53 protein-coding genes, 1 tRNA gene and 1 pseudogene are annotated in these 57,671 nt (G+C 41.0%); 20 read left to right on the top strand and 35 right to left on the bottom strand.

The genetic code is table 11. The features are described 5' to 3' along the window. Positions 1–131 precede the first annotated feature (131 nt). Together msrB and ABZP31_RS08400 are read left to right on the top strand one after the other, a co-directional pair. A complete protein-coding gene (msrB, locus tag ABZP31_RS08405; protein ID WP_005019840.1) occupies positions 132–551 on the top strand; it encodes a peptide-methionine (R)-S-oxide reductase MsrB in 420 nt (139 codons plus the stop codon). After that, positions 548–1,030 carry a glutathione peroxidase gene (locus ABZP31_RS08400; RefSeq protein ID WP_005019841.1) on the top strand — a complete coding sequence of 161 codons (483 nt, stop codon included), beginning with the start codon at positions 548–550 and terminating at the stop codon, positions 1,028–1,030. The genes msrB and ABZP31_RS08400 overlap by 4 nt, the downstream gene beginning before the upstream one ends. 54 nt (positions 1,031–1,084) lie before the next feature. Here ABZP31_RS08400 and dapC read toward each other — a convergent pair whose 3' ends face one another. The 5 genes from dapC to ABZP31_RS08375 all read right to left on the bottom strand — a co-directional run bounded on the left by dapC (position 1,085) and on the right by ABZP31_RS08375 (position 7,314). Further along, positions 1,085–2,254, bottom strand: coding sequence for a succinyldiaminopimelate transaminase (gene dapC / locus ABZP31_RS08395; RefSeq protein WP_248134475.1), 1,170 nt, complete (start codon positions 2,252–2,254; stop codon positions 1,085–1,087). A gap of 25 nt (positions 2,255–2,279) precedes the next feature. Beyond that, positions 2,280–4,946, bottom strand: coding sequence for a [protein-PII] uridylyltransferase (gene glnD, locus ABZP31_RS08390; protein ID WP_248134477.1), 2,667 nt, complete (start codon positions 4,944–4,946; stop codon positions 2,280–2,282). A 22-nt stretch (positions 4,947–4,968) separates the two neighbouring features. Continuing rightward, positions 4,969–6,186: a formate-dependent phosphoribosylglycinamide formyltransferase gene (purT, locus tag ABZP31_RS08385; RefSeq protein WP_248134479.1), complete on the bottom strand. Its 1,218-nt coding sequence runs from the start codon at positions 6,184–6,186 to the stop codon at positions 4,969–4,971. Between the two features lie 115 nt (positions 6,187–6,301). After that, on the bottom strand, positions 6,302–6,643 hold the full coding sequence (ygaH, locus tag ABZP31_RS08380; protein ID WP_248134481.1) for an L-valine transporter subunit YgaH: 342 nt from the start codon (positions 6,641–6,643) through the stop codon (positions 6,302–6,304). Further along, positions 6,640–7,314, bottom strand: coding sequence for an AzlC family ABC transporter permease (locus tag ABZP31_RS08375; protein ID WP_248134584.1), 675 nt, complete (start codon positions 7,312–7,314; stop codon positions 6,640–6,642). Before ABZP31_RS08375 ends, ygaH begins: the two co-directional genes overlap by 4 nt. 181 nt (positions 7,315–7,495) lie before the next feature. Here ABZP31_RS08375 and ABZP31_RS08370 point away from each other — a divergent pair, with 181 nt between their 5' ends. After that, entirely contained in the window at positions 7,496–7,978 is a 483-nt protein-coding gene (locus tag ABZP31_RS08370) for a hypothetical protein (RefSeq protein WP_248132026.1), read from the top strand. A 66-nt stretch (positions 7,979–8,044) separates the two neighbouring features. Here ABZP31_RS08370 and ABZP31_RS08365 read toward each other — a convergent pair whose 3' ends face one another. The 9 genes and pseudogenes from ABZP31_RS08365 to ABZP31_RS08325 form a co-directional block, all read right to left on the bottom strand. Further along, entirely contained in the window at positions 8,045–8,983 is a 939-nt protein-coding gene (locus ABZP31_RS08365) for an AEC family transporter (RefSeq protein ID WP_034433198.1), read from the bottom strand. Between the two features lie 220 nt (positions 8,984–9,203). Next, positions 9,204–10,295 (bottom strand): redox-regulated ATPase YchF, encoded by a 1,092-nt coding sequence (gene ychF / locus ABZP31_RS08360; RefSeq protein ID WP_005019857.1) that lies wholly within the window; start codon positions 10,293–10,295, stop codon positions 9,204–9,206. 105 nt (positions 10,296–10,400) lie between these two features. After that, on the bottom strand, positions 10,401–11,060 hold the full coding sequence (locus tag ABZP31_RS08355) for a methionine ABC transporter permease (protein ID WP_005019858.1): 660 nt from the start codon (positions 11,058–11,060) through the stop codon (positions 10,401–10,403). Continuing rightward, positions 11,041–12,111, bottom strand: a complete 1,071-nt coding sequence (locus tag ABZP31_RS08350) for a methionine ABC transporter ATP-binding protein (protein WP_034670624.1) — start codon at positions 12,109–12,111, stop codon at positions 11,041–11,043. Before ABZP31_RS08350 ends, ABZP31_RS08355 begins: the two co-directional genes overlap by 20 nt. An 11-nt stretch (positions 12,112–12,122) precedes the next feature. Continuing rightward, positions 12,123–12,959: a MetQ/NlpA family ABC transporter substrate-binding protein gene (locus ABZP31_RS08345; protein WP_005019860.1), complete on the bottom strand. Its 837-nt coding sequence runs from the start codon at positions 12,957–12,959 to the stop codon at positions 12,123–12,125. Between the two features lie 10 nt (positions 12,960–12,969). Continuing rightward, positions 12,970–13,800: a MetQ/NlpA family ABC transporter substrate-binding protein gene (locus tag ABZP31_RS08340; RefSeq protein WP_005019862.1), complete on the bottom strand. Its 831-nt coding sequence runs from the start codon at positions 13,798–13,800 to the stop codon at positions 12,970–12,972. 29 nt (positions 13,801–13,829) lie between these two features. Then, a complete protein-coding gene (locus ABZP31_RS08335) occupies positions 13,830–15,242 on the bottom strand; it encodes an LLM class flavin-dependent oxidoreductase (protein WP_005026375.1) in 1,413 nt (470 codons plus the stop codon). After that, positions 15,242–16,449, bottom strand: a pseudogene (locus tag ABZP31_RS08330) (SfnB family sulfur acquisition oxidoreductase). The gene ABZP31_RS08335 and the pseudogene ABZP31_RS08330 overlap by 1 nt, the downstream one beginning before the upstream one ends. Positions 16,450–16,460: 11 nt before the next feature. Next, positions 16,461–17,663, bottom strand: a complete 1,203-nt coding sequence (locus tag ABZP31_RS08325; protein WP_005026370.1) for an SfnB family sulfur acquisition oxidoreductase — start codon at positions 17,661–17,663, stop codon at positions 16,461–16,463. A 379-nt stretch (positions 17,664–18,042) separates the two neighbouring features. On the opposite strand from ABZP31_RS08325, the gene ABZP31_RS08320 reads away from it, so the two are divergent. Both ABZP31_RS08320 and ABZP31_RS08315 read left to right on the top strand, forming a co-directional pair. After that, a complete protein-coding gene (locus ABZP31_RS08320; RefSeq protein WP_005026367.1) occupies positions 18,043–18,807 on the top strand; it encodes a glutathione S-transferase family protein in 765 nt (254 codons plus the stop codon). 481 nt (positions 18,808–19,288) lie between these two features. Beyond that, positions 19,289–19,771: an Lrp/AsnC family transcriptional regulator gene (locus ABZP31_RS08315; protein WP_005019868.1), complete on the top strand. Its 483-nt coding sequence runs from the start codon at positions 19,289–19,291 to the stop codon at positions 19,769–19,771. 50 nt (positions 19,772–19,821) lie between these two features. Here ABZP31_RS08315 and ABZP31_RS08310 read toward each other — a convergent pair whose 3' ends face one another. After that, positions 19,822–20,571 carry a YebC/PmpR family DNA-binding transcriptional regulator gene (locus ABZP31_RS08310; RefSeq protein ID WP_005026364.1) on the bottom strand — a complete coding sequence of 250 codons (750 nt, stop codon included), beginning with the start codon at positions 20,569–20,571 and terminating at the stop codon, positions 19,822–19,824. Positions 20,572–21,161: 590 nt separating this feature from the next. After that, entirely contained in the window at positions 21,162–21,389 is a 228-nt protein-coding gene (locus tag ABZP31_RS08305; protein WP_005405020.1) for a hypothetical protein, read from the bottom strand. 395 nt (positions 21,390–21,784) lie between these two features. Between ABZP31_RS08305 and ABZP31_RS08300 the strand changes: the two genes are divergently transcribed. Continuing rightward, entirely contained in the window at positions 21,785–22,639 is an 855-nt protein-coding gene (locus tag ABZP31_RS08300) for a hypothetical protein (protein ID WP_005026362.1), read from the top strand. Positions 22,640–22,962: 323 nt separating this feature from the next. Here ABZP31_RS08300 and ABZP31_RS08295 read toward each other — a convergent pair. Further along, positions 22,963–23,039, bottom strand: a tRNA-Ile gene (locus ABZP31_RS08295). 705 nt (positions 23,040–23,744) lie between these two features. On the opposite strand from ABZP31_RS08295, the gene ABZP31_RS08290 reads away from it, so the two are divergent. Then, entirely contained in the window at positions 23,745–23,957 is a 213-nt protein-coding gene (locus ABZP31_RS08290; protein ID WP_005026360.1) for a hypothetical protein, read from the top strand. A gap of 55 nt (positions 23,958–24,012) precedes the next feature. On the opposite strand, the gene bioB is transcribed toward ABZP31_RS08290, so the two are convergent. From bioB to queG, 3 genes are all read right to left on the bottom strand, one after another. Further along, positions 24,013–25,014 carry a biotin synthase BioB gene (gene bioB, locus ABZP31_RS08285; RefSeq protein WP_005019880.1) on the bottom strand — a complete coding sequence of 334 codons (1,002 nt, stop codon included), beginning with the start codon at positions 25,012–25,014 and terminating at the stop codon, positions 24,013–24,015. 152 nt (positions 25,015–25,166) lie between these two features. Beyond that, complete coding sequence (locus ABZP31_RS08280; protein ID WP_005019882.1) at positions 25,167–25,340, bottom strand: hypothetical protein; 174 nt, start codon at positions 25,338–25,340, stop codon at positions 25,167–25,169. Between the two features lie 110 nt (positions 25,341–25,450). Then, positions 25,451–26,542, bottom strand: a complete 1,092-nt coding sequence (gene queG / locus ABZP31_RS08275; RefSeq protein WP_367156783.1) for a tRNA epoxyqueuosine(34) reductase QueG — start codon at positions 26,540–26,542, stop codon at positions 25,451–25,453. 24 nt (positions 26,543–26,566) lie between these two features. Here queG and ABZP31_RS08270 point away from each other — a divergent pair, with 24 nt between their 5' ends. Beyond that, complete coding sequence (locus ABZP31_RS08270) at positions 26,567–28,030, top strand: NAD(P)H-hydrate dehydratase (RefSeq protein WP_367156782.1); 1,464 nt, start codon at positions 26,567–26,569, stop codon at positions 28,028–28,030. Here the strand turns inward: ABZP31_RS08270 and ABZP31_RS08265 are convergent. Next, positions 28,027–28,644 carry a LysE family translocator gene (locus tag ABZP31_RS08265; protein WP_005019892.1) on the bottom strand — a complete coding sequence of 206 codons (618 nt, stop codon included), beginning with the start codon at positions 28,642–28,644 and terminating at the stop codon, positions 28,027–28,029. The two genes, ABZP31_RS08270 and ABZP31_RS08265, sit on opposite strands and share 4 nt — an antisense overlap. A 22-nt stretch (positions 28,645–28,666) precedes the next feature. After that, on the bottom strand, positions 28,667–29,212 hold the full coding sequence (ruvC, locus tag ABZP31_RS08260) for a crossover junction endodeoxyribonuclease RuvC (protein WP_005019893.1): 546 nt from the start codon (positions 29,210–29,212) through the stop codon (positions 28,667–28,669). A 120-nt stretch (positions 29,213–29,332) separates the two neighbouring features. On the opposite strand from ruvC, the gene ABZP31_RS08255 reads away from it, so the two are divergent. Then, positions 29,333–29,914: an FxsA family protein gene (locus ABZP31_RS08255; protein ID WP_005019894.1), complete on the top strand. Its 582-nt coding sequence runs from the start codon at positions 29,333–29,335 to the stop codon at positions 29,912–29,914. Between the two features lie 56 nt (positions 29,915–29,970). Here the strand turns inward: ABZP31_RS08255 and ABZP31_RS08250 are convergent, their stop codons facing one another. Next, positions 29,971–30,168 (bottom strand): hypothetical protein, encoded by a 198-nt coding sequence (locus ABZP31_RS08250; protein WP_005019896.1) that lies wholly within the window; start codon positions 30,166–30,168, stop codon positions 29,971–29,973. Between the two features lie 266 nt (positions 30,169–30,434). Here ABZP31_RS08250 and ABZP31_RS08245 point away from each other — a divergent pair, with 266 nt between their 5' ends. Next, a complete protein-coding gene (locus tag ABZP31_RS08245) occupies positions 30,435–30,698 on the top strand; it encodes a hypothetical protein (protein ID WP_005026343.1) in 264 nt (87 codons plus the stop codon). Between the two features lie 147 nt (positions 30,699–30,845). Here ABZP31_RS08245 and metK read toward each other — a convergent pair whose 3' ends face one another. Continuing rightward, positions 30,846–32,012, bottom strand: coding sequence for a methionine adenosyltransferase (gene metK, locus ABZP31_RS08240; RefSeq protein ID WP_005019905.1), 1,167 nt, complete (start codon positions 32,010–32,012; stop codon positions 30,846–30,848). Between the two features lie 390 nt (positions 32,013–32,402). Here metK and tkt point away from each other — a divergent pair, with 390 nt between their 5' ends. From tkt to ABZP31_RS08225, 3 genes are all read left to right on the top strand, one after another. Next, a complete protein-coding gene (tkt, locus tag ABZP31_RS08235) occupies positions 32,403–34,391 on the top strand; it encodes a transketolase (protein WP_367156781.1) in 1,989 nt (662 codons plus the stop codon). 161 nt (positions 34,392–34,552) lie between these two features. After that, positions 34,553–35,104 carry a DUF4385 domain-containing protein gene (locus tag ABZP31_RS08230; RefSeq protein WP_005406381.1) on the top strand — a complete coding sequence of 184 codons (552 nt, stop codon included), beginning with the start codon at positions 34,553–34,555 and terminating at the stop codon, positions 35,102–35,104. 274 nt (positions 35,105–35,378) lie between these two features. After that, positions 35,379–35,978: a YceI family protein gene (locus tag ABZP31_RS08225; protein WP_005019909.1), complete on the top strand. Its 600-nt coding sequence runs from the start codon at positions 35,379–35,381 to the stop codon at positions 35,976–35,978. 100 nt (positions 35,979–36,078) lie between these two features. Here ABZP31_RS08225 and ABZP31_RS08220 read toward each other — a convergent pair whose 3' ends face one another. The 5 genes from ABZP31_RS08220 to ABZP31_RS08200 all read right to left on the bottom strand — a co-directional run bounded on the left by ABZP31_RS08220 (position 36,079) and on the right by ABZP31_RS08200 (position 42,273). After that, the gene (locus ABZP31_RS08220) at positions 36,079–36,804 is read right to left on the bottom strand and encodes a glutamine amidotransferase (protein WP_034683390.1); all 726 of its coding nucleotides are present in this window, start codon (positions 36,802–36,804) and stop codon (positions 36,079–36,081) included. A gap of 87 nt (positions 36,805–36,891) precedes the next feature. Beyond that, a complete protein-coding gene (gene eutC, locus ABZP31_RS08215; RefSeq protein ID WP_248122448.1) occupies positions 36,892–37,707 on the bottom strand; it encodes an ethanolamine ammonia-lyase subunit EutC in 816 nt (271 codons plus the stop codon). Between the two features lie 9 nt (positions 37,708–37,716). Beyond that, on the bottom strand, positions 37,717–39,102 hold the full coding sequence (locus ABZP31_RS08210) for an ethanolamine ammonia-lyase subunit EutB (protein ID WP_248134503.1): 1,386 nt from the start codon (positions 39,100–39,102) through the stop codon (positions 37,717–37,719). Between the two features lie 16 nt (positions 39,103–39,118). Beyond that, positions 39,119–40,555 (bottom strand): ethanolamine permease, encoded by a 1,437-nt coding sequence (eat, locus tag ABZP31_RS08205; RefSeq protein ID WP_248134505.1) that lies wholly within the window; start codon positions 40,553–40,555, stop codon positions 39,119–39,121. A 206-nt stretch (positions 40,556–40,761) separates the two neighbouring features. After that, positions 40,762–42,273 (bottom strand): aldehyde dehydrogenase family protein, encoded by a 1,512-nt coding sequence (locus ABZP31_RS08200; protein WP_005406368.1) that lies wholly within the window; start codon positions 42,271–42,273, stop codon positions 40,762–40,764. 153 nt (positions 42,274–42,426) lie between these two features. Between ABZP31_RS08200 and ABZP31_RS08195 the strand changes: the two genes are divergently transcribed. Then, positions 42,427–43,617 carry a transcriptional regulator gene (locus ABZP31_RS08195; protein ID WP_248134507.1) on the top strand — a complete coding sequence of 397 codons (1,191 nt, stop codon included), beginning with the start codon at positions 42,427–42,429 and terminating at the stop codon, positions 43,615–43,617. Between the two features lie 4 nt (positions 43,618–43,621). Here ABZP31_RS08195 and ABZP31_RS08190 read toward each other — a convergent pair whose 3' ends face one another. Next, positions 43,622–44,590 carry an alpha/beta hydrolase gene (locus ABZP31_RS08190; protein ID WP_248134509.1) on the bottom strand — a complete coding sequence of 323 codons (969 nt, stop codon included), beginning with the start codon at positions 44,588–44,590 and terminating at the stop codon, positions 43,622–43,624. Between the two features lie 159 nt (positions 44,591–44,749). Further along, positions 44,750–45,922, bottom strand: a complete 1,173-nt coding sequence (locus ABZP31_RS08185) for an iron-containing alcohol dehydrogenase (RefSeq protein WP_248134511.1) — start codon at positions 45,920–45,922, stop codon at positions 44,750–44,752. A gap of 221 nt (positions 45,923–46,143) precedes the next feature. Here ABZP31_RS08185 and ABZP31_RS08180 point away from each other — a divergent pair, with 221 nt between their 5' ends. Both ABZP31_RS08180 and ABZP31_RS08175 read left to right on the top strand, forming a co-directional pair. Beyond that, positions 46,144–47,859 carry an AAA family ATPase gene (locus ABZP31_RS08180; RefSeq protein ID WP_016801289.1) on the top strand — a complete coding sequence of 572 codons (1,716 nt, stop codon included), beginning with the start codon at positions 46,144–46,146 and terminating at the stop codon, positions 47,857–47,859. A gap of 46 nt (positions 47,860–47,905) precedes the next feature. Continuing rightward, complete coding sequence (locus tag ABZP31_RS08175) at positions 47,906–48,274, top strand: 5-carboxymethyl-2-hydroxymuconate Delta-isomerase (protein WP_005019928.1); 369 nt, start codon at positions 47,906–47,908, stop codon at positions 48,272–48,274. Positions 48,275–48,325: 51 nt separating this feature from the next. Here ABZP31_RS08175 and thiM read toward each other — a convergent pair whose 3' ends face one another. Together thiM and ABZP31_RS08165 are read right to left on the bottom strand one after the other, a co-directional pair. After that, on the bottom strand, positions 48,326–49,156 hold the full coding sequence (gene thiM / locus ABZP31_RS08170; RefSeq protein WP_005019931.1) for a hydroxyethylthiazole kinase: 831 nt from the start codon (positions 49,154–49,156) through the stop codon (positions 48,326–48,328). 41 nt (positions 49,157–49,197) lie between these two features. After that, complete coding sequence (locus tag ABZP31_RS08165) at positions 49,198–50,361, bottom strand: hypothetical protein (RefSeq protein ID WP_248134513.1); 1,164 nt, start codon at positions 50,359–50,361, stop codon at positions 49,198–49,200. Positions 50,362–50,668: 307 nt separating this feature from the next. Between ABZP31_RS08165 and pepN the strand changes: the two genes are divergently transcribed. After that, positions 50,669–53,275 (top strand): aminopeptidase N, encoded by a 2,607-nt coding sequence (gene pepN / locus ABZP31_RS08160; RefSeq protein WP_248134515.1) that lies wholly within the window; start codon positions 50,669–50,671, stop codon positions 53,273–53,275. Positions 53,276–53,396: 121 nt separating this feature from the next. Here the strand turns inward: pepN and ABZP31_RS08155 are convergent, their stop codons facing one another. Beyond that, positions 53,397–53,840 (bottom strand): universal stress protein, encoded by a 444-nt coding sequence (locus ABZP31_RS08155; RefSeq protein ID WP_248134517.1) that lies wholly within the window; start codon positions 53,838–53,840, stop codon positions 53,397–53,399. Positions 53,841–54,534: 694 nt separating this feature from the next. Here ABZP31_RS08155 and ABZP31_RS08150 point away from each other — a divergent pair. The 3 genes from ABZP31_RS08150 (at position 54,535) to ABZP31_RS08140 (ending at position 56,361) form a co-directional block, all read left to right on the top strand. Beyond that, the gene (locus tag ABZP31_RS08150; RefSeq protein WP_005406272.1) at positions 54,535–54,912 is read left to right on the top strand and encodes a hypothetical protein; all 378 of its coding nucleotides are present in this window, start codon (positions 54,535–54,537) and stop codon (positions 54,910–54,912) included. 636 nt (positions 54,913–55,548) lie between these two features. Continuing rightward, positions 55,549–55,992, top strand: a complete 444-nt coding sequence (locus tag ABZP31_RS08145; protein ID WP_248134519.1) for an RDD family protein — start codon at positions 55,549–55,551, stop codon at positions 55,990–55,992. Between the two features lie 24 nt (positions 55,993–56,016). Further along, entirely contained in the window at positions 56,017–56,361 is a 345-nt protein-coding gene (locus ABZP31_RS08140) for an SMR family transporter (protein WP_248134521.1), read from the top strand. Between the two features lie 17 nt (positions 56,362–56,378). On the opposite strand, the gene ABZP31_RS08135 is transcribed toward ABZP31_RS08140, so the two are convergent. Further along, positions 56,379–57,560 carry a benzoate/H(+) symporter BenE family transporter gene (locus ABZP31_RS08135; RefSeq protein ID WP_248130414.1) on the bottom strand — a complete coding sequence of 394 codons (1,182 nt, stop codon included), beginning with the start codon at positions 57,558–57,560 and terminating at the stop codon, positions 56,379–56,381. Positions 57,561–57,671 lie beyond the last annotated feature (111 nt).

The following is a 57,671-nucleotide window of genomic DNA, read 5'->3' as shown; positions in this document are numbered from 1 at the left end:
TAAGAGAAAAATAGATTAACTGAAATAGCACAATCTATGGTGAAATTTAGCTAGAAATTTTTTGTTCTCTAGCGTAAATATGAAAGTACTGAAGCATGACATTGAATGTCATAGAATTAAAGGAGTTAATGATGGGAAAACTCAATAAAACAGACCGAGAATGGCAGAGAGAGTTATCACCCGAAGAGTTTCGTATTGCGCGACAAAAAGGTACTGAACCTGCGTTTACGGGGAAATACTGGAACAGTAAACAGGACGGGGTATATACCTGCCGTTGCTGTGGTGCAGAACTGTTTTCTTCAGAAACCAAATACGATAGCGGGTGTGGCTGGCCAAGCTTTTTCCGTCCGATTAATTCAACTGTTATAGAAGAACATGAAGACTTAAGTCATGGGATGGTCAGAACAGAAATAGTTTGTCATCATTGTGATGCTCATCTGGGGCATGTATTTGAAGATGGTCCACAGCCGACAGGACTGCGCTATTGCGTAAATTCGGCTTCACTCGAATTAAAAACACAAGAAAAAAGTGATGAGGAAACCTATCCATGACCAACATTTATCAGTTTGAAGCTGAGTTGTTAGATGGAAAAACTAAATCAATGGCTGACTATCGGGGCAAAGTCTTACTGATTGTTAATACTGCAAGTAAATGCGGTTTCACACCGCAGTTTGCTGGTCTGGAGAAAGTTTACCAGAAGTATAAAGATCAGGGATTAGAAGTATTAGGTTTTCCATGTAACCAGTTTGGCGGACAGGACCCGGGGACAAATGACCAGATTGGTGCATTTTGCCAAAAAAATTACGGTGTCAGTTTTCCAATGTTTGCCAAGGTTGATGTAAAAGGCCCAGAAGCCCATGCAGTTTTTCGTTATTTAACCAATAACAGTAAAGGAATTTTGGGCAACGGCATTAAATGGAACTTTACCAAGTTTCTGGTAGGAAAAAATGGTGAAGTACTGAACCGTTATGCACCAACCAGTAAGCCTGAAGCTTTAGAAGAAGATATTGAAAGGGCATTGGCACAGTAAAAGTAAAAATAAAAGGGCGATTCAATCGCCCTTCATTTTTTCAGTAAATTAAGATTAAAGTACTCTCTTTAATCGTTCAATAGCCTGCTCACATTGAGTAATGTCAGCAACCAAGGCCAAACGTACATGATTTTCACCCGGATTACCTTGCGGAGTCTCACGTGACAGGTAACGTCCCGGCAGTACTTTGATATGTGCTTTTTCCATGAGCATTTTGGCAAAATTTTCATCATGGTCTACTTTTAACCAGTAATAAAAACCTGCATCTGGTTTTTGAAGTGGCAGAAGATGCCCCAGTTCATTTTGAAATAGTTCAAATTTGGCCCGGTAAAGCTTACGGTTTTCTTCTACATGGTTTTCATCATTCCAAGCCACAATTGAGGCGAGCTGATGTTGAACGGGCATGGCTGCACCATGATATGTGCGGTATTTCAGGTAAGGTTTAAGCAGGTTGGCATCACCTGCGACAAAACCGGAACGCATTCCGGGCAGATTTGAGCGTTTGGACAGGGAATGAAATACTACACAGTTTTTATAGTCATCACGTCCGATTTCAGCACAGACTTCAAGAAGGCCAACGGGTGCTTCATCGAACCAGAGTTCTGAATAACACTCATCTGATGCAATGACAAAATCATACTGGTCTGAAAGTGCAATCAGTTTTTTAAACTGATCTTTAGAAAGAACCGCACCTGTTGGGTTACCTGGTGTACATACAAACAGTAGTGCTGTTTTTTCCCATACCTCATTGGGTACATGGTCAAAGTCACCCAGATAGTTATTTTCTTGGGTGCAGTTAATGAAGTATGGTTTTGCACCTGCTAGAAGGGTTGCACCTTCATAAATCTGATAAAACGGATTCGGCATGACCACATAAGGTGTATCTTCTCGTTTTACCAAAGCCTGAACGAAAGAGAAAATTGCCTCACGCGTTCCCGATACAGGAAGAATATTATTTTCGGCACTAATGGTGTTCAGCTTGAAGCGGCGGGTTAACCAATCTGCAATACTCTGTCTTAATTCAGGTAAGCCTTTACTGTTCGGATAAGTTGAAAGGTGTTCAAAGTTATCAATAATCGCCTGTTTTACAAAATCAGGTGCAGGATGCTTGGGCTCACCAATAGAGAGGGGAATCAAGGGAAGGTCCGCAGGGACTACATCCTTAAAAAGTTGATTAAGCTTTTCAAAAGGATAAGGATGTAATAATGACAAGCTTGAGTTCATTGAAAAAATACCGTTTAGTTGTAACTTAATGCTGGCTTATGACTTGGCTTGAAGCTTCATCGAGTGCTGATTTCAGTTTTGTAGAAAAAAGCTGAGCTTCTTCAGCATTCATAGGCGTGCCATCCTTCTTTGTCACAAAGAAAATATCTTCAGCCCGTTCACCGAGTGTGACAATTTTGGCAGAATGAATATCCAGCCCCTGCATCATAAACAGACCGCCTACTTTAGCAAGTAAGCCAGGTTGGTCAAGTGTGGAAATTTCCACCATGTTTTGCTGTAAAGCCGGATTTAGGGTGATATCAACAGTATTTTTTACATCAAAATGGCGCAACTGACGAGGAATACGACGCTGCATTAACCCCGGGTAATTGTCGGCATGGCTGAGTGCCTGAACCAGCGCATCTGCAACGGTCTGCTTGCGTTCAGCATCAGTGAGTAAGGTTCCAAAACGGTCCAGTACTACATAAGTGTCTAGACTGAATGCTTTTGTGGCAGTAATAATTCGGGCGTCCTGAACATCGAGATTCATTCGGTCCAGTACTGCAACTGTAGTCGCAAACAGATTTGGCTTATCTTGAGTATAAATAAAAATCTGGACAGCATCTTGTGCAGCTTTACGATGTGCCCGCATCAATACCAGAGGAGCTGGATTATCCCCATGTTGCAGGATTGCACGGGTATGCCAGGCAATTTCATTCGCGGACTCTTTGAGAAAATACTCATCCCCCAGTTCTTGCCAGACCTTTTCTACCTCTTCCAGGGCAAACTCGTCCACCAGAAGTTCACTGGCTGCAAATTTGGTATCTTCAATGAGCATCTGGTATTCCACGGGGCGACCCAGGCCGGTGCGAATTACATCACGTGCATGCGTATATAGCTGACGCATTAATGAGGCACGCCACGTATTCCAGAGTTTTGGATTAGTCGCATTAATATCTGCTACTGTTAAACAGTATAGGTAATCCAAATGCTCCATATCACCCAATTTTTCGGCAAATTCTTTAACCACATCCGGATCGGAAATATCCTTCTTTTGAGCAGTTAATGACATCAGCAGGTGGTTCTGGATGAGCCACGCCACCATTTTGCACTCACGTTCAGTAAAACCATGTGCACGGCAGAATTCGATTGCATCAACTGCACCCAGTTCACTATGATCACCCCCGCGGCCTTTGGCAATATCATGAAATAATGCGGCTAAAAATACGATATCACGACGGGCAAGACGCTGAAAAACCGAGCTGACGACTGGAAAATCTTTCGCAAATTCTGGCTCTTTAAAGCGGTTTAAATTTCTGAGTAACAGGAGTGTATGAGCATCCACCGTATAAATATGAAACAGGTCATATTGCATTAATCCGGTAATTTTCCCAAAAGAAGGTATGTATTTACCGAGCACCCCATAACGTTTCATCGCTACCAATGTGTCGTATAAACGGTAGGGAGAGCGTATAATTGCCATGAAAAGGGCTTGATGCATGGGATTATCACGAAAGCTCTGGTCAATTCGCTTGGCTGCTAGGGTCAGCAGGCGAAGTGTTCGGGCACGCACTCCCTGAATTTCTGGCCGGTTAGCCAGTAAATAGAAAATCTCCAGAATCGCACTTGGATTTTCCGAAAATATTTTGTGATGTTGTACTGCCAGTTTACCGTCTACCAGTTTAAAGTGTTCATTGATTTCTTCAATTTTACGCTCATAACTTGGTAGCCGCGGAGTAATAACAGACTCATTAAAATAAGCCAGCAGCATTTCATTTAAAGTTGAAACTTGCTGCGCAGTACGATAATACCGCTTCATGAACTGCTCAATCGGATAGTTCGGAGATTCACCTTCCTTATGGACATAGCCAAATTTTGCTGCTATTTCGCGCTGGTAATCAAATAGCAGCCTGTTTTCATCACGTTTGACCAGACGGTGCAGGTGGTGACGGATTTCCCAGAGAAAAATTTCAGCTTCCTCCAGAACAGCAAGTTCAAATTCAGAAATAAAACCGAGATGAACAAGATCATAAATCCGATTAACCCGAAAATGCCGTTTAGCAATCCAGCCAATCTGGTTAATGTCACGAATACCGCCTGGCGCATTTTTAATATCGGGTTCCAGATTGCTTTCTGTGTGATTATGCTGGGCATAACGCTTTGCCTGCTCCTGCATTTTGGCATCAAAGAAAGTTTTATCTGTCCAGGTCTGTGACACAATCCGGCGTGGCCATCTGGCCAGATGCTGATTTCCAGTAATCAGCCGCGCTTCAATCAGTGCAGTAGCAACAGTTAAATCATTGGTGGCTTGTTCTACACAACTGGCAATAGTGCGTACACTAATACCTGGCTTAAAATTTCCCACATCCCAGAGAGAAGAAATAAAAGTAGAAATTAAGCTTTCCTGTTCAGGAGTGATATCGTCTTCAGACAAAATCATGATATCGACATCTGAGTATGGCAACATTTCACGACGGCCATAGCCCCCTACAGCAAACAGACCAAGATCGGTCTGGTGGAGTCCCGCATGTTGCCATAAGAAGATCAGAGCTTCATCGATTAAATTGGAGCGGGCCAGAATAATGTCACGGATAGACTGCCCATTTTCATAACTCTCCTGTAACTGCTTTTCAACATCAGTACGCCATACATTAATGGCCTGAATATCATGATTGCTTTTGACATAATTAAGCAGAGGCGAGGTAGTGATCATGAGCATGTTCCGCAGTAAAGCTTTATGGATTTGAGTTTACAATTACTTGTGCGGCTGTTTGCTGCGCAAGTTCACGTGCTTCTTCTATAGATGCTGCGCGTGCAGTAGCAACACCCATACGGCGCCGTTTAAAACCTTCCGGTTTGCCAAACAGGCGTAAGTCTGTAGAAGGATGAGCTAATGCAAGATCCAGACCAGAAAATGACAGGTTAGAACTATCTTGGCCAGCATAAATAACAGCACTGGCTGCAACACTGTGTCGCTCCGTATTTACAGGTAAGCCCAGAATAGCCCGTGCATGTAGCTCAAATTCACTTTGGAACTGTGAAGCAAGGGTAACTAACCCAGTATCATGTGGACGGGGAGATACCTCACTAAACCAGACCTGATCACCTTTGATAAAAAGTTCAACACCAAAAACTCCACATCCACCCAGTGCCGCAGTGACTTTATCTGCAATCCGTTTAGACTCTTCAAGCGCCACAGGTGACATGGGCTGCGGCTGCCAGCTTTCAACATAGTCCCCGAAATCCTGTCGGTGACCAATCGGATCGCAAAAGCTGGTTTCAATTTTGCCGCTTTGCGGATTCTTGGCACGCACAGTCAATAAAGTAATTTCAAAGTCAAAATCGATTTGTGATTCAACAATGACCTTACCCTGATTTACCCGTCCCCCAGTCTGTGCATATTCCCAAGCTGCATCAACTTCATCAAAACTTTTTACCCGGGACTGTCCTTTACCAGAAGATGACATGACTGGTTTTACAAAATTAGGATAACCAATATCATCACAGGCAGCACGAAAGCTCTCCAGAGAGTCGGCAAAACGGTAAGCAGAGGTGGGCAAGCCTAATTCTTCAGCAGCCAGGCGGCGAATGCCTTCACGGTTCATGGTCAGGTTAACAGCTTTAGCAGAAGGAATGACAACAGCTTGTTGTCCAGCTTCCACCTCTAGAAGAACTTCCGTAGCAATTGCTTCAATTTCAGGGACAATAAACTGGGGTTTGACTTGCTCAATCAGTGCTTTTAACTGTTGGGGATCTGCCATGTTGAGGCTATAAGAAAAATGAGCGGCCTGCATGGCCGGTGCGTGTTCATAACGATCCGCTGCATGTACTTCTACTCCAAGCCTTTGCAAGGAAATAACGACTTCCTTACCTAGCTCTCCCGAACCAAGCAGCAAGACTTTGACTGCTGAAGATTGAAGTGGAGTACCGATAGTCACGCTCATGCGAATCATCCTTGCAAAAGTGGACTTACAGCATAACAGAACTCATGCGCGTGTTAAGTGTTTCAGCAAGAAAAGCTTAAGTTTTTATCAAGTAATCTTCTGATCAATCAAAAGAAAATTTCATTTAGACAGGTATGTAAGTATAGACCAATCCATAAACAATGGCTGCGGTCAGAGTTGCTGGTACGATTTTCCTGAATCTGAAATATAAACTGATCAGTATAAGGAAACCCGCCAGCATGGCCAGACTTTTATCAGGTGTTTCAATCAGGGGGGGTAATGTAGCAACTACTAGCATAGAGCTAATAGCAGAAATTCCGATACTCCCCAGCGCAATTCTCAACCAGATTGCACCACGACGCTGATTCTGCTGCTGATACTTTTGAATGAAGTAAAATGGGCCAAAACGGGAGATGAAATTTGCAATTCCCACGACAAGACCGACCAGAATAATATCCAGATTCATAGTGTTTCCATTAAATCGTCATGCTGCTTAAGGATGTAATGCTTAAACAGGCCGGCCAGAATACCGGCAATAATCCCGATAAAAATTGCTGCAGAAAGATTAATAAAATAACAGGCTAAGGCCGAAACAATTAAGCATACTGCTACCACCAGAGTATGTTTTCTCTCAAAAGCCGCGAGTAAAAAGCTTAAAAACAGCGCAGGTAATAGAAAGTCCAAGGCCTCTTGCAAGAAGCGTGGCAAATTACTCACCTGATTGGCGAACATCCCCCCTAGAAATGAACCACCTGCCCAAGATAGCCAGCTAAACAGACTTAAGCCCAGCATCCATGACTCTGACCATTCCTGTCGGCGTTGGGAGAGTTTAATCATGCCACTGGCAAATACCTCATCGGTAAGTCCCCATGCCCAGACAGCGGTCTTTTTCAGGTTTAACTGATGGTTAATCAGGTTGTATAAGGCTGGGCCATAGAGCAGATGCCGAATATCTAAAGCGATAACAGTCAGTGCTGTCATCCAGATTGATGTACCACTGCCGAGCAGGGCAACTACGAGAAACTGACTGGCACCAGCATACATGGAGCAGGATAAAAATAGAGCTTCCCAGGCAGTAAACCCAAACTGGGTAGCAGAAACGCCAAAGGCAAACGAGACAGGTAAATAGGTCAGCATGATGGCTTGGCTATCTCTGGCACCTTGCCAGAAACCGGCCTGAGTCAAAACGGAACTTTCATGTTCAGACACAATACACCCTGGAATTTTTAAAGAGTTGAACAATAGGTCAAAACGCAGATTGAGTATTCTACCCGAATTCACTAGCATATGAGGAAAATGTTTGTTTAGGCGACTTAAAATGCGGGCTCATTTAAACCGTTCATTTCTTCTTCTCCCTGTTTTAATCAGTGTGCTGGGCTTACAGGCATGCAGCAACTCATCAAACGAACCAGAGCGAAAAGTCGAGATTAAACCTGCTCCAAAACTGACCAATGATGCCACCAGTTACGCCCAGCAGGCATGGAAACTCATGAATGAGATTGATGCACTGGTTTATCAGAAGCAGACAGAGCGTCTGGAACAGGAAGTTCGTAAACCAATCCGTCAGCTTACCACCGACTGGCGAATTAATGTCAAGATGACAGACTCAGTGACTGAAGGAAAATATGCCCTTTGCCGTAAGGCATTGAGTAGTTTGGATATCTGGACGCGAGAAATTCTTGAAAATGGTTCAGAAGCTGGCCAGAAACAGGCTGATTATGAACGTGATAAGGCACAGTGTAAGGGTGCAATTGATCATCCTGAACTGGGCAATACTGATCCAAAAAAGAAAGGCATTTAAGTAATTTTAAAAAAATAGCTCAACATATGAGCTATTTTTTATTAAATGATTAGCCTAAGCATTAAATTAAAAAGGTGAAGGAATAAATTGCATAATCAGGGCAATACTCACAAGAGATAAGAGGGTACTAAGCATGACAGACGCAACTGACTGCTCAGCAATGCCATTTAATTGCCCATAGATTCCAAATGCTGTCGCCATAGGAAGAGCTGAAAGGATTAAAGCTGCATAAGCCATCTTCGCTGTGCTTCCCGGCATTATATAAATTATACTGGTCACTACAATTGGCATAATCAATAACTTGATAGTGCATACAATCAGTACATCTTTGCTAAGGTCTTTTATGGTCAATGTTGCAAGACTGGCACCAATCACAAAAATCGCAAGTGGGGACGCAGTAGAAGCTAGTGATTTTAGTGGAAGCTCTAGCGAGACAGGCCACTGAACGGTATAAACTGAGCAGATCAAGCCCAATATAATTGAAAGAATAATCGGATTTTTAGCAAGATTCTGCAAAGTTGAAAGAATAATGGTGGATAGGGCCTTATCCTGTTGATCTGAAGATTCTATTAAAATCAGCATCAGACTCAGTAAAATAATATTTTCAATCACCAGGGTCATTGCCAGATAGGGGACAGCGGCCTGGGCAATTAGTAAGGTGAGTACTGCTGTACCGATAAAGCCGGTATTTGACATGGATGAACCCAGCCCAATCACAGCAGCCTGATGGCGAGGTACCTTAAAGAATCGGCGATAAAGTGTATATGCACTGAAGAATAAAATCAGTGAACCTAGCAGGTAGCCTAGAAAATAAGGCATCTGCCAGATTTCATCAAAGGAACGGGTAGAGAGGGCGTACAGTAAAAATGCGGGTAGCGAAACTTTAATAATAAACTGGATGATTGCCTGTACATGCGTAGTATTTAGCATGTTTAAGCGCAAGCTTAAATAACCCACACTTAAAATAATAAAGATGGGAAGGATGACTGAGATAATTTGTTCCATGACCTGATCGTTTGCTCCCTGCAAACTTGATTATTCCACTATTTCATTGAGTTTTAAATGTAGTTGGAACGTTTAATTGAAAAGAATACTGGATGAAGATAAAAAGAATATGTTAGCTGTATATTAAAATTATGAACAAAAGGCTTTAGTTAGCAGGGCCTAATAAAAATGCCAGTCATATTAATGAACTGGCATTTTTATTACTTTACTGGGTATATTTTTATACGTTAAAACGGAAATGCATAACATCACCATCCTGAACGATATATGTTTTACCTTCTAGACGCCATTTGCCGGCCTCTTTGGCACCAGCTTCACCGTTGTACTGTACAAAGTCATTGTATGCAACAACTTCAGCACGAATAAAACCTTTTTCAAAGTCGGTATGAATGACACCTGCCGCTTGTGGTGCAGTTGCACCAACTTTAACCGTCCATGCACGAACTTCTTGCACCCCTGCCGTGAAATAGGTTTGTAAGCCCAGTAAGGCATAACCGGCACGGATGACTACATTTAAACCCGGTTCTTCCATGCCCATTGCTTCTAGGAACTCAGCGCGATCTTCATCTTCAAGAAGTGAGATTTCAGCTTCAATCTGGTTACACAGAGGTACCACAATGGCATTTTCTTCTTCTGCCAGTTTGCGAACAGCATCCAGATGCGGATTATTTTCAAAGCCGTCTTCTGCCACATTTGCAATATACATGGTTGGTTTTAACGTCAGTAAACCAAAACCACGTACCAGTTTGCGCTCATCATCAGATAAATCTGCTGCACGTGCTGGCTTGCCCTCATCCAGTAAAGGCTGAATTTTTTCTAGTACGGCTTTGGTTGCTACCGCTTCTTTATCACCACCTTTAGCAACTTTGGTTAAGCGCAAAATAGCTTTGGCTACGGTTTCCAGATCAGCTAGTGCCAGTTCAGTATTAATAGTAGCAATATCATCTAATGGATCAATCTTGCCATTTACATGAATAACATTTTCATCTTCAAAACAACGTACGACATGAGCAATTGCATCAGTTTCACGGATATTCGCCAGAAACTGGTTACCTAGACCTTCACCTTTGGATGCACCTGCTACCAGGCCTGCAATGTCAACAAATTCCATCGTGGTGGGAATAATACGTTGTGGGTTTACAATAGCAGCCAGCTTGTCCAGACGTGGATCGGGTACAGGTACAATTCCGGTATTTGGCTCAATAGTACAAAACGGGAAGTTTTCTGCTGCAATGGCAGCCTTGGTTAGTGCATTAAAAAGGGTAGACTTACCCACGTTTGGCAGGCCAACAATACCGCAATTAAAACCCATGAAATGACTCACAAAAATTGTTATCTGAAATTGCCGATGATTTTACATGAAAGCCATGACAAAGTCAGTCATGGTATCTCACAATCCCTGAAAGTCTGTATTGTTTTAAAGCTTGCGTTTATCTAGCTGGCTGGCCAGGGCATCTCCAGTTGCCTGAATAAGCATCACCAGGATCACGAGCACCAAAATAACAGCCAGCATAATCGTAATATCAAAACGCTGATAACCATAACGGTAAGCAATATCACCAAGTCCGCCTGCTCCTATAGCACCAGCAATTGCAGAAGAATTGATCATGGTTACCATCGTAACGGTAAAACCTGCCACAATTCCGGGCAAGGCCTCCGGTAAAAGTACATGCCAGATAATCTGTTTACGGTTACAGCCCATCGCTTGTGCGGCTTCAATCAAACCATGATCCACTTCACGTAAACTGACTTCAGCAATACGCGCAAAAAACGGGGTAGCAGCAATAGTTAATGGCACCACAGCAGCCCACACGCCATAACTGGTACCCACAATAAGACGTGTGAGTGGGATCAGAGCTACCATCAAGATTAAAAAAGGGACAGAGCGTGTAATATTAATGACCCATCCCAAGGGCTGATTAATCATCCGTGATGGATAAATACCATGTTCACTGGTATTGACCAGGATAATTGCAATCGGTAAACCAATTAAAAAAGCTGCAAGAGCAGATATGCCTACCATAATTAATGTATCGATAGTGCCGGTCAAAAGCAGGTTAATGAGCTGGTCGTGCATAGCCAAGTACCTCAATGTGGGCAATATATTGTTTTAGCGCTTCTTTCAAATGCTTCAGATTTAACTGTACGTCGGGTATAGCGACAATCAGTGAACCGATCAGATGCTGCTGGATCGTATCAACATGGCCCTGATATAAGTGAACTGGACCATTTAACTGCTCAAGAATGGCTTTTAAATCTGGTGTGTGGTGTATGGCAGACTCATAACAAAGTTTTAAAATAGTATGTGTAGTCTCTGTAGTTACCTTCGAATTCACTGCAAATGGTAAATCCAGTTGTTCTAGAGTTAATAATTCTTGAGTAATTGGCTGTTCAGGTTTTGAAAAAACACTCCATACCTGACCAGACTCGACAATTTCACCTTGATCAATAACAACTACCTGATCACAAATTTCCCGGATAACCTGCATTTCATGGGTAATCAGGACAATTGTGATTCCCATTTGCTGATTGATTCTTTTGAGTAACGATAAAATGACCGAGGTACTTTCCGGGTCTAGAGCTGAGGTTGCTTCATCACATAATAAAATTTCAGGGCAGTGTACCAGAGCACGTGCAATACCGACGCGTTGTTTCTGCCCACCTGAAAGTTGTGAAGGATAGTTTTCTGCTTTACTGCTTAAACCGACCAGTTCCAGTGCCTCATTAACACGCAGTTCAATCTCGGCTTTTTTATGTCCTGATATTTTAAGAGGCAGGGCAACATTTTCCCACACTGTTTTAGCTGACATCAGGTTAAAGTGCTGGAAAATCATTCCGATACGTTGACGCAGCCGAATGAGTTCCGCATGATCCAGACTGGCCAAGTTCTGTTGGTGAATATGAATACTGCCATTACTGGGCTGTTCCAGACCATTTAATGTACGTAGCAAAGAGGATTTTCCGGCACCGCTTTTTCCAATAATGCCGAAAATTTTACCTTCAGGAATATCCAGACTGACATTTTTGAGTGCATGTACAGATTTGCCTTGTACTTGGTAGTATTTGTTGAGGTTTCTGATCTTGATATGGGAAACCGTAAATTCAGTATGAGAACCAAAACTCACCATTATTCTTCTCCTTATTTCCAACCCTGAAACCACATGCCTTGACCAAAGTCCTGATCCAGTATCGTTTTGACCTTTTCTGAGGTTTGAAAGGCTTGTACAAATCTGGCAAGTTTCTGGTCTTTATCTTGATAATCTGTTCGGGTCACGAACAAGATGGCGTATTTCTTGTCTATCGGATCTAAAAATAAAGCATCCTTCGGGTTAGCTGCTTTTGCCATTTTCAGATAATGCGGAAAACCAAAAATAAGATCTGCTTCATCTATGGCATGGGCTGTTTGTGGACCTTCCACCTCAATAAACTGTAACTGTTTAGGATTGCGTATAATGTCCTGAAGTGTAGTTAATTCATTCTGAATATCTTTAACTTCAATCAGGCCGGCCCGGGCAAGCAGAATTAAAGCACGCGCCGAGTTGACCGGATCATTGGGTATGACTACGCGAGCATGAACAGGAAGTTGCTCTAGTGATTGATACTTTTTTGAATATAAGCCCACATGGCTTCCAGTACCTGGTGCAAATGCATGCAGGTTAAACCGGGTTTCACGAATTGCATTTTTCAGATAAACACTTTGCTGAAAAAAATTGGCATCAATATCACCGTTCTGAACAGCTACATTGGGTGCATGCCAGTCTGAAAACTCAACCAGCTTGACCTGAATACCTTGTGCTTTCATATCATCTGCCACACTTTGTAGCAGATCGGCATAGGGTGGGCTGATGCCGATTGTTAAAGTGTCTTTCTGCAGAGTATTACTGTTAAAACGGTAAGCAGCCAAACCGAGTATAACTAAGAGGGTTGTCAGGCCAATTAGCCAGAACTTATAAGAATCTGATTTTAATAAGGTCATCATCTGTTCCTTACTTCCAGCCAGGGAACCAGAGTTTTTTCCCAAAATCCTCATCTAAAGCGGCTTGCACTCTTGGGGAGTTCTGGTAAATAGTCACGAATTTTTTCAATTGATCGTCTTTATCTTTGTAATCATCACGGACTACAAATAAGATGGCATAGCGTTTGTTGGTATTTTTGTCGAATAACAGTGCACTTTCCGGATCAGCAGTTTTTGCCAGACGTAAATAATGAGGATAGCCAAAAGCCAAATCAACATCATCAATTGCACGTGCGGTCTGTGGTCCTTCAACTTCGATAAACTGCAGATTTTTAGGGTTTGCAGCAATATCCTGTAAACTGGACAGATGATTGTTTACATCTTTTAAGCTAATGAGTTTGGCTTGCTGCAAGAGCAGGAGAGCACGACCCTGATTTACCGGATCATTTGGTATAGCAACTCTGGCATTTTGTGGTAACTCATCAAAGCTTTTATACTTTTTTGAATACAGGCCTACATGAGATGCTGCTCCAGCTGCAAAAGCTTTGAGCTTAAAACCGGTTTCTTTTATGGCATTATCCAAAAATGGCTGATGCTGAAAAAAATTGGCATCAATATCTCCGTGATTTAGCGTAATATTGGGCGTGTTCCAGTCAGAGAATTCAACAAGCTTAATATGAAGTCCTTCTTTTCTGGCTTCTTCTGCTGCAACTTGTAACGGTTTTGCAAACGATGGGCTAATCCCGATGACCAGTTCATCTGAACCTGTTTTTTTCTGTAACGTCCAGCCAGTAAGACCTAAGATAACTATGGTCAATACTGCCCCTAAAATAGTGAATTTCGTTTTTGCTGTTTGTGCCATCATGCACCTCTAAAAATTTTTAAAATGTTTTATGCAAGCTGTTTTTGAATAGGACGGATTTCGGCGGGAGAGGCCGGGGTTAGACATCGGAACTGTTGCACCGGATGTTGTGCAGAAAGCAGGTTACCTTGCTGAAATAACTTATGTCGCAATGTACCTTCGCTATAAGCTGTTTTGTAGCGACCGCGCTGTTGCAGCTCCGGAATAACCCACCGGATAAAGTCCTGATGGGATTCCGGGGCAACCGTACGGGTCAGGTTAAAACCATCAATTCCTGTTTCATCAATTAAATGAATTAATTGTTCCGCTACAGTTGCTCCACTACCCACAATGAGGGGGTAACGTCCTCCCAGCACATGTTGGTCTTTCAGATCTGCCACTGTAATTTTCTGTTCTTTAAATTTATTGTTGACTGAAGCAATACTGTTAGTTTGCTGATAGGGAATAGTTTCTTGTTCTGTAAACTGGGACAGATCAATGCCGACAGAACTGGAATAGTGGGCAAGGCCTGCTTCAGGACTCGCATAGTGGCAATACTCTGCCAGTTTTTCCTGTGCAAGCGCATCAGTTTCAGCGCTAACCACAGTAATGCCAATAAAAATTTTAATAGCTTCTGCTTCACGACCCTGTGCAGTGGCAAGTGTTCGAATTTTCTCGACCTGCTGTTTAATTTTTTCCGGTTTATCGCCTCCAATAAATATGGCCTCAGCATGTTGAGTTGCAAAGGTAAGACCACGTGGCGAAGCACCTGCCTGAAAAAGGACCGGGGTGCGCTGGGGAGAAGGTGAAACCTGAAATACTCCTTCACTCTGGTAAAATTGGCCCTGATGCCGGATTGAATGCACTTTCGCCGGTTCAGTAAATATTCGGTTCTGCCGATCCTTTACAACTGCATCATTTTCCCAAGAGCCTTCCCAGAATTTATAGCAAAGCTCTAGAAACTCCTCAGCCTGTGCATAACGTAAATCATGTTGCTTCAAGCCTTTCTGTCCGATTAATCTTTCAGCACTATCTAAATAACCTGTCACAATATTCCAGGCAATCCGGCCATGGGTTAAATGGTCTAGACTGGCAAAACGCCGTGCAAACTGATACGGCGTTTCATAGCTCAGATTTACTGTAATACCGAAGCCCAGATTCTGGGTAACTGCGGCCATTGCTGAAACCAGAGTAGAGGGGTCATGGCTGGGAAGCTGGATTGATTCTTTTAAGGTCAGCTCAATACCGTTTTGATAGACGTCATATACACCAGTAATATCTGCAAGAAATAACCCGTCAAATAATCCTTGCTCTAAAGTTTTCGCCAAATCTGTCCAGTAGTTCAGTTCATTAAAACGATGTGATTGATCTCGTGGATGTGTCCATAACCCATGGTTAATATGTCCTGCTGAATTCATGTCAAAAGCATTAAGTAAAATCTGTTTAGGTAATTGCTTTGCCATTACAATGTCCCCCTGCGTGGAGGTAGAACTCCATTCAATACATATTGTCCAATAAAGTAATATTTCCAGCGCGCTGCATCATGTAAAGTATGGACACGTGCATTACGCCAGAAACGGTCTAGTCCGTTTTTTAACTGGCTACCCCGGCTACCTGCCAGTTCAATCAGTTTGCTGGATGCTTTTAATGCAGTTTCTGTACTATGTGCACGAACCTTAGCTACCTCAATTGAAGCCTGTGCTATATTTTCCACAGTAGGTAATGGACGGGCTACCTCAAGAGCCTGAGCAGCCTGTTTGAGGAGAACCTCACTGGCACGTACATCAGCAGCCACACGGCCGAGTTCTAGCAGAGTCAAGGGGTCTTGAGTAGCACGATCTAGTCCTGAGTCAATCCAGGGGCGCGCCTGTTTTACCTGCTGCAATGTTTCTTCAAAAGCAGCGCGGGCAATTCCTACTTCAATTGCAGCATGCATAATCTGGGCAAATGGCCCGACTAAGGTGGGCTGAGTGAATGCTGTATCAAAGGCAATCAGATCCTCTTGCTCAACAGCGACGTGATTAAATTTTACCGTACCACTTCCTGTTATACGCTGCCCAAAGCCACTCCAGTCATCCACGATTTCAAGGCCTTGGCTATTACGCTTTACAAAAGCTAAAAATTCCCGACCTTCTGCATCTGTAACTAGCGTAGGAATACGGTGTGCGAAAAGGCTTCCGGTACAATAAAATTTTTCCCCCTGAATTACGTAGTTATTTCCCGTAGCAATCAATTGTGTATGCTTATGAGCGGCAGATCTGGTTTTGAATTCTGCCAGTGCATTACCGAAACGGGCTCCTTTTAAAACTTCTGTTTCTGCTGTTCTGTACCTGTATTACGCAGGACTTCCAGTGCATAGAAATGATTTTGAGGAATCTGTCCAATTGAACCGTCCACTCCACTAAACAGGGCAATGACTCTAGCTACGGTCAGACTTGAAACTTCTGCACCCCCATATTGCTTGGGAACGGTAATCGCCCATAAGCCTGACTGGCTGTAGGCTTCTATCTCTTCAAAAGGCAAAATACGGTTTTGGTCCCGTTGAACTGCCTCGGCTTTAAACTTTTGACTTAAATCCTGTGCAATAGCCAAAGCTTCTTCATCACTTTGGATAATATGTGTCTGATTTTCTAAAACTTCTTTAAGATGAAAATTTTGATATGAGGTCATAAGATATTTCCTTAAATCCAGGCATGACGAGCAGGAAAAGCCTGGTTGAGGTAATAGTTACCAATGGCATGTAACTTCCAGCGTACTGGGTCATGCAAGGTATGAACTCTGGCATTCCGCCAGTACTGGTCCAGATGATGCTGGGATAGACAGGAACGACTGCCGCCAAGTTCGAGCAATTTTTCTGAGATCTGTAGGGCAGCGTCATTGGCATAAACTTTGGCTTCTGCAACCCTTATAGAAGCTTGTGCTGCCTGCTCCGCTGTAACTGTCTTATGCTGGTCAAGTTCATCGAGATATTCAGCTGCTTCATCCAGTAGCAAAATAGATGCATCAAGCAAGATATTTAATTTACCAACTTCCTGTAGTGTGTAATGTTCGGAGCTGGCTTTTTCTACTTGTGCGTCAATAATAGGGCGTGCTTTATGAACAGCAGTTAAAGTTTCTGCAAATGCAGCCTCTGCAATACCAACATCTATAGCCACCTGGAGTAGCTGCGAATAAGCACCGCGATAATTAGGTTTTTCATAAAGTTTTCTTTCATCAAAAATGAGATCAGGATTTACTCTGACCTGGTTCAGACGGACTGTGCCGCTAGCTGTGGTGCGCTGCCCGAAACCGTACCAGTCATTGATGACTTCTACACCTTTTTCCTGTGCGTCAATAATTACCAATACGACATGGCCTTCAGGATGAACTGCTTTAATAGCAAGCCAGTGTGCAAAACTGCTGCCAGTCGAGTAGAACTTTTCACCATTAAGAATATATTGGCCATCTTTAACGCTAAGCGTGGTCTCTAGTGTTTTACTGTCTTTGGTGTGGCGCTCTGGGCCACCATTAGCCAGACGCTTGCCATGCAGAATTTCAGAGAAAATAAAATTTTTTTGTTGCTCGTTTCCCATCATATTAATCATGTTGAGCAGGGCAATCTGGTTTTGCGGGATTTGACCGACATTGGCATCGGCTTTAGATAAAATTCTGAACACCTGAGCAAGTGTTTTGTTTGAAACGAATGCGCCTCCAAAAGCTTTAGGAATACGGATGCCACCTAATCCTTTGAAACTAAACTGTTCAATTTCTTCTATTGGCAAGATCCGGCATTGATCCCGTTCATTTCTTGTATTCAAGGCAAAATCAGCTACCTGATAAGCTGCATTCAGGGCCTGCTGATCATTTTCTATAATATAAGCGGGAGTTTGAGTAATATGAGTCATCTTTATACCTTCCTAAGATGACTCAGAACTTAAAGGAATTATCTGGCAAACTTAAACCAGCTATTATGCGAAACTTATCATTAAAAGCTTATAAGAAAAAAACTGCTGAAATTTATAAAAAATCAGATAAAGCAGATTTATATAAATCAGTAAGTTAATTAAAATTATATAGTTTTTAGCTGGTTGAAATTTATCTTATATATGTAATTGGCATAATTATGGTAAAAAAAACTATAAAAACAGATGGGATAAGGCTATAAGAAAAGAAGTAAATCTGAACAGGTGGTCAGAATTTTTAGAACCATCAGTTTTAAAGTAGAATGATATTCAGGTCTTAATTTAAAAGTCAGTTAAAATACAAAAATAATCCGGAGTTTTTATGCGTACTTTATACCAGTTTCCTTTATCTCATTTTTGTGAGAAAGCTCGCTGGTTACTCGACCATAAAGAGTTAGATTATGTTGCGCATAATTTGATTCCAGGCTTTCACCGGGCCTTTACCCAATTGAAAACCGGACAGAACAGCTTGCCTGTTTTGAAAGATGACAGCTACTGGATTGCTGACTCTACAGAAATTGCCCTATATCTGGATGAGACCTATCCTGAACACAGTTTACTGCGACGTGACCCGGAGCTGCGAGAGCAGGCATTGCAGATCAATAATGTTGCTTCTGAGCTCGGAGAGCATGTCCGTCGCTGGGGGCTGGCCCAAGCACTATCACAGGGCGATGAGCCTTTAGAAATCATGCTCGGTGAACAGGGGTATATGCGTCAGTTTGAGAAATTTTCAAAACCTTTAATCAAAACGCTTGTAACCAAGGGATACCAGCTCGAATCTGAAAAAGTAACTGAATCTAAAGCCAGAATGACTGAGCTGATAGAACAGCTAAATAGCGCATTGATCAAAAATGGAGGACGTTACTTTGTTGGTGACCGCTTAGGTCTTGCCGATATCGCAGTATGTTCCATGCTGGCGCCTTTGCTTGAGCTTGGCGGAACACCTTGGGAAAATGAGCATGAAGAGAACAGAACGGAAGACTTCATGAATTATCAGTCTTATTTACTTGATTTACCTTTAGGTCAATATATTCAGCGTATTTATGAGACAGAACGTAATGCCCGAGTAGACTGGCGTGGAATGTAGCTGGGTATATAAGTAATATAAGCCTTGTTATCGCAAGGCTTTCCAATTTTTTAGGGATAAAAAATATTGTAAAAACACAAAATAATGAGAATATAAAAACTTAAAAGCCATTAATTTGGTAAAGTTTTTAAAGAATAGACTTTAAAGTGAGAAATTTTTTCTAAAAATATTGAAATTAAATGATTAAAGGGAAATAATTCGACTCAGCCGCTGTTAAATTAATAGTCAGGGTGTGATAGGGATCGAAAAGAGGGTCAGCTTATTGGGAGATGGGCACTGACTAAACTCACAAGGTCTTAATTCGACTTCAGTTATATAAACCACAAGTTTATAAAACAGGCTATAGGTTATCCACGTATAGCTACTAGAAGGAAACAGTATCATGTTTTCCCTTGACCCTAAAAATTTATTTGATCATAAAAATAAATCTGACCATAAGTACCACAGCATGATTCAATATACGGTATGACTGGAGCTCAGAATGGGACTGGACCGTTTCGACAAGCAAATTCTTGAAATATTGACACACGAAGACCTGAATTTAAATGAACTCTCTGAGCGAATTAATCTTTCTGTAAGCTCGGTGCACCGCCGTATCAAACAGCTTATTGAAAATCAGGTGATGACTAATCTCAAGCGTGATATCAATTTTCAAAAACTAGGTTTTAAGTTGCATGTCTTGCTACAAGTATCCCTGAGTAAACATGACAGTGATACCTTTGAAAAATTTCTGCAAGAAGTCGAAGAGCTTCCTGAAGTTATTAATGCATTTTTGGTTACCGGCCAGTCTGCCGATTTTATTCTTGAAGTTGTTGCTACCGATATGGAAAATTATAGCGATTTTCTGCTTAAACGGATGGGGAAAATCGAGCATGTTGTAGCGTTGCATTCAAGCTTTGTAATTAAAGAATATAAAGTGTTTAATTGTTATAACTTGCTAAATAAAGTTCCAGAGCAAGTATAAAGCTTAAAAATAAAAAAGCGCCAGTTCTGGCGCTTTTTAATAATATTTAATCAGGCATCAAGCTGAGCCAGTACTTCATCTGAAAACTCAACGTTGGTATAAACATTTTGTACATCATCTAAGTCTTCTAGCATATCAATCATTTTCATGATTTGTTTAGCTTGATCAATATCGGTAATTTCTGCTTTGGTAGAAGGACTCATTACAACCTCAGCATTGTCTGACTTCAAGCCGGCCGCACTAAGTGCATCCTGAACGTCACCGAAGTTCTCTGGTGTGGTAATAACTAAAATCTCATCTTCAGAAATTTCAATATCTTCCGCACCAGCTTCTAGAGCAACCTCCAAGATTTTTTCTTCAAGTGACAGATCATCAAAAGAGATTTCACCACGTTTGGTAAACAAGTAAGCCACAGAACCTGAAGTTCCAAGATTACCATTAGTTTTACTAAAGCAATGACGAACATCAGGAACAGTGCGGTTTAGGTTATCTGTCATGGTTTCTACCAGTACAGCTACACCACCTGTGCCATAACCCTCATAAGTGATTTCTTTTAAATCATCATTATCTTCACCACCAGCACCACGTTGAATGGCCCGGTTAATTGTATCACGCGTCATATTTACTGAAAGCGCTTTTTCGACTACAGCACGAAGACGTGGGTTACTGGCCGCGTCCGGGCCGCCGAGTTTAGCAGCCGTTACAATTTCTCGAATGTATTTGGTAAATACTTTACCGCGACTTGCATCTTGTTTTGCTTTGCGATGCTTAATATTGGCCCACTTGGAATGACCCGCCATGCGAATTATGCTCCAGTTTTATAAACTAAAATTTCGGGTTGAAATGTTAGCATAGCCACTGATTTGTTGAAAACAGGCCACTGCCAGCTTTTAAGCGAAGTTTCCGAAAAATCTTTAGAAGCTGATGCTCTAACAAGAAGATTTAGATAAAACAAATTAATTAAACTGCAGCTTCAACTTTAAGCTCTTAGTCTTGCGAGCACATTCATAGAAAATAGCTGAGCTTTAGGCTCATTAAAACAACCAAAATTTAGAGGCTAAACTCATAAAAAATTATATTAATTAAATTAAAATTATAAAATTACTTGTAATTTGTTTAGAAAAAATTATAAATTAACAGGCTGTATACGACTTTAGTCTAACAGGTGGGCCTAAACTGTTTAGTACTGTAAGGGGAAGCGATTATGTTTTTAACGCTTATCGGCGTTGGTTTGGCTATTTTTATTCTGATCTGTGTCTGGAGTGCGATTGAAATCTACCTGGAAGCTCATCATCGCAAATAATTAACCTTGTTTTAAACAAAGCACTTTGGGAAATGCTCTGTTACAGCGGTTATCTTCCTGTTTTATCTTTATATAAAGATCAAGAGCCTAACAGTTCTTTGTAGCCAGCCATTTTTCCTTAATATAGAGATCTACCCGATATTGCTCATCATAATCATCAGCAATACAATTTGCCTGACTTTGTGTAGCTAAGTTTTCAACCTTTTTGACAAGGACAGTTGGTGTTGAAGATAATTTATCAATCTGACAAACCCACCATTGTTTTCCAATTCTTCGAACCTGAAAAAACTCACTGTTTTGCTTACGCTTAGCCATAATCATGACACCCTTTTTTCAACTGAGGAGTATTTAGATCTATTATTTTATAGGTGTATAGCTCTAGATAGTTAAGTTTTATGAGCAAAAATCGCTTAAATTTAGAACAATTAAGTGTTTATTTTATAAGATGTGATTACTGTAATACTAAGCTAGATCAAAAATTATATTAAAAATATATAATTATTTTTAATATAATATTTCAATAGGTTGTGTGTAATATTATAATAAAACTGATAGCGCAATACATTTAAGTAAGCTATTAAAAAATTATATTTAACTTTGTATTAAAGGATAACAAGGATTTTAATATATTATAAGGTTCTTTGTTTATTGATAAAATTTAACTCACCTATAATTTTATTAATTCCTGTAGAACAACGATGGAATATATAATGAAAAAACAATATTTATTGTCTGCAATTATCTGTGTAAATACAGGGTTGATCATTGGATGCCAAACAGTTTTACCTTATATCGATACTGCTAAACCGACCACTACTCTAAAGACTTCTTCTGGAACACTGTCTGTAAATACAATTGTGCAAATGGTTTACCCTAAAATACTCAATGAGCCTCTGGCGCATGTGACACCCGTACTCAATGATTATTTTAAATCTTACCCTTATCAACAGCTTGAACCAAATATATTGGGTTTTTTTCATCCTAGTATTGAATATAAAAATCCACAAGGTGAAACTCGTTACCTGGTTATTATTGAAAAAGTAAAAATCAATAATGGATACATTCAGGACTGCCGAGCCTGCTCAAGTACAGTAGATTTATTTATATTTAAAAAACAGGACAACCATTTCCAGTTAGTCAATTCAGCTTTAAATCAGAAAGATATCCCTACAGCCGGTGGGCATTTGTATGTTAGTTTTAAACATGACTTACAGAAAAATTTAAGACCGTTTGGCAAGAACATGATAGGAAGTTATACGCTTGCAACTTTTACAGGTGCAGGGGGGCAAGAAATTTCGACTTGGTATGCGGTCTTGTTGCCTGATGTCGGGAGAGTTCAAGTTCTTGAAATAGGCTCGGCGGGTAACGATACATCAAGTTACTATGCAGATCGTCCTGAGTTTGCATCCATTGTTACATCAACATTAAGAGTGGTTAATAACCAGAACACTTATTATCCTGTTGAAGTGACTTATATTGACCAAGATCAGCCAAAGAAGTCTTACAAAAGTCTATTTATGTATGATCAAGCCAAGCACATCTATGTGGAATATGAAAAAAAATAATCAAAAGACCTTTTAGTTAAATAATAAATCAAATATTGAGTGATAACTTAAAAACAGACTGTATTTTAAAATAAACCAATTTAATGATTTTAAATGATTAGAATAATCTTGGTTTTTAAGAATAACAGGCTAATGAGATTCAAAATTAAAATATGAGTTGGTTTATAAATAAATTTTGCTTTAATTGGTCATATAAAAACTTTAAAAGATTTACTACTAAAAGTATTAATTTATTAAAAAATAAATTAGTGGAATTTATAAAGTTATATAAGTCAACATTAATAAAAAAACCTCATAATTCACGAATTATGAGGTTTAATATATGGTGGGCCCACCGTGACTTGAACACGGGACCAACGGATTATGAGTCCGCTGCTCTAACCAACTGAGCTATAGGCCCTATAAATGCTTATATCTAAAGCATTTTTGCGATAGCAATACTAGCTAAATTCTCAAGTAAACACAAGCATTTCTCAAAAAAAACTGGAGAGATGCTGTTTTATTCATCAAATTTAGGAGATTAAAATGACGAAGCAAATAAATGCGGTGATAAGAAAAGTATTAGCTTGCCATAAAAAATTTCTTTAAGAAGTTAAGCTTAGTAAGTAATTTTAAACTGTTTAATAATTAAGTATTTAGATTTTGGTTTTTTCAAAAACAAAATGAAAACAATTGCTTATTTATTTATAGTGAATTAAAAAATAATATTGGATTTTTGTTTAATTCATGTTAATAAATAAATTGAAAGTACACAACAAACTTTCGATACCGTTTCAGGAAGAAACCATAACTATAGTAACAAGGAGCAAAACTATGTTTCAGTTGTTAAGAAAACTCTTCTGTATGCATGCCTATGAATATGAGCAGTTCTCAGAATTTAATGAGGTAAAAGAGTGTCGTAAATGCGGAGATCATAGGAACTAGATGTATATTTATTGGTTTAAGATACCCATGAACCTGGTATGTTTCAATCAAATCTAATTCGATTTTTATTATAAAACCTGAAGAATTTTATAAAGGCTGCTGTTTTCGGACAGCAGTCTTTTTTATAATTATCTTGAATTCATTCAAAAATTTTAAAATTTGAAAGGCGATAGGAAATAGCATGACTAAGGATTTTAAAGCTGCAACTTATATTGTAGATGATAATCTTGCAGATACGCTTTGTTGGCTATGTCAGCATCAGGACAGTTTCGACAGTTTTTCTTATGATGTGCAGACTGGTGAGTTAATAGTGAATCATGCTGCAGGTAGTGATGTGATTCGTAAAGGTAATTATCTTAATGCAAGTTATGGTGTTTTACTGACGTCTTCCTAGAAAGCAGAGATATAAAAAAGCCCCAGTTTGGGGCTTTTTAAATTTATATATCTATTTAAGCTGACATGGCATCTATACTGAGTTCAGCAACTGTTGGCTTGGCTTTCTCGGCACTTAACCCCAGTTTATTAAAGAGGATACGGTCTTTGCCTTCACCTGCATTTGGTGTCGTTAAAAGTTTTTCTCCAGAGAATAAGGAGTTGGCACCCGCCATAAAGGCCAAAGCCTGATCTGAATCGGAAAGTGATTCACGCCCGGCAGAAAGACGGATATAACTTTGTGGCATGATAATGCGGGCAACCGCAATAGTTCTGATCCATTCGGTGACATCCAGTTTTTCAACATCAGCAAGAGGCGTACCTTCAATCGGTACCAGCATATTGATTGGTACTGATTCAGGATGAACTGGAAGAGTGGCCAGTTCATGTAGTAAGCCAATACGGTCCTGCTTGCTTTCGCCTAACCCGACAATACCTCCGCTACATACCTTCATTCCTGCCTGGCGTACATGGTCAAGGGTATCTAAACGGTCATCGAAAGTACGGGTACTGATGATATGAGAATAGTATTCACGGGATGTATCGAGGTTATGATTATAATAATCCAGTCCTGCATCTTTTAAGCGTTCTGCCTGAGACTGATTCAGCATACCTAAAGTCATACATGTTTCAAGGCCAAGAGCCTTAACTTCACGAACCATTTCCAGTACATAAGGCATATCACGTTCATTCGGATTACGCCATGCAGCACCCATACAAAAACGAGAAGAACCAGACTCTAAAGCTTCTTTGGCTTCACGAATTACTTTTTCTACAGCAATACGTTTTTCTGCCTCAAGATTGGAATCATAATGCGCTGACTGTGAGCAATATTTACAGTCTTCCGGACACTTACCGGTTTTGATCGAAAGAAGCGTGCTAACTTGTATAGTATTCGGCTGAAAATTCTCGCGGTGAATTCGCTGGGCTTCAAAAATCAGATCCAAGAAAGGCTGCTGATACAAAGCCTCAATTTCTTCTCGAGACCAATCATTACGTACCGGACGGGTGCTGCTCATATGTCTGTCCCTAGTCATTTATATAGTTCATTACTGTGCATATTAAGCAAAACCGATGCCAGCTTCATTAGCAAAATATGACGGAATATAAAAAAACAAAGTCCAGCGCATGGACTTTGTTCATTTAAATGTTTTTACCATATTAATTTTAATTATTCACGGTGATTTCCATGAATATTTTGATTTTGCAGATCCGCCCGATGCTGTTTATTCAGCGCGCGGTCGTCTTCTTCATGATGTGTATTTTGTGGTGGTTGTGGGGTGCCTTGCTGTTGCTGGTTTTGGGGCTGCTGATGTTGATTCTGGTCTTTATTTTGCTGATGCATGATAAATTCCTCTTCACAAAAATCATTTGGTATCTTTTTTATGCCATAAACGAGAGTATGGAAATGTAGGGCTTATGTGGGAAACTGTTAGGAGACGTAAAATTAAAAGCTTATGATTTGCTGATCTGTTGTTCAATTGCCCAGTCAATGTGATGGTTTACAATTTCATCATGTTTTGATCTGGCCTGTTCAAGCTGCGCTATAATTTCAGTTGTATAAAGCGCATTTCCCAGCCCGATTGCAATATTACGCTTAAAGCTCTGGTAGCCGGTCCGTCTTAAGGGGCTACCTTCCGTATTTTTAAGAAAAATTTCTTCATCCCACTGCCATAGCTCCAGCAGGCTGATATTATCTAAACCATTACGTGGATTAAAATCTTCTATGTTGGCTTTTTTTGCAAAACTATTCCAGGGACAGATTAGCTGGCAGTCATCGCAACCAAAAACCCGATTACCAATACCATGGCGTAATTCTTGAGGAATAATACCTTTATACTCAATAGTTAAATAAGCAATACATTTACGTGCATCCAGCATATACGGTTCAACAATAGCTTGGGTCGGGCAGATATCAATACAGGCCGAGCAGGAACCACAATGCGCAGTTGCCGGTTCATCAAAAGGCAGGTCTAGCGAAGTAAAAAGCTCCCCAAGTACAAAGAAAGAGCCGGATTTTTTATGAATTAATAGGGTATGTTTACCCGTCCAGCCCATCCCGGCACTTTCTGCCAGCGATTTCTCAAAAATAGGCGCCGAGTCTGCAAAAGGACGTGATTCAAAGTTTCCGACCTTGTCGCGAATACGGCTGGCTAACGTTTTAAGTCGTCCACGCATGATTTTATGATAATCACGGCCACGAGCATAACGGGCAATAATGGCCGAGTTGGGTTCATAGGGTACGTAGCGCGGTTTGGGTGTTTCTACCAGATAGTTCATGCGAACACAGATAATACTTTTAGTTCCGGGTACCAGCAGGGTGGGATCAGCACGTTTTTCTAAATTTTCCTTTAAGTAATCCATATCGGCATGATAGCCTCGATCCAGATACTCCTGAAAACGGGCCATTTCTGCCTGGGTATCGGGCTTGGCGACCACGCAGTCAGCAAAGCCCAGATCAAGTGCCTGAGACTTGATCCATTGCTTGAGTGCCTCGGCATCCAGCTGTGCCAGATCAATTTTTCGGGAAGGTAAAGATTCGGACATAAACCGGATAGGAAGGAAAAAATAATGCTGAAACAAGTGTATCATAGCCAGGCAATTCAAGCATGGGAACGACGCTGGTTTAGCCAGAAAAACTCTTCTTTTGGACTGATGCAGCAAGCAGCCTGGCAAATGACCCAGTATATTATTCAGTGCCTTCAGTATAAAAAGCTTGCTCCGCGTATTGCAGTCTGGTGCGGACAAGGCAACAATGCCGGGGATGGCTATCTGGTGGCAGCTTATCTGGCGAGCGCAGGCTATGATGTTGAAATTTTCGCGGCTGTGCCAGGAGAGTCGGCAGATTTACATTCGGCAATCCAATATGCACAGAGGCAGCATATAAAAATTCATAACAGTTTCGATGTTCCAGAATATTTTAACTGTCATATTGATGCTTTATTTGGAATTGGGCTAAATCGTATTCTGGATGAGGATTGGCAAAAGGTTATCTATAGTCTTAACCAGAAAACAGGTCTGAAAATTTCAATTGATATGCCTAGTGGTTTACAGGCAAATACAGGAAAACCCTTACCTTGTGCCGTCAAAGCGGATCATACCTGTACACTATTGGCTTTAAAAGCCGGCTTATATACCGGGCAGGGCAAAGAGTTTTCTGGTCAGGTTCAACTTTTATCTCTTATCCCTGTAGATGATGAACTGGAACCAATAGCAAGCCTGTGTCCAAAGCAGATTCAACTGCCAAAACGTCAAGCCTCAGGGCATAAAGGCAGTTATGGCCATGTGCTGGTGGTGGGCGGACATGCCGATATGGGAGGAGCTGTGATTATGGCAGCCGAAGCTGCTTTTGCTGCGGGTGCCGGAAAGGTTACTGTGGTATGTGACAGTAAACATCATAGTCCCATTCTGGCCCGTTCTCCCAATATCATGCTTAAAGATATTCATGACTTAAATAAAGACTCTATTTGTGAAATATTGAATCAAGTCGATGCAGTTTGCTTCGGTATGGGATTAGGACGTGATAACTGGGCAGGTCAGCAGTTTCAGCAATGGTTTCCTGAACTAAAACAGGCTAAACAGCTAGAAGTGGTACTTGATGCTGATGCGCTCTGGTTTTTAGCCGCAGCTAATGCCAAATTAGATACTCATTTTTATGCGACGCCCCACCCGGGTGAGGCAGCAAAATTGCTGGGTGTAAAAGTCAGTGAGGTTGAAGCGGACCGAATAGCGGCTATTCATCAGTTGATGCAGAAATATCACGGCCAATGGGTACTCAAAGGTGCAGGCAGCCTCATATTAAGCCAGCAATTGTGGATCTGCACTGAAGGTAATCCGGGTATGGGAACAGGCGGCATGGGAGATGTTTTATCCGGTATGATAGCCGCACTAAAAGCACAGTTCCATGACAATATTCATTTACATGAGATTATCAGCCTGCATGCCCAAGCGGGTGATATGCTGGCACAAAGTGGTGAACGTGGCTTACAGGCCCAGCATATGCCTCAGACAATTTATCAGGTGGTAAACCGTTAGAGCAGACTGCCTAGACCGCTATACAAGCCATATATTGCAATGGTAAACAGTAAAATACCACATATCAGTAGAATTCTCTGATATGCAAAAGAACGGCTAACTCGCTTAAATAGCAAATAGGCTAGGCTCAAGGTCATAAAATCCAGAATTATCCAGACCAGAGTTAATAGAAATAGACTCTGGTTTATTTCTGGCATTACCTGAATAAACTGTGGAAAAAATGCACTAAAGAACAGAATATCCTTAGGATTCGAAATACCTACCAGAAAACCCTTAGTAAATCCGCCGAATTTGGGGTTCAACATCTGGATTTCAGCCTGATGTTTCTGTTTGCTGTCTTGGATTAGTTGCCAGCCTAAATATAAAATATAAAGACTGCCTAGACATTTCAAAATATCCAGAAAAGAAGCATTTAGTGAAAGAAAACCTTTCAGAATAAGTGCTGAAATAAAAATCAGTACTAGTGAAGCTGCATTAGTTCCTAAAATAGTTTTAAAAGCTTTTTGATAGCCGGCCTGTAGGCCTGTACCAACCACCAATAACAGTACCGGGCCGGGGATAATAATCATCAGGACGACACTACTGATGTATAAGAGTAACTCTAAATGGTTCATGTCTTATCCAGTAGAAATCATTTTAACGGCGTCGACTACTATTACGGCTCCGGCCACGAGCCATACCACCCAGCACATTTAATACAGCAAGTTTGCTCATGCTACCAGAAGCATGTGCATGACAAATGGCGGCAGCTAAGGCATCCGCAGCATCCGCTTGTGGGCGAATTGAGAGGTTTAATAGTTTCATTACCATCATTTGTACCTGTTCCTTGTCCGCAGCACCATAACCGACAACAGACTGTTTGATCTGTCTAGCCGTATATTCTGCAACTTGTAAGTCAAGATTAACCAAAGCTGCAATAGCGGCACCTCGTGCTTGACCGAGTTTCAGAGCAGAGTCCGGATTTTGTGCCATGAATACTTGTTCGACGGCGGCTTCTGTTGGTCCATGAAATTTCACAATCCGCTCAATGCCTGCAAAGATACGTTTCAAGCGTTCAGGCATATCCTGGCTTTCTGTACGAATAGTACCGGCATCAATAAAGCGTAATTTATTTCCTTCTTTTTCAATGATTCCATAACCTGTTAAACGTGAACCGGGATCAATACCGATAATTAATGACATACTGGGACTTTAAAAAAGGAATAATGCCCTTATTGTTACATAAGCGTATTAAAAAAGCTTGAAGGTGATGCATTACCTGAAGGCTACACACTTTATTTTGTTGAGATTAGATTAATTTTCATGAAATTATTTCTTACTGTTTTTGCTGTCTTGGTCTTGGAAATACTCGTCTGGATCGGAGTGGGTGACCTCGTTGGCAGTATGTGGTATGTATTTTTCTGGTTTATTGCTGCCTTTTTTATCGGTATGAATCTTATCCGGAAATACTCTGCCGGTGTAATGCCACAGATGCAACAAATGCAGATGGGGCAAATGAGTGCAGATTCGTCATTGACTAATAATCTTCCAAAAATTATGGCCGGGTTTTTACTGCTTGTTCCAGGCCTCATTACAGATGTGCTCGCAGTGCTGATTTTGATTCCAGCTGTACAGAGAGTTTTCCGTGATGCACTCATGAAAATTATGGCTAAACGTCAACAGGCCATGCTTGAAAAAATGATGGGTGGAATGATGGGTGGTAATATGCAGAATATGGGCGGTAGCGGACAGAATCCATTTGCTGACATGATGCGACAGATGCAGGATATGCAGAACCAACAGGGTGGAAAAGGAGGGCGTGACTCTACCATTATTGATGGCGAGGCACGTGAAGTAACACCTGATGCTAAGAAAATAGAATTAAAAGACGTTAAACAAAAATGATTTATCGATAAATTTATAAACCGGATCTAATGATCTGGTTTTTTAATGAAAGTATTTTAACCTTCATCCTCTATCTCACTTATTGCATCATTTTCTGGTTTTTCATCTTTATATTCAGGTTGATCGTCTGCTAATGGCGCAACGCAGTTATAGGTACGAGGGCGGAGTGCGGTCTGTGAATTTTCGGAATTTTTATACTTTTGGCTCCGGTTTGCCCGTTCACGAAAGCCACCTTTACTGATTAGCTGGACCATATCTGGGGTCTCCTTTGGCAAAATAGCAGTTTAACAAAATATCATGCCAATATTAAAACAATGTAGTTCTCATCAAGAGTAAAATTACTGAATATTTTTATCATACGTTGTTGCTGCTATCGTACTGTCGATTTAAATGATTTTGCCTAGAATTTATGCATTGTAATTGCAATTTCTTTACCATAAGATAATAGTTGTAATACCTATTGTACTCAGCAGTTGTGTAAAACTCACAATAACAAAAACGATAAAATAGGAGGATACCTATGTTGTACCAATATCATTGTGCATGTTGCAATAAAGTGGTCTCATCAACAGAAAAAGAATGCCCTGCTTGCGGCTCTCACTCCATTCGGAGTCCTTTCGGGTTCTGGATGTTTTGTATCACTGCATGCCTGGCAGTAGTCATGACGATTACAGTAGTTCAGGTATATTTTCAGGACCATCAGGATGTGCCTGTACAAACAACCTTGCTAGATGTACTCAACCATGACCGGACACCAGCTCATACTTGGCCTAAGCCTCAGTAGGGTTATCATAAATTTTTAGAGGTGAGGAGATTTTGCGCTAAAGGATGGGCAATTAAGCAAAATTTTTACAGCTTGTATGGGCATGACCTATAAAAAAGCCAATTGATTTCAAATCAATTGGCTTCTTGTCTGATAACTTAGTAAATTTTAAAGACCAGCAGAGGCTTTAAGTGCTTCTACTTTGTCTGTTTTTTCCCAGGTAAATGCAGTATCTGAGCCTTCACGACCAAAATGACCATAAGCAGCTGTCTGCTTGTACATTGGTTGAATCAGATTCAGCATACGGGTAATGCCATAAGGACGAAGGTCAAAGTGCTCACGTACGAGCTGAATGATCAGCTCTTCTGAAACCTTGGCAGTATTAAATGTATTGATTGAAATAGAGGTTGGCTCTGCAACACCAATAGCATAAGACACCTGAATTTCGCACTTTTCAGCAAGACCTGCAGCCACAATATTTTTAGCTACATAACGTCCTGCATAAGCAGCAGAGCGGTCAACCTTTGAAGGATCTTTACCGGAGAAAGCACCACCGCCATGACGGGCCATACCGCCATAAGTATCAACAATAATTTTGCGACCTGTTAAACCACAGTCCCCTACTGGACCACCAATCACGAACATACCGGTCGGATTAATGTGGAATTTGGTTGCTACATGGAACATTTCTGCAGGAATCACCGGTTTGATAATTTCTTCAAGTACTGCTTCTTTTAGCTGTGCCTGAGTAATTTCCGGATCATGCTGGGTGGAAAGAACTACCGCGTCTAAACGCACCGGACGGCCATTTTCATAGGCAAAGGTGACCTGGCTTTTTGCATCTGGACGTAACCATGGCAGAGCACCAGAACGACGTAATTCTGCCTGTCGTTCCATCAGACGGTGAGCATAAGAAATAGGTGCTGGCATCAGCACGTCAGTTTCACGACTGGCATAACCAAACATTAAACCTTGGTCACCTGCTCCCTGATCTTCAGGTTTCTGGCGATCAACCCCCTGAGCAATTTCAGGAGACTGCTTGCCAATCATATTAATGACAGCACAGGTTGAACCATCAAAACCTAAATCAGAATGATGATAACCAATTCCATTGACGGTCTGGCGAACGATCGCTTCAACGTCAACGTTGGCAGTTGTTGTGATTTCGCCGGCAAGTACAACTGCACCCGTTTTTACTAACGTTTCACAAGCAACCCGCGCATATGGGTCTTCTTTTAAGATTGCATCCAAAATGGCATCACTGATCTGGTCAGCCATTTTATCCGGATGGCCTTCGCTTACAGATTCCGAAGTAAAAACAGCGTACTCGCGCATGAAAGTCCTATCGCAGTTATTTCAAAAGACGGAATATGTTACATCGACTTAGACGTTTGGACTAGCTGTAAATGATGAAAATCTCTTGTTTCAAGCTGAAATAGCTGCAACTTCCACCAGCTGTTCCAAGAAAACAGCAAATATTCATCATTATATAATTTAGTGATGAATATTGCATTTTTCTTCATAAGCAAGAATGTTTGTACTTTATATCCTGTTTATATCTGACTTTTAGTGCCTTATACGTATGATAAAAGGGCATTTGCAGAATACTTAACAAGAAATGCCGTCTTCACCCTTTACCCTCAACCGTTTTTTTAAGACAATATGCACTATCGCATAATTCTCTATTCATTTTCTTTTTCTGACGAATTTATTGGAATCTGACCTATGACAACCCCCCTTAATGAACGCCGTATTGCAAATGCAATTCGTGTACTCGCCATGGATGCAGTGCAAAAAGCAAATTCTGGACATCCAGGCGCGCCAATGGGGATGGCAGATATCGCTGAAGTGGTTTGGCGTGATTTCTTGAGCCACAACCCGACCAACCCGCAGTGGGCCAACCGTGACCGCTTTGTCCTTTCAAATGGTCATGGCTCAATGCTGCAATATGCTCTTCTGCATTTGACAGGTTATGACCTTTCAATCGAAGATCTAAAAAACTTCCGTCAGTTGCATTCAAAAACTCCGGGCCATCCAGAGTTAGGCTATACACCAGGTGTTGAAACAACTACTGGGCCTCTAGGTCAGGGTATTGCAAATGCAGTAGGCTTCGCACTTGCTGAAAAAACATTGGCTGCACAGTTCAATAAAGATGATATTAAGGTAGTTGACCATTATACCTACTGTTTCCTAGGTGATGGCTGTCTGATGGAAGGCATTTCGCATGAAGTCTGTTCACTGGCTGGAACTTTAGGTCTGGGTAAACTGATTGCCTATTACGATGACAACGGCATTTCAATTGATGGTGAAGTTGAAGGCTGGTTCAGTGATGATACACAAAAACGCTTTGAAGCATATGGCTGGCAGGTGTTACGTGTAGACGGTCATGATACTGAAGCTATTCGTCAGGCAACGATTGAAGCTAAAGCTGAAACTCAGAAACCAACTTTAGTTATCTGTAAAACGATTATCGGATTAGGTTCGCCAAATAAACAGGGTAAAGAAGACTGTCATGGCGCTCCGTTGGGACTGGATGAAATCACACTCTCCCGTACGACTATGGCATGGACCGATACAGACTTTATTATTGCTGAAGATGTCTATAAAGCTTGGGATGCTAAAGTAAAAGGTCAACAGGCTGAAGCTGAATGGAATGAGGTTTTTGCCCAGTATCAGGCAAAATATCCAACCGAAGCTGCTGAATTGTTACGCCGTCTAAATGGTGACTTGCCTGAAGAATTTGTTGCCAAAGCAGATGCCTTTATTGCGGAAGTTAACAGCAAAGAGGAAACCATCGCTTCACGTAAAGCGAGCCAGAACACACTTCAGGCATTTGGTCCGTTGTTACCAGAACTGTTAGGTGGCTCTGCTGACCTTGCCGGGTCAAATCTGACCTTATGGAAAGGCTGTGAAGGTATACAGACTAATCCGGCCGGTAATTATGTGTACTATGGTGTACGTGAATTCGGTATGACTGCAATTGCCAATGGTGTAGCACTGCATGGCGGTTTTATTCCTTACGTGGCGACCTTCCTCATGTTCATGGAATATGCACGTAACGCCGTACGTATGTCTGCACTCATGAAGCAACGTGTCATTCATGTTTATACGCATGACTCAATCGGTCTGGGGGAAGATGGTCCGACGCATCAGCCAATCGAACAGATTGCTTCGTTACGTTCTACGCCAAACCTGAATACCTGGCGTCCAGCAGACACTGTTGAAGTTGCAGTTTCCTGGAAATCTGCTCTACTACGTAAAGATGGTCCATCTGCCTTGATTTTCTCCCGTCAAAATCTGCCATTCCAGCAACGTACTGAAGAACAGATTCAGAATGTAGCCAAAGGTGGTTATGTTCTGGCAAAAGAAAAAGGCGAGCTAAAAGCAATTATTATTGCTACAGGCTCAGAGGTATCCCTGGCAATGGAAGCATACGCACAGCTTGAAGGTGTACGTGTAGTGTCTATGCCATGTGCCGAAGAATTCATGAAACAAGAAGCGGTATACCGTGAATCTGTACTGCCTGCCCATATTCGTGCCCGTGTCGCAGTAGAAGCAGCACATGTGGATTACTGGTGGAAGTTTGTCGGTCTGGACGGTAAAGTAATTGGTATGACCACCTATGGTGAGTCCGCGCCTGCTAAAGACCTGTTTAAGTACTTTGGTATTACTACTGAAGCCGTTGTAGCTGCGGTGAATGAACTGACTGCCTGATTTCTTTGGGTGAGATAAAAAAGCGCTCTAAATCAGGGCGCTTTTTTATTCTGGTTTTAAAAGTATGACTGAGTAAATCCAGTATAACTTACGCATTACTACTTTATTTGGACTGTTTTCTATTTTAAAAATAAATTAAGTAGTTCAGATTATTTTAAAATATGACAGAGCAGCCATCACAAGAAAAAAAGATTCCGCGACGAACAGCCCGGGTAAAATCAGATAGCTTTGATTATTCGCTCGACTTTAAAAAGATTAACTTTCGTCAGCATCCTGAGCTTTATGAAATTGGCCGTGGAGAGCAGGGTGTTTTACTGGTTGAGCCCTATAAATCCGAAATTTTGCCTCACTGGCGCTTTGCTGATATTGAAAAGGCTGAGCAGAGCAGTCAAAAAATTTATCAACTATTTCTGGACTATTTAAAGCAGCAAGATTTTGTTGGCGCAGATATGGCCCGAAAATTTTTACAGATGGGTTATACCCGTGCCCGGCGCTATGCAAATCATAAAGGGGGGAAAAAATATCAGGGGCCTGTGCCTAGTGACAAAAAAGGTCTTAGTGGCGCTCATGGCCGGCAGGCATTACCACGCGATATTGAGGATCCAATTAAAGCTGCGGCAGCACGTATTTTTAAAGAGAAATGGGATATGGCAAAACAGCATGAATTATATTTGAAGCTGAGACAAAAATTTATAGAAGACTATAAAAATTAATAGAAAAGACTGGTTCGAGATGAGTTAAAGAAAAAATCTGGTGAACTACACTCAACCATCTTATTAGAATTGTAAAAACAAAAAATATACGAATTTGACTAACTCTTTGTTACTGTAAAGATTAAATTAAGTGAGCAGAAGAGTTATTTAAATTCTTCTTCATAATGATGATTTTTATACGTTCTATATATGAGACGGTACGTTTTAAGCATAAGACTGTAATTTATTTTTCAATCTCTACAATAATGTTTATTCTTCTAGTGAGTTATAAAAAATGAAATCTTTAAAAGTTTTTGGTTTAGGTCTGGCAGTTGCAGTTACAACTACTTTAAGCATGGCTAAACCGGTGGATTATAAAATTGATCCAACACATACTGCGACAGTGTTTTCTTGGGACCATTTTGGTTTTTCTACACCGTATGCCAATTTTTCTGATATTCAGGGTACAATTAAGGTAGATAACGCAAAACCTGCCAACTCATCTGTAGATGTGACTATTCCTGTTTCCAGCCTGAATACGAATGTAAAGGCTTTAGATGAACACTTGGCTAAAGCTGAATGGTTTGATGCTGCAAAATATCCAACTATTACCTTTAAAAGTACTAAAGTCGAACCTAAAAAAGACAAGAAGCATTTTAAAATTACCGGTAACCTGACGGTAAAAGGAATTACTAAACCAGTTGTACTAGATGCTGTGTTAAATAAGCAAGGCGAGCATCCAATGACCAAGGCTCAATCGATTGGTTTCAATGCTACGACTTCATTTAAGCGTTCTGATTTCGGAATTGCAAGCTATGTCCCGAATGTTGGTGATAAAATCACTGTACAAATTACGACTGAAGCTTCTGTAGCTCAGGCAACACCTAAAAAATAATAGATATTTTCCATGCTTAAAAAGCGCCCAGTCGGGCGCTTTTTTATATTTTAAATTATAAAAATATAAATAATCTGAAAGTATAGACTGCCGGAAGAACTTATTTATTCACTGTCTGTTCAAGACCATTCAGGAAATTTTGAAGAACAAGTGCACACTGCTGTTCAAGCTCATCTGCATATTGCTCATGGTCAGCACGCAATTGGTTGATAGAGAGTTTCGCCTGCTTTAGCTCACAGGTATGTCCCACCAGCCAAGGCTCAAAAGAATCTCCGGCAACTTCCAGATGGAACTGTAGCGCCAGAATATTTTTGCCGAGCGAAAAAGCCTGATTTTTATATAAAGTAGAACTGGCAAGTAAAGTAGCACCAGCCGGTAAATCAAATGTATCGCCGTGCCAGTGCAGAACAGGCGTATTTGCTAAAGGTGCTAATGGATTATCCTCTGTCTCATTTAAGAGCAGTGTACTCCAGCCGATTTCTTTTTGCGGGCCTGCATAGACTTTAGCGTTCAAGGCATAGGCAATCATTTGTGCTCCTAAACATATACCAATAGTAGGCAGGTCGGATGCAAGCCGCTGCTTTAAAAGATCAATCTCGATCTGTAAAAATGGATATTCTTCAGTTTCATATACACCAATTGGGCCACCAAGAATAATGGTTAGACCTGCATGTAAGAATGCCGGTTCAAGCGCATCTACGCCAGCTTCAAAGTAACGTACACGATACCCCAGTTGATAAAAAAGATCTTCCAGTGATCCTAGATCTTCAAAGGCAACATGTTGAACAACGTAAATAGTTTTAGGAAATACAGATTGCTTTGACATTGTTTAAATTCGTATGCTCGGTTGGCAATATTCTAAGGCGAATTAGTGCTCAAGCAGAGCACTATTTTTATTGAATAATTGAAGAGGTCAAAAAAGATATTTTACAGACTGATTTTTTATTTCAGTATTTAGAGTATGTTCATCTTTCAGATGGACACCTGAAAGTTGAAGCCGGGCTGATTTTTGCATAAGCGCTATTAAACGTTGAGCAGCTACATGCAGGGAGAGCCCTGCAGGGCGGATATTGGAAATACAGTTTCGGGCAGAATCCTGACAGCCAGTTTTAGCTTGCCAGGTATAATAAACGCCCATACTGTCGGGGGAACTTAAACCTGGACGTTCACCAATAAGCATAATCAACATTTTGGCCTGAAGAGTTTGTGCAATTTCGTCCCCTAGAGCAACGCGACTGCCTGTAGCCAGAATGACCGGTGCAAGCGACCAGCCTTGCTGTTGCACTTCCTGCCGTATTAACTGTATAAAAGGTATGGCATTTTCTTCAATTGCCAAAGCGGACAAACCATCGCCTGAGACAATAACTACATCGAATGTTTGAGCTGACTTCGTTACATATTCTTTGACTAATGTCCGAGATTCATCAGACAGTACCCGGCCAAGATCAGGATGTTTTAAGTAAAGCTCTTTATTGCTGGCTTGGCTTTGCACATGTATGTGTTCTAACTCTAACTGCTCAAGCTGTTGCTGAAGTTTGGGAATATTAAGCTGACACAACACGGCATCTTTAGCTTGTGCATGTGCCAGCTGGAATTTTAGAAGCTCATTTGTAGGGATGCTACAACCTGCGCGTCCCAAGGCAATGCGGGCATCTGTAAAACGTTTGAGCTGTGCCCAGTCATTTTCATGCAAGGCAGCAGAATAGTGGGTGTCCGGATAAAGTTTCATCATTTCTCCTTATGATTTTAGAAGTCTGGAGAACTGTTCAGGCATTTGCTTTGCCCATTCAATCTGTTGATGCTGCTGACGGAGAATTCCTTGCTGCTCCAGCCAGTGAGCGAACTCTGGTGCTGGCTGTAATCCTAAAAGCTGGCGAGCGTATAAAGCGTCATGAAAAGATGTAGTCTGGTAGTTCAGCATAACATCATCTGAACCCGGTATTCCCATAATAAAATTGATTCCTGCTGTGGCCATTAAGGTCAGCAGGGTGTCCATATCATCCTGATCAGCATCAGCATGATTGGTATAACAAATATCACACCCCATAGGTAAACCCATGAGCTTGCCACAGAAATGGTCTTCCAGACCGGCACGGATAATCTGTTTGCCATTGTACAGATATTCTGGACCAATAAAGCCAACTACAGTATTTACTAAAAAAGGATTGAACTTGCGTGCAACCGCATAAGCCCGTGTTTCAATGGTCTGCTGGTCAACCCCGTGATGAGCATTACTGGACAAGGCACTTCCTTGACCAGTTTCAAAATACATGACATTTTGCCCTATTGTCCCACGCTTAAGGCTTAAGGCGGCTTCATAGCCTTCCTGTAACATGGCCAGTGAGATTCCGAAGCCTCGATTTGCAAGTTCAGTACCGGCAATCGACTGAAACATCAGATCAACCGGAACATTCTGGTTGGCCAGATGAATGCCTGAACTGACATGGGTTAATATACAGGACTGGGTTGGAATCTGATAATCCTGAATGATATGGTCCAATAGTTTTAAAAGCTCAGAAAGATTCTGTAAATTGTCAGTCGCAGGATTAATTCCAATGACTGCATCACCATTGCCGTACATGAGTCCATCCAAGATACTAGCTGAAATACCGAGCAGGTCATCTGTAGGATGATTTGGTTGTAAACGGGTAGAAAGACGGCCCTTTAAGCCTACGGTATTACGAAAGCGGGTAATAATTTCACATTTGCTGGCTACTAGTATTAAATCCTGATTCCTCATGATTTTACTAACCGCTGCCACCATTTCTGGTATTAAACCCGGGCTTAGTGCCTGCAGTTTTTCAGTAGTTGCCTCTGCACTGAGCAGCCAGTTTCGAAAGTCACCTACGGTAAAATGTGCAATCGGGTAAAAAGACTGTGCATCATGTTCATCAATAATTAGCCGAGTTACTTCATCAGTTTCATAATCGACCAGTACTTCATTTAAAAATTTTTTTAATGGAACTTCAGCAAGAGCCATTTGTGCAGCGACTCGCTCGGTTGCATTTTGCGCAGCGATTCCAGCCAGTTCGTCTCCCGAACGTAGCGGTGAAGCTTTAGCCATCAGAGTCTTTAGGTCTGGAAAAATATAGTTCTGTTGAGCGATTGTGGTCTGATAACGCATAAGAATCTATCCCTTTTTAAAGTTCCTGTTCTGCCTTTCTGATATTTTCAAATTCTTCTTCAGGTGTTCCCTGTACCAGCCGATGGCGGCTATAAACCAGAAAATAGACAATAAAAGCTATATAAATTCCTGCTGCCATAAACCAGACTTTTGGATCAACCAGAAAACCTGCAATGACTGCAATTAACGCCAGTATCAAAGCAATACCTGATGTCAATATTCCACCTGGAGTCTTATAAGGCCGATCCATATCTGGACGAGACAGGCGCAGTTTGATGTGTGACAGCATCATCAGGACATAAGAAATAGTCGCACCAAAAACAGCCATAAGAATCAGCAAATCACCTTCACCAGTAAGGGACAGGGCAAAGCCAATAACTCCAGGAATAATAATTGCCAGATAGGGAGCTTTATTTTTATTGGTTAAAGAGAGAGATGTCGGCATATAACCGGCACGGGACAACGCAAAAATCTGACGAGAATAGGCATAAATGATAGAGAAAAAACTCGCAATCAGACCTGCCAGTCCAACAAAGTTGACGAAACCTGCAAGCCAGGTATGTTCACCATATACGGCAACCAGGGCATCTACCAAGGGAGCTCCAGAGTCTTTTAACTGGTTTGCTCCAGCTGCGCCAGCACCTAAAAACAAAATAAGCAGGGCAAATGCTGCCAGTATCAGCATTGAACCAATCAGACCACGGGGTAAGGAGCGAGTTGGTTCTTTGGCTTCTTCAGCAGCTAACGGTACACCTTCGACTGCCAGAAAGAACCAGATGGCATAAGGTACGGCAGCCCATATTCCTAAATAACCCATCGGTAAGAAAGCACTGGCACCGGCTTTGTCAGATACTGCAATATTAAACAGGTTTGCACTGTTAAAGTGCGGGATCATGGCTATAATAAAGACCAGCAATGCCACAGCAGCAATCGCGGTAATAACAAAAATAATTTTTAATGCCTCACCAGCACCTTTAAGGTGTATGCCCATAAAGACTAGATAACACACCAGATAAATGATCCAGCCACCCACACCAAACAATGATTCACAATATGCACCAATGAAACAGGCGATGGCTGCAGGTGCAATGGAGTATTCAATCAGAATAGCAGTACCGGTCAGATATCCGCCAAAAGGTCCGAATGCGGTACGGGCAAAACTGTAGCCTCCTCCGGCGGTAGGCAACATGGTGGCCATTTCTGACATAGAGAGACACATGCACAGATACATGACTGCCACTACTGCTGTCGCAATAAACATACCGCCCCAGCCACCTTGTGCGAGGCCAAAATTCCATCCGGCGAAATCTCCTGAAATCACATAGGCAACACCTAAGCCGACCAGCAGCAGCCAGCCGACCGCACCTTGTTTAAGTTGCCGTTTGGCAAAATATTCTTTTTGGGTGCGCAGGGTAGAAGAAGCAGTTGCATCAACAATCTTTGGATTGTTCATAATGTACTCCATTTTTTTATTATGTTTGATCTGGTCATAAATGCAATTTTAGTACCAAGATCTAAAGCAGGCTTCCAAGCCTGATATACCATTCTATTTGAGTAGCAGTTTTATTATTTTGCTAAATTTATAAAGTAGTAAAAGTTAAATATCGGAAAAGATTTACGGCTACCTGAAGTAGCCGTAAATAAATCAATTCGGAATTCCTAGAAGAAGCCAGCTGGTTTGGTTGAGTAGCTTACCAGCAGGTTCTTGGTTTGCTGGTAATGATCAAGCATCATTTTATGATTTTCACGGCCAATTCCTGATTTCTTGTATCCGCCGAAGGCAGCATGAGCAGGGTAGATGTGATAGCAGTTAGTCCAGACACGACCTGCTTCAATCGCACGGCCTGCGCGGTAGGAAGTATGGGCTGAACGTGACCAGACACCTGCACCTAGACCATAGATTGTGTCGTTGGCAATTTTAATGGCTTCATCAAAATCTTTAAAAGTAGTTACCGACAGCACAGGACCAAAAATTTCTTCCTGGAAAATTTTCATGCTGTTATCACCCTTGAAGATCGTTGGTTCAATATAGAAGCCTTGACCTACCTCATTACGCTGTCCACCACCTACCAGTACCTGAGCACCTTCTTCGCGTCCGGTAGCAATACATCCTAAAATTTTATCCTGCTGCTCTTGAGAGGCCTGTGCACCAATCATGGTGTCAGTATCTAGCGGGTGGCCCGTCTTGATGCGTTTAACACGTTCTACGGCCATTTCCAGGAACTGGTCAGCAATTGATTCCTGAATCAGGGCACGTGACGGACAAGTACAGATTTCGCCCTGATTCAGCGCGAACATGGTGAAACCTTCTAAAGCTTTTTCCAGATAGTCATCCTGCTGATCCATAACGTCAGCAAAGAACAGGTTTGGTGACTTACCGCCAAGCTCCAGCGTAACCGGAATAATATTTTCGGTTGCATATTGCATAATCATCTGGCCCACTTGGGTTGAGCCAGTGAAAGCAATTTTTGCAATACGCGGATTGGTTGCAAGCGGGCGTCCTACTTCAACACCATAACCATTTACAATGTTTAGAATACCTGCCGGCAACAGGTCCTGAATCAGTTCAGCCAGAACCAGAATACTGACTGGTGTCTGTTCAGCCGGTTTTAGTACGATACAGTTACCGGCAGCCAGCGCAGGTGCAATCTTCCATGCTGCCATCAGGATGGGGAAGTTCCATGGAATAATCTGGCCGACTACACCAAGCGGCTCATGAAAATGATAGGCAATAGTATCTTCATCAATTTCAGAGATCCCGCCTTCCTGAGCACGGATACAGCTGGCGAAATAACGGAAATGATCAATTGCCAGTGGAATGTCAGCTGCTAGGGTTTCACGGATAGGCTTGCCGTTATCCCAGGTTTCTGCTACAGCAAGTTGTTCAAGGTTGGCTTCTAGGCGATCTGCGATTTTGAGAAGCAGGTTTGAGCGTGTTGTTGGTGACGAGCGATTCCATTGCTCTTTGGCCTTATGCGCGGCATCGAGTGCAAGTTCAATATCTTCAACAGAAGAGCGGGCAACTTTAGTAAAGACTTTGCCATCGACTGGCGAGATATTTTCGAAGTATTCTCCTTTTACCGGAGCTACCCATTCTCCCCCAATGAAGTTGTCATATTGAGCTTTGAACTGAACTTTTGAACCAGGTTGATTAGGATCGGCATAACGCATGTTTATCTTCCTTTGCTTATAATTTAATTTGTGTAGCTGCGAATTTTTATACCGCTTTGGTATAAGGCTACTTTCGCATACTATTTATTTAGCATATAAAAAATAAGGTTGGAGAAAGGTTGGAAAAAGTGACAATTTGCAAGGAATGTACAAATGTTTACAAAACAAGACCTGCAGCAACAACGTAGTACCATTGAAAAGCTTAGGCACAGTAGCAGTCTATCGCCTGGAAATGCCCAGAAGCTCAGTCAAAGTATACTTAGTTCCTGGCAGCGTTCGGCTACAGCCGAGATACCTAAAGGCCGGATAGCTGCGCCCTTGCAAGATTTAAAATATATTCCAGGTTCTGCTAATCCCTTAAAGTTTGCGCTTGAACATTGTGCTGAAGATTTACGTCATGTGGCTGAACAGTCTGCCATGGTGATTGCAGTAGGGGACATCGGAAGTACAATTATCTGGTCAGCATCGAGTGGACAAATGCGTAATGCAGCAGAAAAAGTGCATTTCGTTGAAGGCGGGCAATGGCGTGAAGAACTGGTAGGAACCAACGCGCTGGCTTTAAGTTTAAAAACCCAGCAGTCTTCCTGTGTGTTCTCTAACGAGCACTATATGGAGTCTATTCATGACTGGGTCTGTTATGCAGCACCTGTGATTGATCCGTATTCCAGACAGGTTCTGGGAGTGATTGATTTATCAACAACCTGGGATCATCATAACAGTCTGGGGCTGCTGGCCGCAGAACGCTGCGCATCGATTATTCAAACTGCTTTGATTGAACATCAGAAACAGCGCTTGTATATTCGTGCCTTTGCTGTACCAAAAGTTATTTTTAATGGTAAAGGGCTGGTTCTTACACCACGCCAAATCGAGATTTTAGCCATTTTGGCTTTATGTCCTCAAGGCCTAAATCTGGATAATTTACATCAGGCACTCTATGGTGAGCGCAAGATCAGCATGGGAACCTTAAAAGCAGAAATGTCACAATTACGTGATGTACTGGGGGGAATGCTGGGTTCGCGTCCTTATCGCTTGCTGGCACAGGTTGAAGCAGATTTCTTGCAGGCTGAACAGGCACTCGACGCTGGCTATGTTGAAACAGCGATTCAGGCCTGTCGTGGAATTTTCCTGGCAAAGACCGAAAGCCCATTTTTATGTGCTTGGCGTGACTGTCTCGAATCACGTTTAAGTGAAGCAATTTTCCAGTCGAATCAGAGCGATGTACTGCTTAAGCATATTGCCCACGTCCCGGAAGCAATTGACGCCATTGAACGGCTGGCCGATCTCTTGCCTGCCGGCCATCCTGCCCATCAGTTAGTATTGAAATACCGGGAAATACAGCAATAAACTGTTAAAGTTCCTGTTCGTCTAACCAGTCAAACAATTGTCTGTAGACCTGCATACGTACAGGTTTTTGTGATAGCACCAGATCATGTAAGCCATTTTTTATAGTTTGAATGGTTACCTTGCCCTGAATCTTTTGTGCATATTTTTTGATATCTCTGACATTCAGAATTACATCACTATTGAGTGCAGTCTTGTTCCAGCGTCTCGGATTCTTAGTCTGGTGAGAATGCATAACCAGTACAGGCACCCTGATTGTTATGCCCTGATGAATTTCTTTTTGTGCTTCAAAAATAGCGTGGATAAAACTTAATTCAACCTTTGGATAAGCCTGAGGTTTCCAGTTCAGATCAAAATCCCATTCACCATACCACTTTTGATGCAGACTCGGGATATACCAACGGTTTAAGCCACTTGGAAAGCGTAATTTAGGCAAATATTTAGCCACGTGACTCAGCGCCGGCAAACCAAATTTTTTCTCAATAGCTGACAGGTTAAAATCATAAAATGGACTGTTTAGCCATAGAGCCTTGATTAGAGGATGCTCTGGGTAATGAGCTGCATACAAAGTGCTGATCAGCCCGCCAGTTGAGTGACCTGCCAGCAGGACCATATCATGCTGTTCCTGCTGAATCTGTACCAGTGCCTGAGTGATCTCAGCATCATATTCCTCTAGCTCTTTAACACGGTAGAGTTCCTGATGAGGCAAATATGATCGGCCATAGTTATGCAGATCAAGAGCGTAAAAGTCAAAGCCATGCTGATTAAATTGCTCTGCCATTTCAGTTTGGAAAAAATAGTCCAGAAAGCCATGAATATAAAGCACAGCCTTGCGGGTAGCTTGAGCGGCCTTTTTACGGACTAACGTCGCAATTACCGGGCCGGAGGTATGAGCTTGTACATGTAGGCGCAGCTGCTGGTAGCCTTCACCTAGCACGTCCGGTTGGTAATTTATTACTGTTTTTGGGGAAGTCATAAGAAAGATTATAAGGTGTTGTTATTTTCCTTATGCTTGATGAAATGAGCAGTTTTGTCAATTCCTGAAACGACCTCAAAAATGTATGAGCTAAAAAAAGGAATATCAAAATACTGATATTCCTTAAACGTACAGCAAGTCATTGATTGGAGGATTGACTTACATCGCCGCTTTAAACATTTCTACCACCTGTGCATGTGTTGCCTTACGAGGGTTGGTGAGCATACAGGCGTCTTTTTGCGCATTTTCAGCCATAATAGCCAGATCAGCTTCTTTTACGTTCAGCTCATTTAAACCTGATGGAATACCAATTGAGGTAGAAAGTTCTCGAATTGCATCAATTGCAGCATAAGCTGCTTCAGTCACTGTTAAGCCTTCAGTATTTACACCCATCAGTTCAGCAATTTTCCGGTAACGGTCCGGGCAGGAAATCAGGTTAAATTCGCACACATGTGGTAATAAAATGGCATTACATACGCCATGCGGCAGGTTATAAAAACCACCTAACTGGTGTGCCATAGCATGTACATAGCCTAAAGATGCATTATTAAATGCCATACCAGCCAGATACTGCGCATAGCTCATGGCATCACGGGCTTCAATATTTTCACCATTGGCGACTGCCGGACGCAACCATTCGCTAATCATACTGATTGCTTTTTCAGCACAGGCATCTGTAATCGGATTTGCTGCAGTCGAGACGTAAGCTTCTACGGCATGAGTCAGGGCATCCATACCTGTGGCAGCAGTCAAGCCGGCAGGTTTAGCCATCATTAATTTAGGGTCATCAATCGCAATCAGGGGAGTACAGCGCCAGTCAACTATTGCCATTTTAACGTGGGTATCTGTATTGGTAATGATACAGAAACGGGTCATTTCAGATGCTGTGCCTGCCGTAGTATTGATTGCAACCAGTGGCGTCATTGGTACGGTACTTTTATCAATACCTTCATAATCACGGATATGACCGCCACCGGCAGTGACGAGACCAATACCTTTGGCACAGTCATGTGAAGAACCGCCGCCTAGAGATACAATAAAGTCACAGCCATTTTCATTGTATGCTTCGACGCCTTTATGCACATTAATGTCAGTCGGATTAGGTTCAGCACCTGGAAAAATGTGGCTTTCTACTCCAGCTTCGGTTAGGTAGCCGGCAATCGTATGCGCTACACCAAATTTGAATAAGCCTTCATCTGTCACGATTAAAGCTTTTTTTGCACCCAGATTTTGTGCTTTGCTACCAATTTCCTTTGCACAGCCTGGACCAAATAAAGATACACAAGGAATATAAAAACCGTTAGTTTGATCTGCAATATTTTTAAAAGCCATGAAGAGATTCCTTCTTCTATCATTGTTGTTTACAGGTGACCCTCACCTTAAGCATAGTATTAAAAAAATTAAGTGTTTTTTGCACCTACCAAATACCTACCATTTTTTGTCATAGGTAAAAATTTAAAAATCAACTACTTGAATTTGTTGCATGTCAGGCAGATTTAATTTTTAGTGAAAAGCCGGTAAGCTATGCACGCTCTTATGAAATGATCCGGGTTATGAAACAAGAAACTGCACTTAAACTGATGAAAGCGGGTGAAAATGTCTTTTTGACAGGTTCGGCAGGTGCAGGAAAAACCTATACGCTTAACCAGTACATTAACTACCTGAAAGCACGAAAAGTCCCGGTAGCAATTACTGCCTCAACCGGTATTGCCGCGACACATATGAATGGCATGACCATTCATACCTGGGCAGGCATCGGTATTAAAGATTTTTTAAGTGATGATGATCTAAAGCGCATGAAAGAGCGCAAATACCTCAAGGAGCATCTTGAAAATGCGCAGGTGCTGATTATTGACGAGATCTCCATGTTGCATGCGAAGCAGCTCAATCTCGTTAATCAGGTATTGAAATACTTCAAAGAATCTGACGCCGCATTTGGTGGTATTCAGGTGATTGCAGCAGGCGATTTTTTTCAGCTCCCCCCGGTTGGCAAAAATGATGAGCGTAATCGTGATAAATTCTGCTTTATGTCTGATGCCTGGGTAGAAGCCAAGTTCCGCGTCTGTTATCTGACCGAACAGCATCGTCAGGACGACGAAGTCCTGAATCAGGTATTAAATGCAATACGTGCCCAGCGAATTCATCCGCAGCATATTCAGGCTTTAAAAAAGTCCCGACAGCATGATATTGGAGAAACCTTTACCCGTCTCTATACCCACAATATGGATGTAGACAGCTTAAACTACCAGCATCTGAACGCCATAGAAGGTGACGAACACCAGTTTGAAGCTGTATGTGACGGTAATGAAAAGCTGGTAGAGACTTTAAAATCATCAGTGCGCGCTCCCGAAAATCTCACCTTAAAAAAGCATGCCAAAGTGATGTTTGTAAAAAATAATTTTGATCTGGGCTATATTAATGGCAGCTTGGGTGAAGTGATCGGTTTTGAAGAAGATGATGAACATGGCCTGTTACCGAAAGTCAAACTGACCGATGATACAACATTGCTTGTTGCCCCAGAAACCTGGTCAATTGAAAATGAAGCCGGAAAGGTTATTGCAAGTTTTCAGCAAATTCCTTTACGTCTGGCTTGGGCTATTACGATCCATAAAAGCCAGGGAATGACTTTAGAAGCCGCAGAAATTAATCTGAGCCATACTTTTGAAAAGGGTCAAGGTTATGTGGCATTGTCCCGGCTAAAATCACTGGAAGGGTTGAAACTGGTAGGATTTAATGACCAAGCCTTGGAACTGGACAGTTTGGCTATTAAAGCAGATCGCCGTTTTCAGGAACTTTCTCAAGAAGCCGAGACCCATTTTGCCGATACAGATTTAACAGCGCAGCATAAGGCTTTTATCCGGCATTGTGGTGGTACACTTAATGAAACCGAAATCCAGCGCAATGAGAAAAAAATTGCCAAAGCAGGAAATAAGCCGAATTATGGTTCTGCTACGCTTGATGAAACCAAGGCTTTATTTGAAGATGGTTATGATATTCAGGATATTGCACAGGAACGCGGTTTAACAGCAGCGACGGTGATCAATCATCTGGCACGCTTGCATAAAGAACAGGGACTCGATATTTCAGTTGCCCATCCGGGAGAGGAAGTGGTCGAGCAGGTACGCAAACTTTATAAACGTTTGCAAAAGAGTAAGCGCAGTGAAAACTTTAATGATGATGGCTCAATTAAACTACGTCCTATTGTTGAAGCGACCAGTCCACGTATGGGTTATGATCAGGTCCGTCTGGCCCTGCTTTTTATAGAATGAACCTAAAAAATTCAAAAGTTATTATATAGAACCCGCAGGAAGCCTTATGCCACATGTTGTTGTTGAATATTCCGCAAATATAGAACAGTTAGACCGTCCCAAACTGCTTAAACGGATTAACCAGGTATTAATTGAAAGTGAACTGTTCCAACCGAATGATATTAAGGCACGTCTCTATTGCAATGAGGATTTCCTGATTGGTGAAGGAGACAGTTCACAAGCATATATATATGTTGAATTTTCCCTGTTCAAAGGCCGTACAAATGAACAGAAACAGCGGGTCCGAGAGGCTTTAATGCATGTGCTTACACAGCAGGACTATTATAAGACAGATAATGACCTGCAGATCCAGCTGTGTGTACAGCTATTAGAAATGGATAAAGAAAATTATCTTAAACAGATAGTAAACTGTTAAAAATATATGAATTAAATTGGCAATATGAAGATATTTAGCCGGCATTTCTATTTAGAGACTAATCAGCTGAAAATCAGCATATTGTAGTAGCATTTCACTATTGAGAGTGTGGATATAATCCATAAAGACCACATTAAAACTACCCACACTGGCAATTTTCTCATATGCCAGTTTGCCGGCAATAGCAAAATGCAAGTGGGCTGCCAGAGCTGCAATAGTGGGTGTAGTAACTGCACTATAAGCTGCAATCAGTGCGCCCAGCGCACAACCTGTGGCTGTAACCTTAGGTTGTAGATAGCTACCACCATTGACCTGTATCACCAGTCCAAGCTCGCGTGACAGAATAAAATCTGCTTCACCAGAAATGGCAATACACTCACTATGCACAAGCAGACATTGTGCCTGTCTGTAAACGGTATGACTGCTTATGGTACTGTCTACGCCTTTAGCCTGAACCTGCTTACCAGCGAGCGCGCTGATCTCAGAGGCATTACCCCGGATGACTGAGGGCTTAAATGCCAAAAGCTGATCAACCATACTACTGCGCCATTTCAAAACTGGTCCATAACCTACAGGGTCCAGTACCCAAGGTGTATTTTTATGATCAACGGTTTGTGCTGAAATCAGCATGGCCTGCATCTGTTCAGTCGTCGGTGTGCCCAAATTAATACTCAAGGCTGATGTAACATTTGCAAAACTTTCTGCTTCAAAAGGATTATCAATCATGGCTGGTGAAGCGCCCGCTGCCAGCAAAATATTCGCAGCATAATTGGTAGCGACACTATTAGTAATGCATTGTACCAAGGGTTGCTGTTCCTGTAATCGCGTCCATGCCTGTATAACCTGCTGGAGGAGTGTATTTTTTTGTTCAGTAAAGCTCATTTTTTACCTTGATATAATCTTTAAATATGATGCGCTGATACCTAGCGGATAAAATAGTGGTCCTGATGTTTGCACTGACGACAGAACAGACTGACATATTCTGCTGTATCGTAATCTACATCAAGTTCATGAGAACCACAGTACATACAGCGTTTAGTTGAGTAAAATTCGAGACGTGGTGCAATTTTTTTCCAGGCCTTCCAGACCGGCTGAATAAAGATCTGCTCATCATAACCCAAGAATTTAAACAGCAGGATATAGCTCATCTTGCTAAAGGGGATATTGGGTGGGCGTGGTAAAGTACAGGTTTCCCATTTTTCCTGTAAGCCACGTTCCCGATACTGTTGTAGGGTTTTTTTCAGCAAGTTGGTGTTAATAAAATTTTCATTGCGGGGTTGTAAGACTTTATGCTTATGCAGGTATTCCAAGGCATTCTGGATCATATAATAAATCTGGCCCACTGCCAGAGAGTCCATTAAACGGTAGCAAAAGGTTGCAAAACCTTTATTACCCGAAATTTGTATGCCCCATGTACGGCAGTAGTGCTGCATAAAACAGACAATTTCCTGATAAAGTACCAGATATAAGGCTTCTTTCACTTCATCACTACTTTTAAATGGAATTCCCAAACTCAGATTATTTAAAAACCAGTACCGGAGTTGCTGGGTAATACTGAATAAACTTGGCTCGGAATAACCATCAAGGCGTACATTAATATAATAGCTTTGTGCCTCATCACTAAATTCGCTGCATATCAGTACCTGATCTTTGACCAGCTGTTTAAGCAGACTGCTCTGAAAGAAGTAGTTAGGAGTAATAGGTTGGTATTTGATCAGATCCCAATGAATGTATTCATCATGAGGTACATTTTCTTGAATGCGGTCATCTAGCAAGCTCAATAAAAACAGTTTTTGCAAAAAATTAAGCTGGTCTAAGCCAATTTCAGTAGTCTGTTTATTTTTATATTTACGTTGTTCCTGTAGTCGTGTTTCTTTTAGTATTTTTTTGCGTGACTTACCACAGCTTTCACAGTGACAGGTATGTTGCTGCTGTTTAAAAAGCCGGTGTTCACAGAAGCTGCACTCATGAAACTCTACAGGCTGTTCATGCTGCTCTGCTTCTACCCACCACATGGAGGCGCGGCATAATGGGCAAGGTGTACTTTCATCAAGCTGTTTATGCAGAACTGAATATAGGGTACTCATGCCGTGTTTTTTCCAAAAATCGATCGCCTGATGCTCGCACGGATTATATCAAGCCTGTCTGAAAAAGGTGCCTAAACTTGTAGAGATATTCTTTCAGGTCTTTTAATTCAAAGGTTGAAAGATATTTCTATAAATACGATATCAGTTATATATTCATTTACTCAAATACTGGACATTCAGGAATTGAAAAGCTTGAATCATGCCTTACATAAGTTGAATAGAGTATCTATACGTTTAAAGTTCAGCGTATGATAAAAGTATTGACAAAAATGATCTGATCCGATATACGGTCAAAAAAGGAATAGCTATGAATATTGCAGCACAACCTCCTGTTCAGGATACCCAGACGGTCTATCTGAAAGATTATCAAAAGCCTGCTTTTCTGGTTGAAAGTGTTCAGCTGGATATTCAGGTCTATGATGATTATACGCAGGTTGACTCAATTCTTGTGATGCAACGCCAAACGGCAGGTGACCTGATACTTTTAGGCCGTGATCTGGAATTAAAATCGATTCAAATGAATGACCAACTGCTTTCAGCAGATGACTATCACCAAGACACTGAACAGCTGACTATTTCAAACGCACCAGATACGGTTACATTGCAGATCAGTGTAATTATTCATCCGGAAAGTAATACTCAGCTTGAGGGTCTTTATAAAGCCGGCAACCTCTTTGTAACCCAGAATGAACCAGAAGGTTTTCGCAAGATTACTTATTATCCCGACCGCCCAGATGTTTTATCTGTCTTTACTACACGGGTTGAAGCCGATAAAAAGTATCCGGTTCTACTGGCTAATGGCAACCTGCTTGAAACCGGAGAAGCAGGTGAAGAGCGTCATTACGCGATCTGGGAGGACCCGACTAAGAAACCAAGTTATTTATTTGCCTGCGTAATTGGTGATCTGGCAGTTCTGAAAGACCGTTATGTGACCTCGGAAGGACGAGATGTTGCACTTGAGATTTATGCTATAGAGAAAGATATTCCAAAGTGCCATATTGCGATGGAAGCATTGAAGCATTCTATGCGCTGGGATGAAGAGCATTACGGCCGTGCCTATGATCTCGATAACTATATGATTGTGGCGGTCAGCCAGTTCAATATGGGGGCTATGGAAAATAAAGGTTTGAATATTTTCAATACTTCCTGTGTACTGGCCGATGAAGAGTACACCACAGATGCTGCAATTATGCGGGTGCAATCTGTGATTGCCCATGAATATTTCCACAACTGGACAGGTAACCGGATTACCTGTCGTGACTGGTTTCAGCTCTGTTTGAAAGAAGGTTTAACTGTATTCCGTGACCAGTCTTTCTCTGAAGATTTACAGTCTGCTGCTGTACAGCGAATTGATGACGTGGCTGTACTGAAATCGCATCAGTTTCCTGAAGATGCGGGCCCATTGTCACATCCACCACGTCCAGACCATTTTGTGGAAATTAATAATTTTTATACTGCCACCGTATATGAAAAGGGGGCAGAAATTAACCGTATGATGGCAACCTTGCTGGGTAAAGAAAAATTCCGTCTGGGAACAGATGAGTACTTTAAACGTCATGATGGTCAGGCTGTTACTGTGGAAGACTGGATTGCAGCGCTAACTGCTGGTTCAGGTGTAGATCTGTCTGCATTTCTGACGTGGTATAACCAGCCCGGCACACCAACACTTGAGGTACAGGGTGAATATAATAGTACAACCCAAACCTACCGTTTAACCTTTAAGCAAAGTATAAAGCCGAACATAAAATATCCGAACCTGAAATCAGTTCCAATTCCAGTCGCGTTGGCGCTTTTTAACCAGAAAACAGGGGAGCAGTACACACTGCAATCTTCGGATCTATTTGTAGATCAGGTAAAAGATGGGGTTTATCTGTTTGATCAGGATACAGCTTCGATTGAGATTAGCCATATTCCTGAAAAACCGGTTGTCTCATTGCTGCGAAATTTCTCTGCGCCAGTAAATCTGAAATTTGATTATTCCGATGCTGATCTGGCTTTTCTGATTCAGCATGAAACTAACGGCTTTAACCAGTGGCAAGCTACCCAGACCCTGCTTGAGCGTATTTTGCTGGATAATCATCAGGTCGACATCTATATTGAAGCTATTCGCCATACTCTGCCAGATATGGTACAGAAAGATCCATTACTTGCTTCACGACTGCTCGATGTGCCGAGTGAAAACTATCTGGGTAGCCGTATAGATCATGATTATAATCCGGTCATTATTCAGGAGCGCCATGAAGCCTTACTGAATGAACTGGCCCGTGAGCTGGGTCCATTCTGGCAAGAGACATATCAGGCACTTAATCCTGATTTACAGCAGGACTTTTCTCAGGCTATGGGAGAGCGTGCACTAAAAAATATCATGTTGATGATGATGGCTCGCCAAGGTGACGAGCTGGCATTTGCATGGGCAGGTGAGCAGTATCAGAATACGCATAATATGTCTGAGCGTCTGGGCGCTTTACGTGTGCTGGTCTGGCATGATGCACCGCAGGCACAGGAAATACTTCAGGATTACTATAATCGATTTAAAGATGAAGCCTTGTCTCTGGATCAATGGTTTATGGTGCAGGCAGCTCATCCAAAAGCCACTGAAGAGACTTTACGTTATTTGACCTCCCATGCAGATTATGACTTAGGTACACCTAACCGGATCCGTTCGGTCAGCGGCGGTCTAAATGCGAATCCGGTCAATACCTGGAGTTTTGGTGTAGATTATCTAGTAGACCTCGCAGCTTATTTAGATGAGAAAAATCCGATTGTAGGCTCTCGTCTGCTCCAGTCGTTGTCGCGGTGGTATACACTGGCAGAGCCTCAACGCACTCAGGTTCAGACCACTTTACAGCAGCTTAAGGGACGGGTTAAATCTAAAAACGTATCTGAAACTTTAAGCAGCATGCTTAATATATAAAGTGGATTATGTGTAATTATGATGCTCCGGATGTGTTGAACTGCCGGAGCATTATTTTATACTAAATATAAATAATATAGCCTTAACAAGACTTTGGAAAAAATTATTATAATTTAAGATATTACTGTTTAACAATCATCACTTGAGTTTCAGTATTGGTGAGAACTTCCTGCGCTACACTGCCGAGCATATATTTTTGTAGTCCCTTGCGGCCATGAGAACCCATTACAATCAGATCAGCTTTTACTTCTGCGGCTATTTTAAGTATACCAACTGACGGTATTTCACCCATAACAACACGCGTGTCGGCCTTTACATTCTCTTCAATACATAATTGATTTACTTCATCTAGTACCTTTTCTGCCTCGGCCTTAGCGGCCAGATAGTAATCTTTTAAATTAGGTAGGGCACTATAAAAATCAATTCCTTTGAAAGGGTCAACCGCAACAATACTGATAATTGAAAGCTGACATTGAAATGTTTTAGCAAGTGTAATCGCATGCTTTACTGCTGCCATAGAGACTGAAGAACCATCAATGGGTGCTAAAATATTTTGATATATCATAATATTATGTCCTTTTATAAAGTGAAAAATTTGGTTTATCGTTTTGTTTATTATATTAAATTGCTGACAACAAGAATATTAGGAAATTATAACTACTTAATTTGGAAAAAGTTAATTCACTATTCTGTGATAAAAAATATACACTTTAATTTTTAAGGTTCTTTAATTTTAAAGATTGTATTTTCATATCTTTGAGGCTAAAAAATAGCCATACTCTCTCCTAAAAATTATAAAAGCTTGATACATTATTTTACCATTTGTTAAAATATGGGTTACAAATAAGTGTATGTAAAATTAAAAGATTATGAATATTTTAAAGTTTATCAAGAGCTTCAATACAATCAATACCTATCTCGTAGCTGCAATTATTTTACTCATAATATTGGTAGTCAATTTTTATTTTATACATCCTTCTTGACTATAATTAGCTGAAAAGATAGTTAACCTTTGGTACAAAATGAGGTTATCTATCTTTTAGTTATTAATTAAATTACACAATATATTTAGAATACATAAACGCTATACTCTTCACTTAAACTTTCAATAGCATCAAACAAGAATTGCTTTAATGGATTTTTAGAACCATGTAGTTACGCTAGGTACACTTCATAGCATTCAATACGTTAAACCTAAATTTTTTATTACCTTTAAACATAGTACCTTTACTTCATGTTCTGAAATAAAAAGGACTACTATGAGCCGTAACTTGCGTATAGCTAAAAATATCTATTTAAGTGTAAGTAAAGAAAAAGGATTCTCTTTTGATCCATTGGGAGATCTGAATGCACTTTTATTGAAACTACTAGAAAAAGACAAAAAGTTACTTATTAAATTACCAATAAGTTATGAAGACCTGAGCAAAATGGAACTTATATCATCTAATAGCTCGGGAAAAACTGATTTTAGCTGTATTCCTGACCGTTTAGATAGCCAAGAGTTTGTAATATGGCTAGCGAAATTAATTGAAGTGATTAAATCCAGTCCTTTAGATCAAAATCTGAAATCCAAGAAAAAGTATGATCATGCAGAGGCAATCCTTAATCATTTCTCCCCAGGTAATAAAGTAAAATAAAATCAGAGCAAAGAAAAATTTTTTATCAAAGCAGTAAAAAGAAAATTTAAAATAACTTGAGTAATATTTTAATGCTCTTAATAAAGGAAATATTATCTTTAATAAAAGCAAAATAGATTTTTTAAAATAAAAATTAATTTATTTTTAGATAGACATATATATTTACAATATGATAGTAAGAATTAATAAAAAGTAATTTAAATATTTTTTTAGATTAAGTTTAAGAAATAGAGATATTTATAAAAATTATGAAAAAATTAAGATGGTAAATAAGCAAATATAAGAATCTTTATAAGATAATTGAAATATATTGTCACTTTTTGTTATTGATTATGAGAAAGTAGTGCTGTATAAAAAATATACCACTTCAAAGAAAAAGGTGGACTATGGACGCTTTAGAATTATTATTAACTTCTTCATCTGCCTTTCTGCTTATGATCGTTATATATGCGTTTGGTCAGATGTTTAATTAGCAGTATTTTAGAGAAAAAAGCATCTTCGGATGCTTTTTTATAGCAGCCTCATAACAAAATTAATTGTTATATTCTGCAATTCTTTGAAAAAAGGCATTTATCCTTTAGGATAAAACTTATTATTTATATTCTTATAAATTTGAAATATAAGGAGAATGCCTAAATGTCTTATAAATATGAGTATGCCGGTTTTTGGGTCAGATTTGGCGCCACTATTATAGATGCTCTAATTATGTTTCTAGCCATTATTCCAGTTGCATGGATTTTCTATGCAGGGGATTTTGATTTGATCTTTGCTACCGGGTTAAGTGATCAGCCACAAAACTTATATTTTGACATACTCATGAATTATATTTTTCCTATATTCTATAGTGTACTGTTCTGGCTATTTGCTGCGGCTACGCCTGGCAAAATGTTAATGCGCTTAAAGGTTCTAGATGAAAAAACGGGAAATAAACTCACTTTAGGACAAAGTATATTACGCTATATTGGTTATATACCCGCTACTCTAGTTTTTCTTATTGGCCTGATCTGGATAGCTTTTGATCCTAAAAAGCAGGGATGGCATGATAAAATGGCCAAAAGTGTGGTAGTGCGTGAAATCTAAAATATTTTTAATGAGTAAATATGGGTGAATCCAGTATTTCTTTCTTATTTATTGCTAGCTATAGCCATAATCTCTGAAGTCATTGGTACTACATTTTTGGTTAAATCTGAGGGTTTTACCAAATTAGGCCCGACTTTTGCTGTGGCATTATTTTATATTTTATCCTTTTATCTGTTATCTCAAGTCACTAAAGTTATCCCTATCGGTATTACTTATGCAATATGGGGTGGTGTCGGTATTGTATTGACTGCATTTATTGGCATATTCTTTTTCAAACAGTCTTTAGACTCCGCCGCAATCATTGGTATTAGTATGATTATTGGCGGTGTACTGGTAATTAATCTTTTTTCTTCAAGTGTTGGTCATTAGTCTGCTGTGTACCGAGCTTAAATAGCTTTTATTTTGGTTTTAAATTTAAAGACCAACATAACAATTATACCAAAAATCAGACCCCAAAATGCCGAGCCGATACCTAAAAACTGTACACCTGATGCACTAAATAAAAAGGTCATCAGGGCTGCTTCTCGTTCCTCTATGTCATGAAAAGCTAAAGCAATGTTGTGACCAATAGTACCAAACAGGGCTATACCGGCAAGCGCAGTAATAAATACCTGTGGAAATGACATCAGTAAACTAGTCAGTGTGGCTGCAAAAAGTCCTACCAGAATGTAAAAAAATCCACAGCTCATACCGGCAATATAGCGTTTTGCAGGATCAGGATGAACCTGATCATCCAGACTGATTGCTGCACTGATTGCTGCAATATTTACACTATAACAACCAAAAGGAGCGAGTAGTGTTTGTGACACTCCTGTCCAGCCAATCAGCTGATTAATATGCGGTTTATATCCATAGCTCTGTATCATGGCAATACCTGGCAGATATTGCGAAGCCATGTTGATAACAAAAAGAGGAAAGGCCAGTCCTAAAATCGCTGACCAGCTAAACTCAGGGGCCATCCATACGGGTTGAGCTAACGACCATTGTACGACCGGGGTATGAAACTCCATAAATAGAGGACAGACTGCTATACCACCGATTACAGTGAGCACAATACTATAGCGTGGCCATATGCGCTTACTGAGTATATAAATCGCGAGAATAGAAAGAATAAACCCCCAGTTAGTTTGCAGACTGGCAAAAAGTGCAATACCAAATTTGAGTAATATTCCAGCCAGCATAGCACTGGTCAGACTTTGAGGAATATAAGACAAGGTTTTTTTGAATACGCCTGAAAAACCCAAGATTGCAGTGAGTAGACCGCATACGAAAAAGGCACCAATTGCCTCGTAAAGGGTATATCCGCTACCTGTTGCAATGATCAGTGCCAGACCTGCAGTTGACCAAGAGGTTGCTACCGGATATTTAAACTTCCATGAAAGGAAAAGACCGGATATACCAATTCCCAGACCTAACGCCCAGAACCATGAACTGATCTGTTCTGAAGTTGCACCTAAAATCTGAGCAGCCTGTATAACCAGAACTGCTGAAACACTAATGCCCACCAGAAAAGTAATGAAACCTGCAAAAATGGCAGGTATTGAAATGTCCTCAAGAAGTTTCTGCATCATGACTTATTAATATTTATATTAAATCGTTTAAAATGCAGACATCATACGCTCGTCAGATAAGGGCTTAAAGTATTTTTCACGTTTATTTATGATAAGAATCAACAATTA

It is taken from the genome of Acinetobacter sp. FL (genome assembly GCF_040744925.1).
Lineage (GTDB): Bacteria > Pseudomonadota > Gammaproteobacteria > Pseudomonadales > Moraxellaceae > Acinetobacter > Acinetobacter radioresistens.
Note: the sequence above shows the minus strand (reverse complement) of the source record. Positions and strands in the feature narration are given on the sequence as shown.

Coding starts and splice junctions, on each gene's coding strand:
- msrB (WP_005019840.1), top strand. CDS start 132: ATGGGAAAACTCAATAAAACAGACCGAGAATGGCAGAGAGAGTTATCA.
- ABZP31_RS08400 (WP_005019841.1), top strand. CDS start 548: ATGACCAACATTTATCAGTTTGAAGCTGAGTTGTTAGATGGAAAAACT.
- dapC (WP_248134475.1), bottom strand. CDS start 2,254: ATGAACTCAAGCTTGTCATTATTACATCCTTATCCTTTTGAAAAGCTT.
- glnD (WP_248134477.1), bottom strand. CDS start 4,946: ATGATCACTACCTCGCCTCTGCTTAATTATGTCAAAAGCAATCATGAT.
- purT (WP_248134479.1), bottom strand. CDS start 6,186: ATGATTCGCATGAGCGTGACTATCGGTACTCCACTTCAATCTTCAGCA.
- ygaH (WP_248134481.1), bottom strand. CDS start 6,643: ATGAATCTGGATATTATTCTGGTCGGTCTTGTCGTGGGAATTGCAAAT.
- ABZP31_RS08375 (WP_248134584.1), bottom strand. CDS start 7,314: ATGCTGACCTATTTACCTGTCTCGTTTGCCTTTGGCGTTTCTGCTACC.
- ABZP31_RS08370 (WP_248132026.1), top strand. CDS start 7,496: ATGCGGGCTCATTTAAACCGTTCATTTCTTCTTCTCCCTGTTTTAATC.
- ABZP31_RS08365 (WP_034433198.1), bottom strand. CDS start 8,983: ATGGAACAAATTATCTCAGTCATCCTTCCCATCTTTATTATTTTAAGT.
- ychF (WP_005019857.1), bottom strand. CDS start 10,295: ATGGGTTTTAATTGCGGTATTGTTGGCCTGCCAAACGTGGGTAAGTCT.
- ABZP31_RS08355 (WP_005019858.1), bottom strand. CDS start 11,060: ATGCACGACCAGCTCATTAACCTGCTTTTGACCGGCACTATCGATACA.
- ABZP31_RS08350 (WP_034670624.1), bottom strand. CDS start 12,111: ATGGTGAGTTTTGGTTCTCATACTGAATTTACGGTTTCCCATATCAAG.
- ABZP31_RS08345 (WP_005019860.1), bottom strand. CDS start 12,959: ATGACCTTATTAAAATCAGATTCTTATAAGTTCTGGCTAATTGGCCTG.
- ABZP31_RS08340 (WP_005019862.1), bottom strand. CDS start 13,800: ATGGCACAAACAGCAAAAACGAAATTCACTATTTTAGGGGCAGTATTG.
- ABZP31_RS08335 (WP_005026375.1), bottom strand. CDS start 15,242: ATGGCAAAGCAATTACCTAAACAGATTTTACTTAATGCTTTTGACATG.
- ABZP31_RS08325 (WP_005026370.1), bottom strand. CDS start 17,663: ATGACTCATATTACTCAAACTCCCGCTTATATTATAGAAAATGATCAG.
- ABZP31_RS08320 (WP_005026367.1), top strand. CDS start 18,043: ATGCGTACTTTATACCAGTTTCCTTTATCTCATTTTTGTGAGAAAGCT.
- ABZP31_RS08315 (WP_005019868.1), top strand. CDS start 19,289: ATGGGACTGGACCGTTTCGACAAGCAAATTCTTGAAATATTGACACAC.
- ABZP31_RS08310 (WP_005026364.1), bottom strand. CDS start 20,571: ATGGCGGGTCATTCCAAGTGGGCCAATATTAAGCATCGCAAAGCAAAA.
- ABZP31_RS08305 (WP_005405020.1), bottom strand. CDS start 21,389: ATGGCTAAGCGTAAGCAAAACAGTGAGTTTTTTCAGGTTCGAAGAATT.
- ABZP31_RS08300 (WP_005026362.1), top strand. CDS start 21,785: ATGAAAAAACAATATTTATTGTCTGCAATTATCTGTGTAAATACAGGG.
- ABZP31_RS08290 (WP_005026360.1), top strand. CDS start 23,745: ATGACTAAGGATTTTAAAGCTGCAACTTATATTGTAGATGATAATCTT.
- bioB (WP_005019880.1), bottom strand. CDS start 25,014: ATGAGCAGCACCCGTCCGGTACGTAATGATTGGTCTCGAGAAGAAATT.
- ABZP31_RS08280 (WP_005019882.1), bottom strand. CDS start 25,340: ATGCATCAGCAAAATAAAGACCAGAATCAACATCAGCAGCCCCAAAAC.
- queG (WP_367156783.1), bottom strand. CDS start 26,542: ATGTCCGAATCTTTACCTTCCCGAAAAATTGATCTGGCACAGCTGGAT.
- ABZP31_RS08270 (WP_367156782.1), top strand. CDS start 26,567: ATGCTGAAACAAGTGTATCATAGCCAGGCAATTCAAGCATGGGAACGA.
- ABZP31_RS08265 (WP_005019892.1), bottom strand. CDS start 28,644: ATGAACCATTTAGAGTTACTCTTATACATCAGTAGTGTCGTCCTGATG.
- ruvC (WP_005019893.1), bottom strand. CDS start 29,212: ATGTCATTAATTATCGGTATTGATCCCGGTTCACGTTTAACAGGTTAT.
- ABZP31_RS08255 (WP_005019894.1), top strand. CDS start 29,333: ATGAAATTATTTCTTACTGTTTTTGCTGTCTTGGTCTTGGAAATACTC.
- ABZP31_RS08250 (WP_005019896.1), bottom strand. CDS start 30,168: ATGGTCCAGCTAATCAGTAAAGGTGGCTTTCGTGAACGGGCAAACCGG.
- ABZP31_RS08245 (WP_005026343.1), top strand. CDS start 30,435: ATGTTGTACCAATATCATTGTGCATGTTGCAATAAAGTGGTCTCATCA.
- metK (WP_005019905.1), bottom strand. CDS start 32,012: ATGCGCGAGTACGCTGTTTTTACTTCGGAATCTGTAAGCGAAGGCCAT.
- tkt (WP_367156781.1), top strand. CDS start 32,403: ATGACAACCCCCCTTAATGAACGCCGTATTGCAAATGCAATTCGTGTA.
- ABZP31_RS08230 (WP_005406381.1), top strand. CDS start 34,553: ATGACAGAGCAGCCATCACAAGAAAAAAAGATTCCGCGACGAACAGCC.
- ABZP31_RS08225 (WP_005019909.1), top strand. CDS start 35,379: ATGAAATCTTTAAAAGTTTTTGGTTTAGGTCTGGCAGTTGCAGTTACA.
- ABZP31_RS08220 (WP_034683390.1), bottom strand. CDS start 36,804: ATGTCAAAGCAATCTGTATTTCCTAAAACTATTTACGTTGTTCAACAT.
- eutC (WP_248122448.1), bottom strand. CDS start 37,707: ATGAAACTTTATCCGGACACCCACTATTCTGCTGCCTTGCATGAAAAT.
- ABZP31_RS08210 (WP_248134503.1), bottom strand. CDS start 39,102: ATGCGTTATCAGACCACAATCGCTCAACAGAACTATATTTTTCCAGAC.
- eat (WP_248134505.1), bottom strand. CDS start 40,555: ATGAACAATCCAAAGATTGTTGATGCAACTGCTTCTTCTACCCTGCGC.
- ABZP31_RS08200 (WP_005406368.1), bottom strand. CDS start 42,273: ATGCGTTATGCCGATCCTAATCAACCTGGTTCAAAAGTTCAGTTCAAA.
- ABZP31_RS08195 (WP_248134507.1), top strand. CDS start 42,427: ATGTTTACAAAACAAGACCTGCAGCAACAACGTAGTACCATTGAAAAG.
- ABZP31_RS08190 (WP_248134509.1), bottom strand. CDS start 44,590: ATGACTTCCCCAAAAACAGTAATAAATTACCAACCGGACGTGCTAGGT.
- ABZP31_RS08185 (WP_248134511.1), bottom strand. CDS start 45,922: ATGGCTTTTAAAAATATTGCAGATCAAACTAACGGTTTTTATATTCCT.
- ABZP31_RS08180 (WP_016801289.1), top strand. CDS start 46,144: ATGAAACAAGAAACTGCACTTAAACTGATGAAAGCGGGTGAAAATGTC.
- ABZP31_RS08175 (WP_005019928.1), top strand. CDS start 47,906: ATGCCACATGTTGTTGTTGAATATTCCGCAAATATAGAACAGTTAGAC.
- thiM (WP_005019931.1), bottom strand. CDS start 49,156: ATGAGCTTTACTGAACAAAAAAATACACTCCTCCAGCAGGTTATACAG.
- ABZP31_RS08165 (WP_248134513.1), bottom strand. CDS start 50,361: ATGAGTACCCTATATTCAGTTCTGCATAAACAGCTTGATGAAAGTACA.
- pepN (WP_248134515.1), top strand. CDS start 50,669: ATGAATATTGCAGCACAACCTCCTGTTCAGGATACCCAGACGGTCTAT.
- ABZP31_RS08155 (WP_248134517.1), bottom strand. CDS start 53,840: ATGATATATCAAAATATTTTAGCACCCATTGATGGTTCTTCAGTCTCT.
- ABZP31_RS08150 (WP_005406272.1), top strand. CDS start 54,535: ATGAGCCGTAACTTGCGTATAGCTAAAAATATCTATTTAAGTGTAAGT.
- ABZP31_RS08145 (WP_248134519.1), top strand. CDS start 55,549: ATGTCTTATAAATATGAGTATGCCGGTTTTTGGGTCAGATTTGGCGCC.
- ABZP31_RS08135 (WP_248130414.1), bottom strand. CDS start 57,560: ATGCAGAAACTTCTTGAGGACATTTCAATACCTGCCATTTTTGCAGGT.